The following is a 43,017-nucleotide window of genomic DNA, read 5'->3' as shown; positions in this document are numbered from 1 at the left end:
AGCGAACTTATCGCATGGGTCAAATGGGCAAGGCACTGTAGGATCCCGGTGTTTGTGGAGCTGCAGAGAAAGATCATGCGCCACAAGGATCATATCCTTAACACTATCGAGCTTGGTGTGACCAATGCCCGCATTGAGGCAACCAACAACAAGATAAAATTGCTTATCCGGAAGGCGTATGGATTCAGGGACGTAGACAGTATGATCGATATGGTTTTGCTATACTGTTCTGACCTGAAAATACCGTTACCAAATCGCAACCGTGTAAAGTACGCTTAAGCCGCATGGCATGAGGACTTCAGCGTATTTAACTAACCACACTCATGCCAGAAGAGCCTTTTTATGCTGCTTATAATGTGTACTTTGTAGTGAAAAACGGAAAATGGGATGATGGCACTGATGCTACCAAGGTTGTAAAAGTTGGCCCAACTACACAGTTCAGATTGCCTTATGATAAGATTCCCGAGGCAGGAACAATGCCGAATGCGGGCTATTCACCCGGTAGATGGAGCAAGATACCTGATACAACAACAGTAATCAGATCCGGTACGACATATACATACACATATTGGTCTGCAGCAGGGGCTGCTTTCGAAACGGTAAAAACCGCTAAAATTGCAGATGTGGACATGCTTGCCAAGGCAGATGATAATGCAGTATGCCGCAATTTGATAGCGGATGCAAAAGATGAAATTGATGAATATGTTTATGAAGACGAAATGACCCAAGAGCAAAATACGGCAGTATTAGATGAGATTGAAGACAGATTAAAGAGAGATCTTTCATTCGAGAGAGAAAGAGCTGCTAAAATCGCGGAAGTAGAGGGATTTGCTAAATCAGGTGATAATGATGAATGTAAGAAGCTTATTGCCGATGCAAAGACAGCTCTGGAATCCTATTTCTATGACGAAGATAAAACATTAGATAATAATAAAGCGGCTCTGCAGGTGATTATAAATGAATTAAAGCAAAAGCTGCCGGCAGAGAGGATAAAAGCTGCAAAAATAGCCAAAATTGCAGAGGTTGAAGCACTTGCTAAAGCAGATGATAGCGACGCATCAAAGAAACTTATAGCTGATGCTAAGGCTGCATTAGAAGCATATGAATACGATGATTCCAAGACCGAAGCAGAGAATATTGCTGCTTTGGAAGCGATTGTCTCTAAACTCAAGACAGATCTTGAAAAGCAGCGCGAAGCTGATAAACCCCAAACAGACGATAATACCGTGATTAATCCCGACGGAACCAAAACTGTTACGAAAGTAAGGGAAGATAGTAAGGGATCGATAGAAATCGTAGTAACAACTTATGATAAAGCAGACAAAGCAATTTCAGAATATGATTATCAGCTTGCCAAGAGTGGAACACTGGACCTTAAGAAGGTTAGTGTCAATAACAAGAAAGTTGTCATACCTGACACTGTAAAAGCCGACGGCAAAACTTACAAAGTAACAAGGCTTAAAAAGGGCTTCATGAAGAAGTGCAAAAAGGTTACAGCTGTTGATGTGGGTAAAAATGTAAATACTATTGATAAGAATGCTCTCACAGGTGCTAATAAGGTAAAGACTGTTACTATCAGAAGTAAGCTTAAAAAGGTCGGTAAGGGTGCTTTTAAGGTTATGAAGAAGGGTACAATTAAGATGAACGTCAGCAAGAAAGTCTATCAGAAAAACCTTAAACTTATCGAAAAGTCGGGAATAAGCGACAATGTGAAAATAAAGAGAGTTAAAGGCAAAAAGTAATGAAAAATCGCTTAAAATATAAGGGTTGGTGGTATAATGATATGATGTATGAAACTTGGAATTTAAGCGATTGGTATTGCTGAAAACAGCTGACAAAATAGGATAAAACGAGTGGTAAATTTAGAAGAAGAATTGAACTACGATGTCCCCAGGGCAATCCTTGTGGGACTTAATTACGACAATAGAGACGAAGCGAAATTCGAAAGATCAATGAAGGAACTTAAGGCTTTGACAGAGGCCTGTGATCTTGTGCCCGTTTTTACGGTGACACAGACACTTCCTCATCCCGAGGGCAGTACGTTCATCGGAAGCGGTAAGGTGGAGGAACTTAAGAACCTCATAGGCATGCAGGATGCGGACATTGTAATCTTCGGAGATACGCTTTCACCGATTCAGATAAGGAACCTCGAGAGGATTCTCGATACCGAGGTCATAGATAGAACAGGCCTGATTTTGCAGATTTTTGCTGAGAGAGCCAGGACCAGAGAATCCAGAATGCAGGTTGAATATGCACAGCTTCAGTTTATGCTCCCGAGGCTTGCCGGAATGAGAACCGAGCTCAGCCGTCAGGGCGGAGGCAGCGGCAGACTTTCCAATAAGGGTGCCGGAGAGAAGAAGCTTGAGCTTGACAGAAGAAGGATTGAGCACAGATGCGCCGAGCTTAGGCGAGAGCTTGAGAATGTGGAGCGCGAGAGGAACACGCAGCGTTCGAAGCGACTCTCAGCTGACCTCGCCAGAATATCGCTGGTGGGCTACACCAATGCCGGCAAGTCCACGCTCATGAATGCTATGCTCGATTCGAGCCATGTGGAAGAGGTGTCCGATAAAAAGGTCATGCAAAAGGATATGCTATTTGCGACGCTTGATACCACCGTCAGAAGGATAGACATTCCGGGACACAGACCTTTTCTCCTTTCGGATACTGTTGGATTTATTGATGAACTGCCGACAACTCTTGTAAAGGCATTCAGATCAACCCTGGCAGAGGCTGTCTATGCAGATCTTTTGCTGGAGGTCATAGATTTTTCAGATCCGGATTACATGAATCATATGGAAGTTACCGAGCGCACTCTCAGGGAGATTGGTGCGGGTAAGGTGCCGATAATTTACGTCTTTAACAAGGCGGATCTTGTGATTGACAATTCCGAGCATGCTTCCATGACTATTCCGCATGTCCGCGATGACAGGATTTATATGGCTGCTGAGGATGGCATCGGAATCGACGAACTTGTGACACTGATTGAGCGCACCCTTGAGGGAGAGAAGGCGGAGTGTGAATTTTTGATCCCGTATTCAGATGGCGCGGCTCTACACGAGCTTACGAAGCGGTCTGAAGTTCTGGAGACTGAATACCTTGAAGAGGGCACGAGACTTTTAACAAAGTGTGGAAAAAAGGTGGCTATTCAGTACATGAAATACGCAATTTAGAGGTGAGAGGGGAACCTACATGGAGTTTAACAAAAGGATAAGTATACAGGCAGGTGGCAGGCTTATCCGGAAATCAATATACTCAGCCGTGATTGCTTTTATAAATGCGGTGTGCATACAGGCCACGCTCTCGCACGCATGCTTTGGCTGGAACACAATAGAGCATTTTAAATGGATGGCGTACTTTCTGGTTTCATTTATCGCCGCATTTGTTTTCTTCTCATTGATGGATTATATACGTCTGCACAGCGGACATAGCGTGACAGGAGATGACACAGCATTTTCCGTGAAAAGATGGCTCGGTGCAGCAATCCTTTTCTTCGTGTGCTGGCTTCCCTACCTTATCATCTATGCTCCGGGTCTTGTGAACTATGACACGGTCAACCAGATTAAGGATTTTCTAGACGGGGTATCTGCGGTTCCGTTTGGCTATGCACCTGGCCAGGAAGAGGTGACGGTACTTTTCAATGCGCATCATCCCGTGTTTGTGACGCTGATTTTCGGAAGTTTTATTAAAATCGGTATCCTTATGGGAAAACCGGCTGTGGGCCTTACTTTGTACATACTCTTACAGATGGTACTGGCAGCGCTTGTTTTCTCCTATGTGATAGAGAAGGCATGGACCGGAGGAGATAAAAAGAGCCCCGTGGCAAGGCGGGTTATTACTACATTTATTGCACTGTTTCCGGCTATTCCGTATTACGTCTGCAACATGCTTAAGAATTCACTTCACTCGATACTCATCGTCTTGTATGTGTTTATGTTTCTGCAGATAGCGATAAACGGGCACGTCTTTTCAAAAAAGGAGAGGATACTGTGGATAGTTCTGTCGATCCTGGTGGTTCTGACTCAGAATACAGGTGTATATTTTGTTATTCTGACCGGGATTTTTCTTGCTATCAGGGCGAGGGAGGAACGGAAAACTGCTATTATCGCATCTGTTACCTCAGCACTTTTGATGCTGATAATACTGCCTAAATTGATATATCCCATCTTCAACATATTCCCCGGTGGAAAGCAGGAGATTCTCGGAACTCTTTTCCAGCAGACCGCCAGATACGTGAGGGATTATGGAGAAGAGGTGACGGAGGAAGATATAGAGATCATCTCGAAGGTGGTGGACTACGACACTCTTGTAAACAACTACACTTTTGAGACGACGGATAATATAAAGGCGACCTACAATCTGCATGTGACGAAGAAGGAACTTTCCGATTATTACAAGCTATGGCTTAGGCAGGGGTTAAAGCATCCCGGTGCATATTTTAGAGCAACTCTCCCCATCTGTGGAATGTACTTTGCCTCCGGGTATGACATCGGAATATTTGACCATATACCTACGGATGAAGGGATTTTCGCGCAGATTCGCCATGTGAATCCTGAGGGAGTCTATACCTCCATGACGGAGATTTACGAGTGGATCAGATCCTTCCCAGGACTTTGCATTTTATTCCAGCACGCACTTTATGTGCTCTGGATTCCGGCATACTGCGTATACAGACAACGATCTATCGATAAGAAAAAGAGCCTTTTGTTCATTGTTCCTTTTGTGGTGAATATGCTCTTTTTGATAGTAAGTCCTATGGTTTATTCGAGATATGCATTGCCGATGATTTTCACATCACCGATACTTTTATACATGACCCTTTTAAAGGATTAAGAGGTGCACTATGGATACGGAAATTACAAAAAGCGGAAGAAAAAATATAGGAGTGTTTTTTAACTGTTCTGAGGTTAGATTTCAGAGAAAATTCTGCCATGCGCTATCAAGCGCCGCCAAGAAGATGGACTATAACCTTCTTTTCTTCATGACGTTCGAGGTCATTGATGACGAGAGCGATTTTAACAAGATGAATGAAAAGATGATGAAGTTTGCGCCGATAGAGCATCTGGACGCCATAATTGTTGCCTATGATACTTTTGACAGACCGTCCATCAGACAGGTACTTGAGGATGAGATTAGGGCGAGAGCGACCTGTCCTGTTATCAGCTTCAGGGAAAAATACAAGGATTTTCTGTGCATCTCAAGTAACGCAAATGACGCAATTATCAATATAATCAATCACCTTGCGGATTATCATCACTGTAAAAATATAGCTTTTATGGCGGGCTATGAGGACCATTACGACAGTGATGAGAGACTTAAAAGGTATCTTGAAACAATGAAAGCCAAGGGGCTTCCTGTCTATGACAACTTTGTTTTCCACGGCGATATGTGGAGATTTAAAGGTGAGGAAGCTTTCAGATATTTCTTCCAGGACCCCGATCATATACCGGAGGCAATAGTCTGCGCTAACGACCATATGGCGAGAGCTCTGAGCAATGCAGCTATTGAGCATGGAGTGCGGGTTCCCGAGGATTTGAAGATAACCGGTGTCGACGATATAGCTGAAGCTGTGGAATACCATCCTACACTTACCACTGTTAGCGTAGACCTCGAAGGCATGGCTGAGCGCACCATGGAAGTGGCTGACAAGCTCATTAACCACCAGTATATAAAGAATGTTATAGCTGTTCCCGCGAAGATTATGTACAGAGAGAGCTGTGGCTGCTACGGTGAAGAGGTAATGGTTTCTTATCAGCAGCAGCTGAATCAGTACTATGAGAGAATGAGCCACCTGCTGGGACAGCCGCATAACCAGACAATGTTCCAGATCGACCTCGACGGATGCAATACAATGGAGGAACTTCTTGATACTATTCAGAGGAACGTTGATCTCGTGGTAAAGCATAAATCTCTTTATATATGCCTGTCCGGTGAGGAGAACGAAAACGGTGGCAGAACCTTTTCCGAGGATGTTATGGACGTTGTGCACCCTATCTTTGCGTACAACAAAGGACAAAGGCTCGAGATACAGAACAAATCCTTCAGGACAGACAATCTGCTCATGGTGGATGTATATGAAAAGAATAAGCCCAAAACCATATATTTTTCGCTGCTGCACGACAGCCATAATTGCATAGGATTTATGGCATCGGAGTTCGATTCCATGAAGGATACGGTTGATCAGTATTATTTTGACTGGGTTCTGAAAATATCGCTCGCCCTGAATAAGCATTTCATTTCAGCTGAGCTAAAACACCTTCTGGAGCAGACAAAACAGAAGAGTCTTACTGATTTCATGACCGGTATGAGTAACCGCCGCGGTTTTGAGATGTGGGTTTCAAAGAATACAAAGGAATGGATTGCATCTAAGGAAGAAATCGCATTCATGACGCTCGACCTCGACGGCCTTAAGAAGATTAACGACAATCTTGGACACGAGGCAGGAGATATGGCTATAGTAACTGCTTCCAAGATAATAAAAAAGAAATGCCCCAAGAGCGGCATCTGTGCGCGAACCGGCGGCGATGAGTTTCTCATGGTATTCCCTGCTTCAAAGGCCTCACCCGAGGAGGTGGCAGCCAAGATTGAGAGCAGTATGCAGAGAAAAAATGCAGCCGGAGCCTTCCCTTTCAAGCTGAGTATTTCTCAGGGCTGGTACATCACCAGGATGCAGCGAACCACCCGTGTGGAAGACTGTCTCGCCGAGAGCGACAAAAAAATGTACGAAATGAAGGACCTCCACCACCAGGACGAAACCCTGTAGCAAAATCCGCCCCGGGATATATGTGTTCGGAACCAGCCGATTATGCGCGTAGCGCAACGAGGCTGGGGACGAATACATATATCCCGGGGGCGTATTATTCAATAGAGTTTAGGGTATCAATACCGATAAGCTGTGTAGTAGATTTCGTAGGTGTCGGCGCCATCGGGAGGAGTGAGATCGTTCACTACTGTTTCGCCGGCTTTTACGTTGTAGTTACTGTTTACAACATAGGAATCCTCGAAACCTACGATATTGTGATCTTCATCGAAGAACAAAGTAGCTGCCTGGATGGTACTGATATCCTTGTCGCTATTGTTTGTTGCCTGGATGATCAGCTTACCGTTGCTGGACATTTCTGCCTCAAGGGTTACATCTTTTTGTGCAGGAACAATGTACTGTGCACTGTCGATATTGATCTTGTAATCGTAAGTTTCCGCATCATCAGAATCAAGGAAAAGGGCATAGAGCACAAACCACTGCCTGCCTACTACGTAGGAACTGTAGGATGAACCTGTTTCCAGAATATTATTGTTTGCATCATAACTAACGGTATCCCAGGATACCTCAAGATCCTCATCTGTATTGTTTTGGCATACGGCGATAAGGTACTTATAACCCCACTCAGAAGAGTGCTCATAGGTTTCCATTACCTGAATATCGGCATCGGGAGAGGTTGCGTCAATCATATCGCTATCGGTGGCTGCAGCTGCCAGGGCGGTGTTTGCTGAAAGTAAAAAAATAATCATCGCTGCCATGAAAGATTTCAATATTTTCATAGTAAGAGACCTCCTTTTCGCAAGAAATTTCCTACATATAATCTAGCTTAATCATGTGTACGTGACATGTCCGAGGTCTGTATTTTTTATAAAAAAAGGATGAAAAATATGGTAAGATAGGGATGCGGCACGCCGAAAAATCAGGAGGAGATACGTTAATGGCACAGCTATATTTCAGATACGGCGCGATGGGATCATCCAAGACAGCCAACGCGCTAATGGTCAATTACAATTATCATGAGAGAGGTAAAAACTCGATCATATTAAAGCCCGGCCTTGAGAACAGAGACGGAGCTACAATCATAAGATCAAGAATCGGTCTTCAGGCAGAGTGTATGCTTGTGGAGGATTTCCTTGATGAATACCACAGAAAGCATAAGATGATAGAAAAATACGATGCAATCATAGTCGATGAGGCTCAGTTCCTTACTGCAGAGCAGGTCGACATGCTCTCGGACATCGTTGATTTTGATAAGGTTCCCGTTATCTGCTATGGACTTCGCACTGACTTCCAGGAGAAATTTTTCCCGGGTTCTGCACGCCTTATGGAGATCGCAGACAAGATAGAAGAGGTCAAGACCGTCTGCTGGTGCGGAAGGAAGGCAACCTGCAATGCCAGAATATGCGATGGCAAGATCGTACGTGACGGCGAGCAGGTATTCATGGGCGGCAACGAAAGCTACATCGCCCTTTGCCGCAAGCACTTCAAGAAGGGAAAGCTCACGATATAAAACATAAGCCCCGGCAATATATGTTCAGACCAGACCGATTATGCGCGAAGTGCAACGAGGGCTGGAATGAATATATATTGTCGGGGCGTATTATTTTATAAAAAGATTACTTAATCGACCCTGCGTTAGATTTGTCTACAGGTGTGAAGGGAACCCATACATAGGTAAGGTCATCGGTGACGTACTCGACATCCTTTGTGGTTCCTTTTTTTGCAAGAGCGATAGCTGCTTCGATGCAGGCTGCGCCTTGGCCGGATGCAGACTGGAGAACTGTGAACTGCATGCCTCCGTTCATAATGGAAGCGCAACCGTCTGTTGTTGCATCAATACCTACAACAGGAATAGCAGAGGTATCAATACCCAGTTCGTCCATCGCCTGAACAACGCCGATAGCCATTGAATCGTTATTGCAGATTACGCAGTCATAGGGTTGCTGAGTTTTAAGGAAAGTCTTGAAACCATCGGCTGCCTTCTGAGTATCCCAGTAAGCTGTATCGTTGAATACATAGTTTACGTTTACGCCATTATCAATGAAATACTTTTTAACCGCATGAGTTCTCTTGGTAGCAGCGGGGTGTCCGGGCTGTCCCTGGAAAAGAACTACATTAAGGCTCTTCGGTTTTCCGAGAGTGTTCCATACATATTCGGCCTGCATGGTTCCTGCATCAATCTCATAACTACCCACATACATGTATTTGTCGGGCTTGAGATAATCGTCAGAGGGCTGTGTGTTGGTGAACAGAATTGGAATATCACCTGCTATAACCTCAAGCTGAAGTGCAGTATCGGCATCTACAGGATTGCAGATAATGGCATCGTAGCCCTTTGCTGCAGCATCTCTGAACTGCTGAACCTGCTCATCCACGGTGGCGCACGGGGTTCCTACATCTACAGTTACGCCATTTTTTGCACCTGCTTCAATTACTGAGTTCTGGACAAGCTCTTTGAAATCATCAAGAGTCAGTGTGGAGAAAAACACCTTCACACCGGATCCATCGGATCCGCCACCGGAGGAAGCTTTTCCGCATCCTGTCAGGGTGGATGCCGTAAGAACAAGAACTACAGCAATACTTAATAATTTAGTATAAAAATTCTTCTTCACGATAAGACCTCCTCTTAAATCTTGAACTTCTGAACATGGGAAGTAAGAGTGTCGGATGTGCCTGCCAGCTCGTGGGAGTTGTTTGCCACATCTTCACTGTGCTTGGAAATGTTCTTTGCTTCCACAACCATGTTCTCTGAGGTTGCCAGTATCTCATCAGCGCTGGCTGCCTGTTCTTCGGCAATGGCAGCTACGTTCGTTGCTACATCATCAACCTTTTCAACATCTCTGATCATTTCTTCTATGCAGTCATTTGATGCTTGTATGTTCTCATAAATCTGATCGAAGGTTTCTACAGCTACATGGATAAGCTCACTGTTTTCTTCAATGCTGTCGGCACTTGCATTAGCCTGGCCTACAGCCTCATCGATAAGTCTGTGAACTTCCTCAATCAGGTTGGAGATATTGGTTGCACTCTCTGAACTTGTCTGAGCAAGCTTTCCGATTTGAGTAGCTACAACAGCAAAGCCTTTTCCGGCTTCACCTGCTCTTGCTGCCTCGATAGATGCATTGAGTGACAACAGGTTTGTCTCTTCAGCAATTTCACCGATCATGCTGACAATATTTGTAATTTCTTCGGAAGCCTTTCCGACTTCGTTGATGGAATCAACAAGTTTGGTATTTGCGGTCTGGATACCATCCATGGCATGGGATAATTTTTCCATATCCTCGCGGCCCTTCTGGGAAATCTTTACGGTTTCCTTCATGCTCTCATCAGCCTTGACAGAATTGTCACGGGTGTCGGCAACAACAGCTGCAAGAGTGGTAGCATTGTTTGCAATATCGCCGACAGCTAAAGCAAGCTGATCAACGGTGTCGTTCAGCTGCTGCATTGCCTCAGCCTGTGACTGGGATGCATCGAACATGCTTCTTGAAACGGAATCTGAAGCCTCGGACTCTGCCTTAAGCTTTTCGGACTCTTCGCTGATACTTGATAGCATATGTCTCATGCTCTCAACGAATTCGGCGATCTTTCCGCCCATGGCACCGATTTCATCATTACTCTCTGCTTTGACATCAATCGTGAAGTCACCTTCACTCATAGCGTTGATACTCTTGGTGATGCCTGCAAGAGGAGCAATAACTCTGCTGACAACATAGAGAATCATGATGGTGATGAGAATGGTTGCTATGAGACCTGCAATTACAAGGTAATTTACAAGTTCTTTGATGCTGGCCATTATCACATCCTGTGCGATATATGAAACAAGTACCCAATCAGTTCCGGTTATTGTTTTGAAAGCAACTACATAGTCACCGATTTGTTTCGTTGTATAGTTTTCAGCGTTAATTGCCTTTGCCACGTTGGCAAGAAGAACATCACCATTGTCCTCCGCAATCTTAGTGGATACAAGAGCAGTGTCTCTGTGAGCAAGAATCGTATTATCATTTGTGTCTACGAGGAAAGAACTGGCCTTATCCATCTTGACACCTGAATTTACGATAATGGTGATTTTATCAAGGGTAACATCAGCTGCTATAACCTTGATAGATTCGTCGCCCATGTTTAAGATACCGGATGCACTTATAACATCCTTGCCCTGGGAGTTTGTATAGGAAGTTCCGTACTGAAGATTAACTCTTGAAAGACCCTGTTTATACCAGGTGGATTCAGTGGGATTCGCTTCCTCCAGAGTAGATTCGGTGGCCTTATAATATGCGCCATCGGCAGTTCCTATGCGCAGTCCCTCAGGGGAATCACTGTTATAGCCATAAAAACCATCTAAAATAGTCTGGAGCTGTGCTTCATCAGGGTTTGCAGCTTCTATGGACTGCTTTGCCGTTGAGAAATACTCCAGATTCTTATTTAGCCATGCAACGATGTTATCAGCCTGATTCGAAATTGAGGAATTCAGGTTGGACGTTGCAAGCTCGGTCATACGCTTTTTGGACATGGTAGAAGCGATGGCGATAAGAATGATGATCATGATTACTACGATAGGAACGATGTATAACAGAAGCTTGTTCCTTATCTTTCCGGTTTTGCGGATTTTTGTGGGCTTGTCACTCATAATGTCCTCCTTAGTAAAAAGGAAATAACTGTTATTTGATAAAAAATTGCGCTTAATTATTTCGATGATATGGCAATCCTATTTATCATTAATAAACGTATCATATTCCTATAAAAAGACTCTTTTTATATTCTTAAATTTGCATAAAATATTACGGAAAAAAGAACAAACTAAAATGATGTACTTTCATGGTTTTTGACGTGTTTTCATTGTAAAATTAGCCATAAAAGCATATACTTTTATGTAAATCAGCGCTAATTGCGCTAAGTAGAGATAGGGGGCAATTAAATATGGGTAATGATGAAGTGATGCAGAAATTACTGGACAATTCTAATAAGAGCCTTAAACTTCAGAAAATCAGAACTGTTTGCGTTCTGGTGATACTGGTTGCAGTGGGTATTTCGATTTTTGCAATTGTTCCCAGAGTCGTAAGCACTCTGGATAAGGTTGAGACGGCAGCGACTTCTGTTTACGAGACTATTGGCAAGGCAGAAGCCACAATAGATAATATTGATAAGATGGCCGAGTCACTTAAGTCCACCGGTGATAACATGAATTCGATTTTGAATGATAACGGTGATAAGTTGACAGAGTCTCTTGATAAAATGGCAAACATTGATTTCGACGGCCTGAATCAGGGTATTAAGGATCTTCAGGATGCGATCGGACCTTTAGCCAATTTTATGAACAAATTCAGATAATCTATAAACTAACTTAGGAGGGTATGAGAAATGGCAACAAAGAAGACTACAGATAAACTCAAGGATATTGCTAAGGATGTACAGGAGGCTGCAAAGCCCTATGTTGAAAAGGTAGAGCCCTACATCGAGAAGGCAAGGGAGAAGGCTGAGCCGATGCTTGACGAGGTTAAGGAGAAGAGCGCTCCCGTGATCAAGGATGTAAAGGAAAAGGCTGATCCTGTAATCAAAGACGTTATGGAAAAAGCAGATCCTGTAATAAAGGAAGTAAAGAAGAGAACTGCTCCCGCAACAAAGGCAATTAAGGAGCAGAGTGAGAAGGCTGCGGATGCGGTCAAGGCAGCAACTAAGGATATCACTGAGACAGCTGCCAAGAAGAGCACCAAGACAGAGTTCTTTATCCAGTATCAGGACTACGAAGTAAGAACTCAGGATATTGCTGATAAGATTCGTGAGCAGTACATATCTTTAGGCCACAAGGCATCTGACATCAAGGAGCTTCAGATTTACTTAAAGCCCGAGGAAAATGCTGCCTACTATGTGGTTAACCACAAAGACACAGGAAAATTTACATATTAAAAGAAAAGATCACCTGGCGAGAGTATTCAAGCCAGGTGAAATCATTGGAGCACTTATGGCTATTGAAAAGAAAGTATTTTTTAATCTAAAGCACTATGAATACGGCGAAGCATTCTTTGGAAGCTACAAAGGAATGCGTTACCGTCTTGCCAGAGAACCGCTTGAAAACGTGGTTTTCACACCTGTGGAGCAAAGAAATCCGGAATCCCGTCTTATGGCCACGGTCTGGCCCGAGCCCTACAGCTATCACGACACTGAGGATGAAAAGAAAATCTCTGAAAAGTTCGAGATTACAGAGGAAGGCTTCGACGCTGCCATCGCCTGGATAAACGAACAATACGAGTCGAATGAGTGGTAAATCAATTTTTTTCATAAATTTAAAAGGAAATACAGAATTCCCGCAGAATATTACTAAAGTGAGGAGTTTTTCCGGGATAATCCAAGATTTCAGGCTTGGTACCAGACTGGAGTGTGTATGAAAATACGTGAAAGCTTAGAAAACAGAGAAAGACTGAACCTAAGTCCGTATGCTACCCTTAGCATGAATTCCAGGGGGAGGAACACGGAGGAGGAACCCTGTGATATCAGACCTTGCTTCCAGAGGGACAGGGACAGAATCCTATATTCCAAATCTTTTAGGCGACTAAAGGATAAGACACAGGTTTTCCTGACGCCGGACGGCGATCATTACAGAACCAGAATGACCCATACGCTTGAGGTTGCCCAGAATGCCAGAACTATTGCGAGAGCGCTCAAACTCAATGAGGACCTGGCAGAGGCGATTGCTTTTGGACACGACCTTGGACACACACCTTTCGGTCATGCCGGAGAACGGGCACTCAATGAGATATGTCCCTATGGCTTTAAACATAACGAGCAGAGCCTTCGAACAGTGGAACTTTTGGAGAAGGACGGACAGGGACTCAACCTTACTTTTGAAGTAAGGGATGGAATTATCAATCATGAGATGGACACGACTCCCGTAACTCTTGAGGGAAGAGTGGTACGTCTTTCAGATAAGATTGCTTACATCCACCATGACATGGATGACGCTATCCGCGGAGGCATTCTTAAGGAATCCGATGTGCCTGAGAATATTTCAAAAGTAATCGGACACAGTAACCGCGAGTGGCTAGACACCTTTATCCATGACATTGTGGAGGCCAGCACCAATCACAACGACATCCTCATGTCGGAGGAAGTTCATGAAGCCCTTATGGCGCTTCGAGCTTTCATGTTTAAGAGCGTTTATACCAATCCGAAGGCCAAGAACCAGGAGGGGAAGGCCGAGAATCTTGTGAAGATACTTTATCAGTACTACATGGATCATGAAGATCTTCTGCCGGATTACCTGAAAAAACTCATGGATTCACAGCCAAAAGAAAAGCTTGTCTGTGACTACATAAGCTCGATGACAGACCGTTTTGCGATTGCAAGGTTCCAGGAGTACTTCGTACCCAAGAGCTGGAACGTACTATAGATTTAGGACAACAACATGAGATATTCTGACGAAATCATAGAAGAGGTCAGATCCCGCAACGACATCGTCGACGTTATAGGTCAGTATGTAAGCCTTAAACGAGCAGGTGCCAACTACGTGGGACTGTGCCCTTTTCATAATGAAAAGTCGCCATCCTTCAGCGTGTCGCCGGGGAAGCAGATGTTTTACTGCTTCGGCTGCAGAGTGGGTGGAAACGTCTTTTCATTTTTGATGAAATACGACAACTTAACATTCGGAGAAGCCATGAAGACGCTGGCAGAGAGAGCCGGTGTTAAGCTTCCTGAGGAGGATGAATCCCCGGAAGCGAAGAGGATGCGTGACAAACGCCAGACTCTCCTGGAGATAAACAAGGAAGCTGCCAAATATTATGTATATCAGCTGAAATCTCCGGCCGGTGAGAAAGGCCTTAAATACTTTAAGGATAGAGCTCTTTCCGACGAGACCATCAAAAAGTTCGGGCTGGGGTATTCCAATGTCACGAGCGACGACCTCGTGAAGTATTTAAAGAGCAAGGGCTACAGCGACTCCCAGATAATTGACGCGGGGCTCGCCTCACACGATGAAAAGTACGGAACGCACGATAAGTTCTGGAACCGTGTGATGTTTCCGATTTTAGATGCAAACTCAAAGGTCATAGGCTTCGGCGGACGAGTGATGGGAGATGGCAAACCCAAGTACCTGAACTCTCCGGAGACCATGATTTTCGATAAGAGCCGAAACCTTTTCGGACTTAATTATGCAAAAAATGCCAGGGCAGGTTACATCATAATCTGCGAGGGATACATGGATGTCATAGCGATGCATCAGGCCGGATTTAATATGGCGGTTGCTTCACTTGGAACGGCGTTCACATCCCAGCAGGCAAGTCTTTTAAAGCGTTACACGGATCTGGTTATATTGTCCTACGACAGTGACGGAGCGGGAACGAGCGCCGCACTTCGAGGAATAGAGATATTAAAGGGTGCGGGATTAAAGGGAAAAGTACTCAACTTAAAGCCCTACAAAGATCCCGATGAATTCATAAAAAATGAAGGAAGGGAAGCCTTTGAGGAGAGAATCAAAAAGGCTGAAAATCCGTTTTTCTTTGAAATAGCAGTAAAAGAAAAAGAGTTTGATATGAGCGATCCGGCCGAGAAGACAGAGTTTCACAGATATATAGGAAAAAAACTCTGTGAGTTTACCGAGGCAGTGGAGCGTGAGAATTACCTTGAGGCGGTAGCACAGCGCTATATGATAAGTGCTGATGATTTGCATAAACTGGTGGCGGGACTCGCTGCCGAGGGCGGTATTGTGAAGTCTTCAGAGAGACCGAAAACGCCTAAGCAGTATAACACTCCGAAGGAGGATCCATCGAGAAAACCGCAAAGACTTCTTATAACATGGCTTGCAGATGAGCCTGAAGTTTTTTCGGCAGTAAAGAAATGGATAGGTCCAAAAGATTTTGCAGATGAGATGTACCGCAGCATCGCGGATGAAATGTGGAAGGGACTGGATGACGGAAGTTTTGATCCGGCGAAGGTCATGAACCATTTTACCGATGAAGAGGAGCAAAGAGAGGTCGCAGAGCTTTTCAACACTAACCTTGTTAAGGTGGATACAAAAGATGAACGTGAAAAGGCTATGCATGACATTCTCTATGACATAAAAAAATCCGGCTATGAAAAAACACTGTCGGATATGGAGGCAGATGCTCCGGAGAGGTGGAATTACACTCTCGAAGGCAAACGTATGCTGGAGGAATTGTCGAGAACGAAGATCGTTTTGAAGGCATGAGATAATAGTTGAAAGGATGGGTAACGTAGTGGCAGATAAGAAAGTGACCGGCAAGGCAGCTGACAAGGATAAAGCAAAGAAGACAGTCGCAAAGACTGCAGAAAAGAAGGAAACTGCAAAGAAGGCAGCTAAGGAAGAGACAGCAAAGAAAGAAACTGCTAAAAAAGAGACAGCAAAGAAGGAAACTGCAAAGAAAGAAGCAGCAAAGAAGGAGCCTGCAAAGAAGACTACCGAGAAGGCTGCTGAGAAGAAAGAGACAGTAAAGAAAGAGTCTGCTAAAAAGGAGCCTGCAAAGAAGGCTGCTGAAAAGCCTGCCGATAAGAAGGAAACAGCTAAAAAAGAGACGGCTAAAAAAGAACCTGCAAAGAAGGCCGAGAAAGCAGCTCCCGTTTCAAAGAAGGCAGCTAAAGAAAAGGAAGATACAAGCGCTAAGGGCGAACAGAGTAGTGAGGGTCTCGATGATGAGACCAGAGAGAAGTTTTTACAGAAAATCAGAGAACTTCTCGCTCTTGGCAAAAAGAAGCAGAACACTCTCGACTACAACGAGATTAGTGATTTCTTAAGAGATCTTAATCTGGATGAGGACAACCTCGACAGAGTTCTTGAGCAGCTTGAGGCTGCAGGAATCGACATTATCAGAATGGAAGATGATGTGGATGTTGATATTCCCGATGATGACGGTGTGGTACTCGGTGATGAGGAAGAGGTTGATATGGAAAATATCGACCTGTCGGTTCCGGACGGAATCAGCATCGAGGATCCGGTTCGTATGTACCTTAAGGAAATCGGTAAGGTTCCGCTTCTTACAGCTGACCAGGAGATCAATCTTGCGCAGCAGATGGAAGACGGTATGATGGCAGAGCGTATCATGGAAGCCGGCGGCGCCGATAAGGTAGATGTCAAAGAGGAAGAACAGGAAGCCTACGAGCGAGTTAAGGACAAGGATGAGAAGGAACTTAAGAGCATTTCCTTTATGGGAAATGAGGCAAAGAAGCGCCTTGCAGAAGCTAACCTCAGACTTGTTGTAAGTATTGCAAAGAGATATGTCGGAAGAGGAATGCTTTTCCTTGACCTTATTCAGGAGGGTAACCTCGGTCTTATCAAGGCAGTTGAAAAGTTCGATTTCCGTAAGGGATTCAAGTTCTCCACATACGCTACATGGTGGATCCGTCAGGCTATCACACGTGCGATCGCCGATCAGGCCAGAACTATCCGTATCCCTGTACATATGGTTGAGACTATCAACAAGCTTATCCGTATCAGCAGACAGTTACTTCAGGAACTCGGCCGCGAACCCACTCCCGAGGAGATTGCCAAGGAGATGGGCATTCCGGTAGAGCGTGTGCGTGAGATCTTAAAGATTTCACAGGAGCCCGTATCACTTGAGACTCCTATCGGCGAAGAGGAAGATTCACATCTTGGTGATTTCATCCAGGATGATAACGTTCCCGTACCCGCTGATGCAGCAGCCTTCACACTCCTCAAGGAGCAGCTCGTTGAGGTTCTCGGAACCCTTACAGAGCGTGAGCAGAAGGTACTTCGCCTCCGTTTCGGTCTTGATGACGGAAGAGCAAGAACTCTTGAAGAAGTCGGCAAGGAATTCAACGTAACACGTGAGCGTATCAGGCAGATCGAAGCAAAAGCGCTCCGTAAACTTCGTCATCCCAGCCGCAGCAGAAAACTTAAGGATTATCTGGATTAACACTATGAAAAATGTGATTTTATCTAAGAGACTTAGCGCAGTAGCAGAGCTTGTAAAAGGCTCTGCCTGCGTGTGTGATATCGGGACGGATCATGGATTCGTTCCGATTTATCTTATTAATTCCAGCGCCTGTGATCATGTGATAGCTATGGACATAAACGAAGGACCGCTGGAGAGGGCAGGACAGCACATCGCCGAATACGGTCTTGGAGACAAGATAGAAACAAGGCTCTCAAATGGCATGGAAAAGCTGCAGCCCGGAGAGGCTGATACGATTATCTGCGCCGGCATGGGCGGACTTTTGATGAAGAGAATCCTCGAAGAGGGCTCTCCCCGTGAAAAGGGAATAAAGAAGATGATTCTTCAACCGCAGTCGGACCTCAGAGTTTTCAGAGAGTATCTGAGGCAGCAGCGTTTTTTCATAGAGGATGAGGCTGAGATTTTCGAGGATGGAAAATACTACACTGCCATGCTTGTAAAAGTAAGCGACGATGATAATAATGAAGCTTATGAGAAGGTAGTGGAAGAAATATCTTCCGCTGAAGACGCCATCAGAATCTGCGACCGCTTCGGCCCTACCCTTATCCTTAACAGGGACAAAATTCTTTTCGAGTATCTGACTCACGAGAAGAGCGTCCTGGAAAGCATTTTATTAAAATTATCTGAAAATGAGCATAGCGAAAGAATACATGATATTATAAGTAAAATAAACGATATTTCAATCGTACTTAATTTGTATTAACGCCTTCCCCTTGGGGGCACGGAGGTACTAATATGCCAAGACTAAATATTGAAGGCGAAGAACGCGAATACGCAAAGGGCACAACCTTTGAAGAGATAGCCGGAGAATTCCAGCACAAGTATGACAATCAGATTGTAGCAGTGGTTTACGGATCCAGAATCCGTGAGCTCATGAAAAAAGTGGACAGGGATGAAGACCTGACCTTTATTACTACTGCGGATGAGATTGGCAACAACACCTACACCCGTACTGCTATCATGATGCTCATCAAAGCTGTTCGCGATGTCTCAGGAAAACATCATGCCTTCACTAAGGTTGAATACAAAATCGGTAATGGTTTTTACTGCAGTATAAAAAGTGACTTCAAGGTAACTGAAGTGTTCGCCGAAAACGTCCAGAAGAGAATGCAGGATATGGTGGATGATGCCCTTCCTATAACCAAGAAGGGGTATCCCCTTGCAGATGCCATCGAGATTTTCAGAAAAGAAGGTATGGACGATAAGGTTAGACTTCTTCGCTACAGAAGAAGCTCCGAGGTCAATGTTTATAAGCTCGATGAATTCAGTGACTATTTCTATGGATATATGCTTCCGAACACTTCTTATGTAAAGTGGTTCAAGGTTGAAAAATATCACGACGGACTTATTCTGCATCTTCCATCCAGAAAACAGCCGGATCAGATCACTGAGAGTGAGCCCAGGGAAAAGCTGTTTAATGAAATGGTCCGTTCCACAAAGTGGGGTGAGATGATGGGAATCGAAACCGTCGGAGACCTCAATGATGCCATCTGCAGAGGTGAGTTCAATGACATTATGCTTGTGCAGGAAGCCCTTCAGGAGAGGCGTATCGGAGAAATTGCCCAGAAAATCTATGAGCGCAAGGATGTAAAATTCGTAATGATCGCAGGGCCAAGCTCCTCGGGAAAAACCTCCTTTGCCAACAGACTTTCAATTCAGATGCGTACCTACGGTCTTCGTCCGCATCCGATCAGCCTTGATAATTACTTTGTGAACAGAGAGGATACTCCTCTTAACGAGGATGGAAGCTACAACTTTGAATGTCTCGAGGCTCTTGATGTCGAGCAGTTCAACAAGGATATGGTGGCTCTTCTTGAGGGCAAAAGAGTTGAGATGCCGACCTTTAACTTTGTCACCGGTAAGCGAGAGATGAACGGAGACTTCATACAGCTTAAGCCCGGCGATGTACTTGTTATCGAGGGTATTCACGGTCTTAATGAGAAGATGAGCTATGCCCTTCCGGCAGAGTCCAAATTCAAGATTTATATTAGTGCGCTGACAACACTTAGTATTGACGGACATAACAGAATCCCCACAACCGACGGGCGTCTCATCAGACGTATAGTTCGTGATGCCAGAACCCGCGGTGCCACCGCAAAGCACACGATTGCAATGTGGGATTCCGTAAGACGCGGCGAACACCAGAACATCTTCCCGTTCCAGGAAGGTGCGGACGAGATGTTCAACTCCGCCCAGATATACGAACTTGCGGTTTTGAAGCAGTACGCAGAGCCCCTCCTATTTGCTATCAAAAAGGATGAGCCCGAGTACTTTGAGGCAAAGCGCCTCCTAAAATTCCTTGATTACTTTGTTGCAGTCGACTCGCAGACACTTCCCAAGAACTCACTCACCAGGGAGTTTGTCGGTGGCAGCTGCTTTAAGGTGTGAAATAAAACTGAATTATTTTCTTTATTATGAAATAAAAGACTCCTAACTAAGCCCTGGAAGTACCAGGGCTTTAGTTGTGAATGTGCATAATTGTGCGTCTATTTTTGTACTCATTTTCAAATATGCTTGACATAATTTAATTCATTGCTACAATTCTTATGTATGAGCAGGACAAATGATCGCGGCCGCTAGTCCCGTAAGGGCGCGGGTGAGGAAAGTCCGGGCTTCGTAGGGCAGGATACCGGATAACGTCCGGCGGAGGTGACTCCCGGGAAAGTGCAACAGAAAACAACCGCTCTTTAAGAGTAAGGGTGAAAAGGCGGTGTAAGAGACCACCGTGCAGATGGTAACATCTGTAGCCATGTAAACCCTATCCGAAGCAAGACCAAAAAGAAAACTATGGGCCGGCCCGGTCCGTTTTCAGGTGGGTCGCTTGAGGCTGTCGGTAACGGCAGTCCTAGATAGATGATCATTCTCGACATAACCCGGCTTACAGGCCTGCTCATACAAAAAAAGAAATGAAATTCATTTAATACTAGTCTTAAGGTGCATGAAGCCGAAATGAAAAAAAACATGATCAAGCTTTTCTGCAAAATTTCAGCTCTTCTTTTTTTCTTAACAATACTAGTCCAAGCGTATTCAATACATACATCTGCCCAGGGTCCTATGCCTTCCGAAATTGCACAGGACATGCTTTCTATTGATGCATTTGCAGTTCCCTATAATTTTCCAGAAACAAATACAGAAGATGCAGTTATAAAAACCGCGTTAAATGTACGACCTTCAACAGTTCAGATCCAGGTTGGCAAGCAGTACGGAACCGGAAATATCATATCCATAGATTCAGAAAAAATAAGAATTCTCACAGCAGCGCACGTTGTACAGAAGTGGGATAATTCAGAAAGTAATTATGTCATTTTCTTTAATGGCAAAGTGGCAGATGCGAACCTTGAAACAATCGATGATTATTATGATGCTGCAATTATCAGTGTTGAAACGGCAGCAGTAGAGCCCTATGATTTAATGAATCTCAGGAGGGTTGCTTTGGATTACTCTGTCATGTCAGGTTTTGATAAGCAAAAAGATGAGACAGTATTTGCATTGGAATCCAATCATCTCGTAAATGCCAAGGAAGTCCAGACCTACAACTACTATGGTAACGACACCGGTATCGCCGGCAAGTATATTTACGGTCCTGTCATCAATCCCGATATTCTTGTTGTCGACTACGGCTATAAGATGATCTACACAAAACTTGCCGCCCACAGCGGAATGTCCGGCGGCGGTATATTTGACATAAACGGACATTATGTCGGTATTCTTGTCGGCGGCTCCGATACCGGTGAAACTGTTGGCGTCAGACTGACAGACATAAAGCCGCTGCTTTCCCGGTACTCTTCCCTAACAAAATCTTAAGCCTTTCTTAATTTCAAAAAAATCTCTTGCCACAGAATTTTTGCTGTGGTATAGTCTCAACTTGTCGGCATTCAGTCGACAAATGTTCCGGAGTTTCTCCGTGACGATTTTCCATTTATTTTTTTCCAAGAAGTTTTTATGAAAGGCGGTTTTTAGTTTTATGAGACCAATTAAACAAAGTAACTCGATGAAAGAGCTTTTAAAGAAGCTTAAGCGGCATGATGCGCTCATTTTGACAGTTGGCGTAATCGGCGCGTCGCTTATGTGTGGAGGATTCGTCTACGTGACAACTCCGGCGATAAGCGCGGATGCAGCAAAACAGGAAGTTAAGAAGGACTCACTCGGAGTACAGAAAAAAGCGAACGATCAGCTTAAGGAAATTGAGAATTATCTTGAGAGACTTGATAAGGTAGTTACAGATAGTTCAGAACTGGTGAAGGAAGTTCAGACTGTTCAGAATGAGCAGAAGGAGCTTACGGAGAAGACTCTGGAAAAAGAGAAAACTCTTGAAAAAGAGAAGAATAACAGCACAAATACTAATACAACCACAAACAACACAAAGGTTGTAGAGAAGATAAACGGACTTGATAAGGCACTCGAGTCTATACATTCAGAAATTACCACTACCAATAATCAGATTAAGAAACTCCAGGAGAGCATGGAAAAGGGCGGAAATAAAGATTCTGACAAGGATAAGGAGAGCTTTGCCCAGATTACAAATGCACTCAGTGATATAAAGAAGAGCTGTGATAAGTCGGGCGGTGATGTGTCAGGACTTTTGGCAGAACTCAAAGAGAGTAAGAAGGAAAATTCCGATTCACAGAAGACGGTTATCAATAATCTTGAAACCATCGAGAAGACCCTTGAGAAGGTAGAATCAAGAGAGAATCTCACAAGGCTTGAGAATGATCTTAAGAGCACTCAGACTACATATATCAATATGCTCGATAATGTAGAAAAGAGCGTGAGCAAAACAACTGAGGGCGTGAAGAAGGTTGGAGATAAAGTCAGCAAGGTTTCCGAACATATTAATAATGTTGGAAGTGATGTTAACAAAGTCTCTGAGAATGTCAACAAGGTTTCAGAAAATGTTAATAGCGTTGGAGATGGAGTAAACAAAGTGGCTGAAAATGTTAATAACATTGGAAGCGGAGTTAATGAGGTTCGTCAGGCACAGATTAGTACAGACAACCGCATTGATGCATTGGGAACAGGTATCGGAGATGTAAAGGGCGATATTGGAACAGTGAATGCTCAGATCGGTGATGTTCAGGGACAGATTGGTTCTGCACGAAGTGATATTGACGAAGTCAGAAATTCACTTTCAGATACAAACTCCAAAATAGATAAGGCTAACACAAAGATTGAAGAAGTTGCCGGAATGGTACAGCAGGTTTTTCAATGTGCGGACAGTAATCGTAATAAACTGGCATCCATACTGTCCGACCTTTGCGGCTATGAAGCCGGTAAGGATGCAACAATGGCTGAGTTGATTGAAGCAGTCAAGCTTATTCCCTCACATGTAATTAGTTCAGGAAATGTAACTTATGAGCATCATTATCATAAGGATGTAAACGGAAATGTAGTCAGTGATAAATCAGCTTCCAAGGGAGGTTGCTTTACTTCACCGGTATATCACAAACATATAAGCTCATGTTACGAGACTACGAGAACGTATATATATCATCCTCACTTTACTCAGATTAGTGAGGAGACTGAAAAGACCGGAAGTAATAAGAAATACAATGTAGGTAATATGAAAATCAATGAAAGTAATACGAAATACAAATGTGATGTGTGCGAAATGGTTGTAGATAGAATTCCGGAAGATCATAAACATCAGACTACGGACAGAAACGAGGCGCGACAAAACAGTAATTTTTTTAAGGAGATAACAAATACAAATGTAATTTGCGGGAAAACCGAGCAGACAGCCGAGTATTGGCTTCCGGCGTGCGGTTACAAGCATGGAGATATAACCAAGGCAGTAATCGTTTATCCGAAAGTTTATCAGAATTATGAAGTTAATACACTTAATACTTCTATGGTTTCCAATTATGGTGGAATTGAGATTTCAGAAGAAATATTCAATATGGATAGTTATGGCGCCGAAGCTCAGGATGAAGGAGAAGTGACAGATGAGGAAAGTGCTGATGAAGAAAACAATAACTCCGAGGAATCAGCGAACCCCGATGCGAACGGTGATGCAACTGTCCCCGAGGAAAACGCCCCGGCGCAGACTCCAGCTGCGGTAAGTGACGGTAATAGCCAAGGCTAACAGGGTTTCTTGACTAGTAAAGCCTCTGGTAATAAAATATGCGTTGAGACATTTATTATTAGGAACGGAGTGTGATAAATATGACAAAAATTGATATTATATCCGGTTTCCTTGGAGCTGGAAAGACAACGCTTATTAAGAAGCTTTTAAAGGAAGCTCTTGCAGGAACCAAAACTGTACTTATAGAAAATGAATTCGGTGAGATCGGTATTGATGGCGGATTTTTGAAGGAATCCGGAATCGATATCAGAGAGATGAATTCAGGATGTATCTGCTGCTCACTTGTAGGTGATTTCGGAACCTCTCTTAAGGAAGTAATGGACACCTATGCACCTGAGAGAATTCTCATTGAGCCTTCAGGAGTAGGAAAGCTTTCCGATGTTATGAGAGCTATTCAGAACGTAGCAGATGAGAGCGAGAATCTTACAATGAACAGCGCAGTTACTGTTGTTGATGTAAGTAAGGCTAAGATCTACATCAAGAATTTCGGTGAGTTTTTCACTAACCAGATTGAAAATGCAGGAACAATTCTCCTTACCAGAACAGATAAGGCTGATGCAGCTAAGATAGAGAAGGCTGTTGAACTTATCAGAGAGCACAATCCCAAGGCTACAATCATTACAACTCCTCTTGCGGAGCTCTCAGGAAAAGAGGTTCTTGATACTTTTGAAGGAAACCATGATCTTGAGGCAGAGCTTTTGAAGGAAGTTCTTGCGAAGAAGGCTGATGAGCATCACCATCATCATGATCACGGTTCCGAGAAGTTTACAGATGAGGAAGGCGTAACTGTATACAGAGCGCACAAGCACGATCATGACCATGAAGATGAGCACGACCATGAGCATGATCACGATCACGAGCATCATCACCACGATCATGATGAGCACGACCACGAACACGAGCATCATCATCACGACCACGATGAGCATGATCACGAACATGAGCATGAGCACCATCATGACCATGATGATCACGACCATGATCATCATCACCACGATCACGATGATCACGACCATGATCATCATCACCATCATCACGATGCTGACGACATATTCACAAGCTGGGGTATGGAGACACCGGCCAAGTACAACAAGGCAGAGATAGAGGCTATGCTCGGAAGACTTGAGGAAGAGGAGACCTTTGGAGTAGTTCTTCGTGCGAAGGGCATGGTTCCCAATGAGAATGGCGGATGGATTGAGTTTGACTATGTTCCGGGTGAGCCTGTAGTAAGAGACGGTGCAGCAGACGTAACAGGAAAATTCTGCGTAATCGGTGCAGAACTCAACCAGGACAACCTCGAGAAATTATTCAGGAAAAAGCTTTAAAATTTTATGACTATAACAGGCCCCACCGAAAGGTGGGGCAATTGTACATGGAGTATTGTTTTATATGTTTGGAAGGAATAAAGAAAAGAAAATGAAACCGGTTTATGTAATAAATGGATTTCTTGACAGCGGAAAAACAGACTTTTTCAAGTATACTCTTGCTCAGCCTTACTTTAAGACAAAAGGGGAGACACTCCTTATTGTATGCGAAGAGGGCGAGAATGAGTATGAAGAAAAGCTTCTGACTGCTACAAACACTATTTTGGAAACTATCGAGGATGAAGAGGATTTCACACCCGCAACACTTATGGCTCTCGAGGCAAAATACGATCCCGAGAGAATTCTTATCGAGTACAACGGCATGTGGAATTTCAAGAACTTCAGACTCCCCAAGGCATGGAGACTTGAACAGCAGATTACTATAATAGATGCTTCTAGCTTTGAGTTGTATTTTACCAATATGAAATCACTTCTGTCAGAGCAGCTCAGAAATTCAGAGCTAATCCTTTTCAACAGATGTGACGGAATAGAGGATCTTGCTACATATAAGAGAAACGTTAAGGCTATAAACCAGAAAGCGGACATCATTTTTGAAGATATGAATGGTGAGGTGGATGTAACTCTTGATGAGGATCTTCCTTTTGATCTTAACCAGGATCCCATCGAGCTTAATAACTTCGGATATGGAATGTTCTACCTTGACGCTCTTGAGCATGTGGATCGCTATGACGGAAAAAAGGTTAGCTTTACAGCAATGGTCGCTAAGCCCTTTGATATGGCAGACAATGCATTTGTTCCCGGAAGAATGGCAATGACCTGCTGTGCGGAGGATATGCAGTTTTTGGGATTTAAATGCGAATATGATAAGGCATCTGACTTAAAAGAGAAGGAATGGATCAAAATTACAGCAGAGGTAAGAAAAGCTCTCGTTCCCGAATATCAGGGAGTGGGACCTATTCTTAACGTAGTTGAACTTGAGCACGTCTCAGAGCCCAAGCACCCTGTAATCGATTTTTCGAATCCGGAAGTATAAGATATTACTCTGAATATAGAAAAATAAAAAGCCTTCCCCCTTTTAGGGGGCGCTCGACGTCCGGGGGACGTCGGTCCAGCGCGGACCGAAGCGGAGCGTAGACAAGGTGGCACGAAGTGCCGGATGAGGGAAAAAATACCTCAGATATCGGTGAGAAGATATCTGAGGTATTTTTATTATTCGTATAAATAAATCTTACTGAATCTTGTTAACAGCCTGAGCAAGACGAGAAACTTTTCTGGAAGCTGTGTTCTTCTTGAATACGCCCTTTGACTCAGCCTTGTCGATTGCTGATGTAGCAGTAAGAAGTGCCTTAGCAGCCTCTTCCTTGTTACCAGCCTCGATTGCTGTTCTAACCTTCTTGATTGCTGTCTTAACGCCAGACTTTACAGCCTGATTTCTAGCAGCCTTCTTCTGATTTGTAAGAATTCTCTTCTTGGCAGATTTGATATTAGCCATAATTTCCTCCATATTGTTACTAAATTGAAAATTTGATACGTTATCATTAGGTAATATGGCTATGAAACCGGACACGGACAGTCAATGCCACATACACCATGATATTTTAGCTATTTACAGCTATAATGTCAAGGGTAATTTTGTTCAGAACAATGTCGAAGCCGGATATATGCATAGATAAGTAGTTTCATTAATATAAAATAAAAAAAAGTATAATTGCACTTGAAATAAATCATAAACTAGATTATAATTGAAAAATATGTTAAAACTATGATTGAGTAAAATGTTATTTGTTGGGGCTGACAGTCACTTAATTTGTTTCTTATGAGGTCATATTTATATTATGAAGTACAAATTAAAGCTGATCATAGGACTATTTATATTTTTCTTTGCGCTGACTTTTAATAGTAATTTAAACGTTCAGGCAGAGAATTTCAACTATATATCAAATGATTATGTTAATCCGCCATTACCTGAGATTAATAAACTTGAGCCGGTTATCTATGATGGATTAATGCTTCGTGTTCGAAATGCAGCTAATCTGAACATGGATGCTGACACAGGAATCCACTACAGATATCTCGATGATACTTCGAAGAAGATGTACAGGGCATTATACAAGGCGGCTCTTAATGTATATCCCCATGATACAGCAAGCTTTCTTATAACAGATTCCCATATGATTGGAGTCGCGTATGGTGATACTGAGGAGTTCGCATTCACAGCTGACCAGTATCAGGCTGCATACGAGGCTGTTAGATACGATCACCCTGATATGGTGCAGTTTAACGCGTGTCTGGTTAAGATGTGGTCAGGCTATACCTCATATACTTCTTCAGATGTAAAGGTATATAACACTTATTTATGCCTTATTGCGAACGAAGGATATGACCAGGCCAAATTCGACGAGATTACAGCAAAGATTCAGCAGGGACGCACAAGGTTTCTTAATGATTCTTCCATAACAAATGCAACGGGCAAATATGCAAAGGAGCTTGCTATTCATGACTTGCTTCTTAATATAACAACCTACGACTATGATTGTTTTGCGGAAAACACTGTGTATAATATGGGACACAGTGTTTATGGTATTGTCAAAGACGGAAAAGCTGTATGTGATGGATATGCAATGGCATTTTCATATCTTCTTGAAGGCATCGGCATAAACTCTGTGATTGTATCAAGCCAGAGTCATGCCTGGAATGTTGTTCAGCTTGGCTATGAATGGTATGAGGTTGATGTCACATGGGATGATGTTAATTCAACCGATGAAGGAACTCTGCACAAGTATTACAACTTGTCGACAGAGCAGATAAGCGATGGCTCGGCTGCAAGGACAAGGACAGATGCTTCGGCAAAATTCCCTATAGCTTACGGAACTGCATATAATTATACATATGTAAAAGAGCTTATTTTCAAAAACTCAGAAGCGGCGCTGGTTCCTGTTACGGGTCTTACATTGGCCCCGCAGCAGCTAACGGGAAAAACCGGAGACAGTGGGCGCTTTACACTGACCTATAGTCCTGAAAATGCTAACAATAGAAGTGTTTTATGGGAAAGTTCTAACACGGATGTAATTCTGGTAGACGATTATGGCTATTACATTCTTAAAGGTCCGGGAAGTGCTACTGTTACGGCTATGACAGCTAACGATACAGTAAAAAGCAGTGCATCCGTATATGTCACAGATGAAAACGACAATATTTTCGTAGGAAATATTACTTTATCTGATACTTTGCTTGAATGTGAATACGGAGATACCGGAATCATAACTTACACAATTGCTCCTGCTAATGCTACAAATAAGAATATCATCTGGGAAAGCAGTAATAAATATGTTGCAACAGTAGAGGATAAAGGAGCTGAGGGTATAGTATATACTGTTACAGGCCCCGGAAGAGCGATTATAACAGCTAAATCAGAAGATGGATCCTGCGAAACAGCATGCGAAATAAATGTACCTTATGTAAATATTAAGGTGACCTATGATCTGGCCGGAGGAACCGGTGATGTTGAGGATAATATCTGGCAGATATGCGGAAGAAGATACAGTCTTCCGACGGAAGTTACCAGAGAAGGATATGAGTTTGGCGGCTGGTATACAGCTAAAGAAGGCGGAGATAAAATAAATTACTGGACTGTAGTTACTGCAAAAGAAGACCATACTCTCTATGCACATTGGAATGCTATAAAATACACGGTTACTTTTGATGCAAACGGTGGAAGTGTTGCATATGCCGATGCTCAAAGAGAAGTGGCTTATGGTGATGCTATAGGAGAACTCCCGGAGGCTGCATTTGAGGGATATACCTTTGACGGATGGTTTGATGCTGCTGAAGGCGGAAACGAAGTTACAGCTACGGCAATAGTGACCGGAGACATGACTCTCTATGCGCATTGGACAATTATACCGCCGGAAGATCCGGAGCCAGAACAACATGCAGATCCTGATCCGGAACCTGAGCAGCCGGCAGATCCCGATCCTGAACCCACGCAGCCGGCAGATCCCGATCCTGAGCCTGTACAACCGGCAGATCCCGATCCGGAGCCTGAACAGTCTGAGCAGCTCGTGAATCCTGAACCTGAACAGTCTGAGGAACTCGTGACTCCTGAGCCAGAACAGTCTGAGCAGCTTGTGAATCAGGAAGCAGAACAGCAGAAGGCGGAAGTCTCCGAGACCGAGACCGGTACTGCAATTTCTAAGAATGATGTAAATGATTCAGCACAGACAACAGCCAATGAGGCAGTGTTACCTGCAGACGGTAATATTGAGGTTGCGGGTAAGGAATATCACGTAGATGAGACCGGTAATGCAACTGTGATGGTGGCTGAGAATAAGGATGTCACATCAGTTAAAATAGGCGATACAATCAACTACAACGGTGAAAGCTACAAGGTAACCGTTGTTCAAAGCAAGGCCTACAAGAACTGTAAAAAACTTAAGAGCCTTACACTTGGCTCCAATATCGAGAAGATAGGCTCGGGCGCTTTTAGCGGCTGTAAGAACCTCGGTAAGATAACAATCAAGGCAAACAATCTTAAAACAGTCGGTGGTGGCAGCTTTAAGGGCATAAAAAACGGTGCAAAGATTACCGTTGTTTGTAAGGACAAAAAGACCTACGATAAGGTGGTTAAGAAGCTTAAGAAAGCCGGAGCGAAGACGGCAAAGTTTAAATTCAAAAAGGGTTAAGGGTTTTAGAAGTTAATGGGCGAAAAGCATATGAAAAGAATATATTCGCTTATGGTGTCTGTGTTTGTGGCGGTGTCCATCCTGGGTGGAATACCGTTCACAAATATAGCTGTTAATGCCGCGCCCAAAAATCAATATTTAAGGAAGACCAATGACCTTGTAAAGCTTCGCATGCCGGAAAGTGTAGAGTTGGCAGAACGAACTGTAACAGGGACGAAGTCGAAGGTCCTTGGCAGTACCAATTACAATACCGGGGTCGCAACGGGCACACATTATAATTACCTGAGTGATAATGCCAGGATTATCTACAGAGCGTTTATGGCAGCAAGCAGTCATGTCTTTGCTTATGGAACAGATGTAGACAATGTAAGCTACACCGAGCTTGCACCGCTTGCAAAATATGAGACTGCTGTATTTTCAGTCTACGACCAGGATTTACAGGATGCATACGAAGCAGTCAGATATGATCATCCGGATTTGCTGCAGCTTACGATGTCTGATATTCAGATAGCCTATGAGCCGGTTAATTATGGGAATGAAATAAAATATAACACATATCTTTTTCTGGTTTCTTCCGATTCTGTTTATAATCAGGCCTGGTTTGATCAGACTACAAGTTCAATGAAAGCTAAGAGAACCGAGTTCCTCTCTGATCAGAGCATAACAAGTGCAAACGGAGTTTTGGGAAAAGAGCTTGCAATTCACGATAAGCTCATGTCAATCACTACATATGATTTTGATTGTGTAAATAATCCTGATTGTGCAAATAATCCTGCTCAGTTAGGGCACACTGCTTATGGTGCGCTTTTTAGAGGCCTATCAGTTTGCGATGGATACTCCATGGCTTATGAATATTTGCTGGAAGGGGTGGGAATCCATTCTATGGTTATAGGCGGAATGGCTGATGGCGGCGGCCATGCCTGGAATATCGTCAAGCAGTCAGGCCAGTGGTACGAGGTTGATGTCACCTGGGATGATGATGATACGATCAGCGGAGTGTCTGCGGAAACAGAGTATGAGGAAAGGCATCGTTTTTATCATCTGACAACGGCTCAGATATCTAATTATTCATATACTGATGGTTCTACGCAGGTAACAATTACCAGATACAGGGATGGTTTTTCAACAAATTCTCCAAAAGCGACGTCAACACAGTATAGCTGGGAGAATATTAAAACACTTCTTGCTTCCGGTGGTGACGTTCAGTATGTTGAAGTTACAGGTATATCTATTGATCCTCAGACTGTGAAAGCTACAGGAGCTGATATCGGCACAGAAGGAGTCCTTACAGCGACGATAACTCCTGCAAATGCAACGAATAAGACGCTTGTCTTTTCAAGTAAAAATACGCAGGTTGTCACGGTGGATGAAAACGGCCGATACAGGATTGTAGGCACAGGCAGCGCATATGTCACGGTTTCGACTTACGATGGAGAATATGAGGCTTCCTGCCTGTTTACGGTAAGTGCTGACAATAATGCTGCTAAAGACGATAATATCGACTATACCGAGATTTTTAACAACAATGGTGATAATGCAGATAATAAAGAGCAGGAGACTGCTATCGGAGATAATATCAGCAGTAGTGACAAGAACTATCTGGTAGTCTCTTCTGACAGTGTTGCTGTGACAAAGCAGAGCAACAAGAAGGTCAAAAAGGTGAAGATTGGCGATAGCGTCATCTACAACGGCAAAACCTATAAAATCGTTGAAATTAAGGCGAATTCCTATAAAAATTGCAAGAAATTAAAGACTCTCAGTCTGGGTAGAAATATTACCAAAATTGGCAAGGGCGCCTTTAGGGGCTGCAAGAATCTCGATAAGATTACAGTAAGGGGCAACAGCCTAAGTACAATCGTGTCAGGCAGTTTTGCGGGCATAAAGGATGGAGCCAGGATCACAATTATTTGCAAGAACAGGAAGATGTTTGAAAAGCTTGTAAAGAAATTCAAACAGGCTGGAGCGAATAAGGCTGTTTTCATCTATAAAAAGGGATGATTAAAAAATAAAATTTTTGTATATGTTTCCGGAGGGTATTTAAGAAATGAACAAGAGATTTTCCAATGTTTTGACTGCGGTGGCAGGTTTGATGATTGGAAGTGCTATATTAACAGCTTCTGGCATGGGTGTACATGCATCAGAGGCTGTTATTTTTATACAGACAGAACCTGAAGAAGTTTTCATAACTGATAATGCGGGCGAATCTGAAGAACTTCTTGAAGGCTTCATGCATAAGCAGGCGTATAAAAAGAAATGTTGTATGTGAAGGGTATGCGAAGGCCTTCAAGTATCTTTGTGATGGCAGTACATTTGAAAACAGTTTGATTGAATGCTACATCATAACGGGAACAATGAGTGATGGTAAGGAATCTGAAGGCCACATGTGGAATCATGTGCGTATGGATGATGGAAAAATCTATCTTGTTGATGTCACCAACTGTGATTCAAACAGTGTCGGGTATCCTTATAAACTGTTCCTGGCGGGCGGAAAGAAGGTAAGCTCTACAACATGGCTTAACTTATAACAAGATTGTGAAAAAGCTCAAGAAGGCAGGAGCCAAGAAGGCTAAGTTCAAATTTAAAAAGGGATGAACAATTTTTTCGGGGATAAAAGAAATACTTGAAATTAATAATGAAAAACTGTTATGATAAGAAACTGGTAACTTTCAGAGGGAACGTTATCAACGATACTATCAATTTTTGTTTTATATTTTAGGGAGGAAAAGGGGAATGAAAGAAAAGTTCTTCAAATTCTCGCAGATGCTTGTTGCAATGGCAGCATTTGCAATTGTATTCACCATGGGTGGGGATTCCACCAAGGCTGCTAGTTATGGCTATGTTAGTAATATAATGCAAACAGCCCAGACAGAGACTTCTGTTACAATATCATGGACTCATACAGGACCGGGTGTGGACTATATTGGTTATAGTACTGATCCTGATAGCGGTAATGCCGGAAAACAGGCCAAGGCTATGGCTGAAAGCAGACAGATAGCAGTTCCGAAGGGACAGACTTCATATACTATCAGCAATCTTGCGCCTCACAGCACAGTTTGTTTTGCTATAGGAACTCCCGGATATAAGAATAGCATGTACGCTTCAACAAAACATTGCAAAACTCAGCCCGGAGTTGCAGTACCCAGACAGAAAGAGTGGTATAGAGCAGCTCTTACATGTTGGATTGAGTGGGATAAGCAGGCTTGTGCAGATGGATATGAGTATATCTTCACAGATTCAAGAGGCAATGTTATCGACCAGGGAACTTGTACAGGTGGAACTTTCAGTGAGCCTGTAAAGAACAACAAGATTTATAAGGTACAGATAAGAGCTTATTCTGATATAAATAATAGACAGGAGCAGAGAGTTTATTCTGAATGGTCACCCTGGACTTACCTTATGACTCAGCCGGGCGCTAAGCCGAGGAGAGGACAGACTCAGCTTGGCCTTGATGTACATGTATCAGGCGGAAAGCTTATCGTTGACTGGGAAAAGGTTGATGATGTATCAGGATACTACATTTATATTGCAACCAAGAAGGGCGGCAAGTTTACAAAGGTTAAGACCTGTAAGGCAAGCACCGGCAGAGCAGTAATCAAGAAGTTTAAGAAAAAGAAGTTTAAGTCAAACAAAAAGTACTATGTATTTGTTCAGTCCTTCAAGGATGTAAACGGTCAGAGATATAATTCCGGTATGAACTACATCTCATATAATAATGGCAGATACAGTAGCTTCATATATGCTCAAAGTTGGAATTAAAAAATATGAAACCTTTAAATAAAAAGGTGGTAATAGCCACAACAGTCGGAATGGCAGCACTTTTTCTTTCGACTGCTGCATGTGGCTATGGCCCGTCAACAATGGTAGAACCGGCTCAGGATGGTTATATCGCATCCGAAGAGACCGGAAATAATGAAACAGATAGCACGGCAGAGGAATCAGAAGAGGCTGAAAATGAGTGATGCTGATATCAAAACCGAGCATTTGCAGCTCCAGGCGGGAGTAAGAAAACAGCTGATTGAGAAGCCTCTTCTCACACAGCTGTTTTTTGAATTGACGCTTAGGTGTAATGAGTATTGCCTTCACTGCGGATCAAGATGCGGTGATGTCAGTGCTGACGAGATGACTGCAGATGACTGGAAGAGAATCCTGGATCAGGTAAAAGTGGACTTTGAAGGTAAGCTTCCGCAGATAAATATCACCGGCGGAGAACCTTTACTATATCCGCATTTTGAAGAGATTCTCAGTTATGCACATTCTCTTGGTTTTACCTGGGGAATGACCACAAACGGAACCCTCATAACGCCTGAAGTGGCGGCTATGCTGAAAAGATGCGGTATGGCCAGTGTATCAATAAGTATCGATGGATTAAAAACTACTCATGACAGGCTTCGCGGAAAAGACGGGGCATACGATCTTGCAATGGCGGGAATACAGAATCTTATTGATGCTGATTTCGTGAAAGCGATTCAGGTGACTACTGTGGTTAATCATGAGACCATGAGCGAGCTCGATGACCTGTATGAAATTATGTGCGGCCTGGACATAGACAGCTGGAGAATTATGGGCATAGAGCCAATAGGAAGGGCTCTTGATCATTCGGAGCTACTACTTACTTCTGAGGATCATAAGAACCTGATGGAATTTATCAGGAATAAAAGGCTTATGAACATGCCTGTTACCTATGGCTGTTTTCATTATCTTGGCCTCAAATACGAAGGGGAAGTAAGAGATTGGTACTTTACCTGCATGGCAGGAATTACCGTCGCCAGCATCACTTCCAAGGGTGATGTGATGGCCTGTCTTGATATAGAAAGAACGCCGAAGACCATTCAGGGAAATATCCATGATCGCAGTTTTACCGATATCTGGAATAATGAGTTCAAGGTCTTCCGCTATGACAGGGCAGAGAATGATGAAAACTGTAAAAACTGCGACTGCCGCAAATTCTGCATGGGAGGCTCCTGCCACACTTGGGATTTCGAAAATAATAAGCAACGGCTTTGTCTGCTAAAAGAACTTACAAGTTAAAAAATAAGCGCTTCAGGGAAGTATAAAAAAATACTCTCGGAAGCGCTTAATTATTTTATTTGAAAAATACCTGAAGTGCGTGGTACAGGTGAAGCTGCCATGCCTTGATGTCATGAACTCCGCCGGGGATGATGTAGAAATCATAGTTCTGTCCCTGAATGAGAAGGTCTGACTTGGCGACAGCCTTTTCCATGATATCCTTGTGCTCTTCGAAGGCAATGTCCTTATCGCCGTTGCAGCAAAGCATGTATTTGAGATCGAAGCCGTTTGCCTTTCCGTCAGCCAGAGTCTTGCAGATTCTCTCTACCTCAACCGAGTGATCGCCGAAAGGCCCGCAGCATCCCGAGAAGGGGCCGTACCATGCAAACAGATCAAAGTTGTTATAAAAAGCAGCGCGATAGGTGGTCATGGAACCGAGGGAAAGACCAGCAAAAGCTCGGTGGTCTCTGGTTTTTATCAAGTTTTCTTCCGAAACATTTTTATCTGAAAAGCCGGAATACTTACCCTCGACAGCAGGAATCAGATCCTTTCTGATCTCGTATCTGAAGTTCTCGCATCTGGATTCATCATGTGTGTGCTGGTCCTCTTCATCATGGTAGAAGGTAGGAGTTACTATGATGCAAGGATCACATATTTTTTCTGCAAACATGTTATCCAGGATGGTAACTGTCTCCGGAAAATCCTTGAACCAGTAATTATGATTGCAGGCACCGCCGTGCAACAAGTAGAGAATGTTGTATTTCTTTGATTCATCATATCCGCAAGGCAGATATACAAGCGCTTTTTTGTGCAGAATGCGTGCCTCGTCATCATAGGTCTGTGAATCATATTCCAGAACTTCTATGCGTCCTTTGTTGGGTTGTTCAGAAAGCATTTTTGAGGGCATTTCGTATATAAAGTCCATTTGTCATCCTCCTTATAATTGATAATACATATTATAGAGAAAGATAGAGGAATAAACCTATCGGAAATTGCGAAATCGGCAATATATTTTTGCAAAAAACCGTTTTACAATGATAATGTGCGATACCCCACATTCAGGAAAAACGGAGGGCAAAGTATGAACTTTTCAGATCAGACAAAGAAAAACATCTATTTGGTAATTATCGGTTTATCGGTTGTTGTAATGATCATACTGGTGTGTGGATATATCAGGGATAAAAAGTCCGCCCCGGATGAGATCCAGGGGGAAACACCGATAGCGCAGATGAAGCCTCAAAAGGATAAGGTCCTGGTGTCAATAAGCACCGAGACGATACAGGACGGACTTTCAAATATGGGGATACTGCTGACGCAGGAGTACTATTTTACGCAGGTTGAGAAGTACACCAAGGAAAAGAAAATTCTGAGCGTGCTGCCTACATCCTCTGAGTTCATGTACAGTTATGACGGTGCGGTCATGGCGGGGATCGATTTTGAGAAAATCGAGATCACCAAGGATGAGAAAGAAAAGAAGCTCACGGTCCATATGCCGGAGTCTGAGATACAGACGGTGAATGTCGATAAGGATACCTTCAAGATTTATTCTGAAAAGGACTCATTGTGGAATCCGCTGAAGCTTGAGGATTATAATATTTCTCTTGCTGAGTTTGAAAACACAGCGAAACAGAAGGCGCTTGACAGCGGAATTCTGGAAAGATCCGATGAGCAGGCAAAGAATTTGGTGATGAATTTTATAAGGAATTTCCCTTCTGCATCGGACTACGAAATTGTATTTGAATAAGGAGCGCGGCTATGACATTAAAGAAATTTACATGGATTGTTGTTCTTATACTTGTGGCAGTTATCTCTTTTACAAATGTTGCACCCTGGGCGGTGAAACCTGAAAATCATACGCATACGATGGAACAGACGGAGGAGAAGATAAACACGGTTCTCACTCTTTCGGGCGGAGCAGCTGCGACAGCGGCGACTCTTTCTCTGCTTCCCGGGGATATGTGCACACCGATAGCGGAACAGCTTGCGGAACTTGCAAAGTATTTTCTGCTTATTCTTAGTGCCCTCTATCTGGAAAAATTTCTTATAAGCATCTCGGGATATATCGCGTTTTCAGTATTTATCCCACTAGCCTGCCTCGTTTTATGCGGAGTGGTTATATTCGGAAAAAAGAGCTGGATAGCTGTTGCAGGCAAAATAGCCCTCATCGGGCTCATAATTTATATGATTGTTCCCGCCAGTGTAAAACTCTCCGACATGGTGTATCAGACACAGGTTTCAAGGGTTAATGAGACAGTTGAAGAGTATAATGAGCTTGATATTGAGTCGGATTCCGAGGGCGGAATTTTGGATGAGCTTACAACACTTACAAGCGATACGGTGGACAGGGTGACAAAATTCTTAAGTGGTTTATTGGAATCCCTGGCAGTTATGATCGTAACGGCCTGCGTTATACCGATACTTGTATTTGTGTTCCTTGTCCTTCTTGTGAAAATGATTTTTACATCAAATGTGATGACGCTTGATTCCGGAGTGATTGATTTAATTGCGGAAAAGGTTTCGAAGAAACGATAGATTTGTTATAATAGTTAAGTCACTAACTGTTTCGGGGGAAACAAAAAACTCATAAAGGAGGAGAAGGTATAATGAAAGGTTTTGCAATGCTCAAAATCGGCGAAGTGGGCTGGATCGAGAAGGAACGCCCTGCTTGCGGACCCATGGATGCTATCTGTCGTCCGCTCGCTATCGCTATCTGTACTTCAGACGTTCACACAGTCTGGGAAGGTGCGGTAGGTGATCGCCACAACATGATTCTCGGCCACGAGGGATGCGCTGAGGTCGTTGAAGTTGGTAGTATGGTTAAGGATTTCAAACCCGGTGACAAGGTTCTGGTACCTGCTATCACACCTGACTGGAATTCACTTGAGGCACAGGCAGGCTATTCCATGCACTCCGGCGGAATGCTGGCAGGATGGAAGTTCTCTAATTTCAAGGATGGTCTTGATTCCGAATTCTTCCATGTAAATGATGCGGACGGTAACCTTGCACACATGCCCGAGGGTATGTCACTTGAGGATGCCTGCATGCTTTCAGACATGGTTCCCACAGGATTCCACGGCGTTGAGCTGGCAGATATCCAGTTTGGTGATACTGTTCTTGTTATCGGTATCGGACCGGTTGGTCTTATGAGTGTTGCCGGTGCACACATGCGCGGCGCATCAAGAATTATCGCAGTAGGAACACGTCCGAAGTGCGTTGAAGTTGCTAAGGCTTATGGCGCTGATGAATTCATCAGCTACAAGAACGGCACAATCGAAGATCAGGTTCTTGCAATGACAGACGGACAGGGTGTTGACAGAGTCGTTGTAGCAGGCGGTGGTGTTCAGACCTTTGAATCAGCTGTTAAGTCACTTAAGCCCGGCGGAAAGATCGGTAATGTCAACTATCTTGGAAGCGGCGACTATATCACAATCCCCAGAGTAGAGTGGGGCGTAGGTATGGGTCACAAGCAGCTTGCAGGAGGACTTATGCCCGGTGGAAGACTTCGTATGGAAAAACTCGGAGCTCTTGTTTCTTCAGGAAAACTTGATGTAAGCAAGCTTTCAACACATGTATTCCACGGCTGGGAGCATATTCCGGAGGCATTACAGCTTATGAAGGATAAGCCCGCTGAACTTATTAAACCTGTTGTAATTCTTGATAATCAGCCATAATAAAGGATTTTCCGGGGCGGTCATCTGACCGCCCTGTTTTTAAGTAGACTTTGAATTGTTAGGAGCATTAAAGATATGCAGATTTTACTTATATCCGGCTTTCTCGGAGCAGGTAAAACCACGTTTATAAAGGAACTGATTAAAAGGACGGATAAGCGCCCTGTCATAATGGAAAATGAATATGGTGCGAATAACCTGGATTCACTCGAACTTCAGAATGCATCATCAAAAGAATCAGATATAAAGGTATTGGAGTTTATGGAGGGATGCGTGTGCTGCACCATGAAGGACAGCTTCGTCAATTCGGTGCTTGCGATCTTTTCATCCCTTGATCCCGAGTACTTGATAATAGAGCCTACAGGTGTAGGAAAGCTTAGCAGCATTATTGAGAACCTGAAGCCGGTTCTGAACAAAGTGATATTCCTGCTTCAGCCGACGGTGGTGATTTCACCTCTTTCCTTCAGGCAGAACATGAAGGAGTGGCCGGAGCTTTATACAGATCAGATTGCAAATGCGGGCAGAGTGGTTTTTTCAAAATGTGAAAATGCGGATACGGATGAAATAAAGAAGGTTACGGAAGAAATCAGGCAAATAAATTCCAAGGCAGAAATTATCAGTGAGCATTACTCGAAGATGGATGATAAATGGTGGGACAGCCTTTTTCAGACAGAACTGACAGGCGATGGGGCTGTAGGATTAACGCATGACAATGGTGACGGTACTAAAGCGATGACAGTCTCAGATGAAACTGAAAGCGGCAGTTCGGAAGTATTCTCACAAGTAAGCATACAGAAGGCAGGAGTACATAATCCCACACAGCTCGTTCAGCTCCTGGAGGACTGCCTTAGAGGTGAATTCGGACTTGTGAGCAGGGCTAAGGGTACGCTCTGGGTAGGCAGTGAAATACTGCGATTTGACCTGGCGGACAGTATGTATGCTGTGACAGACTCTCCGGATGATAACTGCCAGTGCGTTTTCATTGGGAAAAATCTGGATGAAAAGAAGCTAAAAGACAGGCTGATCGGCAGCTCTAGAAGGACTTTGAAGTGAGCTGCATGTTATGGTATCATGTTTCAGGATGTATAGGCATCATTGAAACAAATTAGTAAGGAATGGATTTTTAAATGTCAGAATTTGATCAGAGTAAAATCAGGAATTTTTGCATAGTGGCTCATATTGATCACGGTAAGTCAACACTTGCCGATCGTATGATTGAGACCACGGGTGTTCTCACCAGTAGAGAGATGCAGAACCAGGTGCTGGATAACATGGACATTGAGCGTGAGAGAGGTATAACCATCAAATCTCAGGCTGTGCGAATGGTATATAAGGCTAAGGACGGCGAGGAGTATGTTTTCAATATGATTGATACTCCCGGCCACGTGGATTTCGGATATGAGGTTTCAAGAAGTCTTGCAGCCTGCGACGGTGCGATTCTGGTTGTCGATGCAACTCAGGGCGTAGAGGCGCAGACTCTTGCAAACGTTTATCTGGCCCTTGACCACGACCTGGATGTCTTTCCTGTGATAAATAAAATAGATCTTCCCAGTGCCAGACCGGACGAAGTAAAGGAAGAAATCGAGGATGTCATCGGTATTGAGGCCCATGATGCACCTCTTGTTTCCGCAAAACTGGGAACGGGAATTGAGGATGTGCTCGAGGCTGTTGTGCACAGAATTCCCGCACCTACAGGTGATGCGAATAAGCCTCTTAAGGCGCTCATTTTTGATTCGGTATATGATTCATATCGCGGAGTTATCGTCTTTGTCAGAGTAAGGGACGGTGTTCTGAAAAAAGGAATGACCGCTAAGTGCATGGCTTCAGGAGCCTCATGGGAAGTTGTTGAAGTGGGCTATTTCGGCCCCGGACAGTTTATCCCCTGCGATGAATTGTCAGCAGGAAGCGTAGGATACTTTACCGCTTCAATTAAAAATATCCAGGATGCGCGTGTCGGTGATACAGTTACGGATGCGTTAAATCCTTGCGAGGAAGCGCTGCCCGGTTATAAAAAGGTAATGCCCATGGTTTACTGCGGACTTTACCCGGCAGATACCGCAAGATATCCGGAGCTTCGTGATGCGCTTGAAAAGCTCCAGCTTAACGATGCTTCGCTTTTCTATGAACCTGAGACTTCACAGGCTCTGGGCTTTGGATTCCGTGCAGGTTTCCTTGGACTGTTACATCTTGAGGTAATTCAGGAGAGACTTGAGAGAGAGTACAATCTCGACCTTGTAACCACAGCACCGGGCGTTGTTTATAAGGTGCACAAGACCGACGGCACAGTGTTTGATTTGACAAACCCTGCAAATCTCCCTGATCCTGCGGAGATTGAATTTATGGAGGAGCCCATTGTAAACGGTGAGATCATGGTTACTACGGACTATGTCGGATCCATCATGCAGCTTTGTCAGGAGAGACGAGGCAGATACATCAGTACCGAATACATCGAGGCTACCAGAGCGGTTCTTAAGTACGAGCTTCCGCTTAATGAGATTATTTATGACTTCTTCGATGCTTTAAAATCACGTTCAAGAGGCTATGCATCCTTTGATTATGAGATAAAAGGCTACGAGCAGTCTACACTTGTTAAGCTTGATATTTTGATAAATCATGAGCAGGTTGATGCACTTTCATTCATCGTACACAAGGACGGAGCGTACGATCGCGGCCGTAAGATGTGCGAGAAGTTAAAGGGCGAGATCCCGAGACACCTCTTTGAGATTCCGATCCAGGCAGCAATCGGCGGAAAGGTTATCGCCAGAGAGACTGTCAAGGCTATGCGTAAGGACGTGCTTGCGAAGTGCTACGGTGGTGATATCAGCCGTAAGAGGAAGCTCCTTGAGAAACAAAAGGAAGGTAAAAAGAAGATGCGCCAGATCGGCAGCGTAGAGATACCCCAGCAGGCCTTCCTCAGCGTATTAAAACTGGATGAGGGAAATTGATGACTTCACTTGGTATCTACATCCACATACCATTTTGTATACAGAAGTGCCTGTACTGCGACTTTCTCTCCTTTCCGGAGGGGAGACAGCAGCAGGCACTTTATTTTGATGCCCTGAAAAAAGAAATAGAATCAGCGGCGGATGAATGCGGAGATTATGAAGTTGTATCTGTTTTCTTCGGTGGCGGAACACCTACTTCCGTGGAACCGCAGTTTATCGCGGAAATAATGGACATATTGAAGGCGCGGTACAACCTCTCTGCGGATGCTGAAATAACTATCGAATGTAATCCGGGAACAGCTGATTTTGATGCCCTTAAGCTCTACCATGAATCGGGAATAAACAGACTGAGCATAGGGCTTCAGTCCGCAAAGGACGAAGAACTACAGCGCCTTGGAAGGATTCATAATCTGTCACAGTTTGAGGAATGCTTTAAAAATGCCCGGGCAGCAGGTTTTGATAATATAAATGTGGATATGATGAGTGCCCTTCCGGGGCAGAGCCTCGAGGACTGGAAAAGTAATCTGGAGTTTGTCTGCAAACTTGATCCAAAGCCTGAACATATCTCTGCGTATAGTCTCATAATCGAGGAGGGGACCCCTTTCTATCAGATATATGGAGACGAGGCGGAGCAGCTTGAAAAAAGTGGTGATACGACTAATGTTGCAAGCGAAAATGTGTATCTTCCGCTTCCCGATGAAGAAACAGAGCGCGTAATGTATCGGCTAACTAAGGCGATTCTCGCTGAAAATGGTTACCACAGATATGAGATATCAAATTATGCGACAAAAGGTTTTGAGTGCCTTCACAATAAGCGTTATTGGCAGGGCGGTGATTACATCGGATTCGGTCTTGGAGCAGCGTCACTCATGAGAGCCGAGCGCTTCCATAATACCGCGGATTTTCAAAAATATCTGAAGTGCCTTTCTTTAGATAAAAATGTAAGTGATGATTTCAGACCGGAAAGCATACGGGAGGATATAGAAAAACTCGATGTTAAATCCCGGATGGAGGAGTTTATGTTCCTTGGACTTCGCATGATATGCGGTGTTTCAGTGGAGGAATTCAAAAAAAGATTTGACCGTGAGATTGACGAAGTTTACGGCGATGTAATAAATGAGCTTGTATCTGACGGGCTCATGATTCGTGAAGGGGATAGTATTCGACTCATCGATAAGGGACTTGATATCAGCAATTACTGCATGGCGGAGTTTTTGCTATGAGCTTATGCAATGAAGCATATTTTGATGGGGGAAGACAAAAGAGAAATATATAAGACAAGGAAAATATAGTTAGATGAAAAAAGAAACACGAAGTAACAAAAAGCTTTTATGGATAATAATCATTCTTTTATTTATTATCCTTGCGCTTACCGCATGGTTTGAAATCCCTGTAACAGAGAATTTTAAGCTTGAAAGTGGCGGCAAAATTACCGGTCACGTGCGTTTTGCACTTATCACGGACCTCCATTCTTGTTATTACGGAAAAGACCAGGAAAAACTTAAAAATATGATTGATAAGGAAGAGGTGGATGCAGTACTTTTATCAGGAGATATTTTCGATGATAGATTTGATGATTCCAATTCGAAAATGATTATTGAAAAACTTGCTACCGAATATCCCTGCTATTATGTT

37 protein-coding genes and 1 other RNA gene (1 of these 38 cut by a window edge) are annotated in these 43,017 nt (G+C 43.6%); 33 read left to right on the top strand and 5 right to left on the bottom strand.

What is annotated here, in order from left to right:
- The 5 genes from BLR42_RS07930 to BLR42_RS07910 all read left to right on the top strand — a co-directional run.
- Positions 1 to 279, top strand: a 279-nt coding sequence (locus tag BLR42_RS07930; RefSeq protein ID WP_139165127.1) for a transposase, incomplete at its 5' end; no start/stop codon positions are given.
- Positions 280 to 368: 89 nt separating this feature from the next.
- Positions 369 to 1,742, top strand: coding sequence for a leucine-rich repeat protein (locus BLR42_RS07925; RefSeq protein WP_207648526.1), 1,374 nt, complete (start codon positions 369 to 371; stop codon positions 1,740 to 1,742).
- A 111-nt stretch (positions 1,743 to 1,853) separates the two neighbouring features.
- Positions 1,854 to 3,170 (top strand): GTPase HflX, encoded by a 1,317-nt coding sequence (gene hflX / locus BLR42_RS07920; protein ID WP_242879265.1) that lies wholly within the window; start codon positions 1,854 to 1,856, stop codon positions 3,168 to 3,170.
- 19 nt (positions 3,171 to 3,189) lie between these two features.
- Entirely contained in the window at positions 3,190 to 4,830 is a 1,641-nt protein-coding gene (locus tag BLR42_RS07915; RefSeq protein WP_091868064.1) for a DUF6020 family protein, read from the top strand.
- A 10-nt stretch (positions 4,831 to 4,840) separates the two neighbouring features.
- Positions 4,841 to 6,760, top strand: a complete 1,920-nt coding sequence (locus BLR42_RS07910; protein WP_091868062.1) for a diguanylate cyclase domain-containing protein — start codon at positions 4,841 to 4,843, stop codon at positions 6,758 to 6,760.
- A 116-nt stretch (positions 6,761 to 6,876) separates the two neighbouring features.
- Here BLR42_RS07910 and BLR42_RS07905 read toward each other — a convergent pair whose 3' ends face one another.
- Entirely contained in the window at positions 6,877 to 7,536 is a 660-nt protein-coding gene (locus BLR42_RS07905; RefSeq protein WP_091821651.1) for a hypothetical protein, read from the bottom strand.
- Between the two features lie 158 nt (positions 7,537 to 7,694).
- On the opposite strand from BLR42_RS07905, the gene BLR42_RS07900 reads away from it, so the two are divergent.
- A complete protein-coding gene (locus BLR42_RS07900) occupies positions 7,695 to 8,267 on the top strand; it encodes a thymidine kinase (RefSeq protein WP_091821648.1) in 573 nt (190 codons plus the stop codon).
- A 106-nt stretch (positions 8,268 to 8,373) separates the two neighbouring features.
- Here the strand turns inward: BLR42_RS07900 and BLR42_RS07895 are convergent, their stop codons facing one another.
- Entirely contained in the window at positions 8,374 to 9,369 is a 996-nt protein-coding gene (locus tag BLR42_RS07895) for a substrate-binding domain-containing protein (RefSeq protein ID WP_170832683.1), read from the bottom strand.
- Between the two features lie 14 nt (positions 9,370 to 9,383).
- Positions 9,384 to 11,381 (bottom strand): methyl-accepting chemotaxis protein, encoded by a 1,998-nt coding sequence (locus BLR42_RS07890; RefSeq protein ID WP_091868057.1) that lies wholly within the window; start codon positions 11,379 to 11,381, stop codon positions 9,384 to 9,386.
- Positions 11,382 to 11,671: 290 nt separating this feature from the next.
- Here BLR42_RS07890 and BLR42_RS07885 point away from each other — a divergent pair, with 290 nt between their 5' ends.
- The 13 genes from BLR42_RS07885 (at position 11,672) to BLR42_RS07825 (ending at position 26,113) form a co-directional block, all read left to right on the top strand.
- Positions 11,672 to 12,082, top strand: coding sequence for a hypothetical protein (locus BLR42_RS07885; protein WP_022760775.1), 411 nt, complete (start codon positions 11,672 to 11,674; stop codon positions 12,080 to 12,082).
- 30 nt (positions 12,083 to 12,112) lie between these two features.
- A complete protein-coding gene (locus BLR42_RS07880) occupies positions 12,113 to 12,658 on the top strand; it encodes a DUF6465 family protein (RefSeq protein WP_022760774.1) in 546 nt (181 codons plus the stop codon).
- A gap of 55 nt (positions 12,659 to 12,713) precedes the next feature.
- Positions 12,714 to 13,016 (top strand): hypothetical protein, encoded by a 303-nt coding sequence (locus tag BLR42_RS07875; protein WP_026499190.1) that lies wholly within the window; start codon positions 12,714 to 12,716, stop codon positions 13,014 to 13,016.
- 117 nt (positions 13,017 to 13,133) lie between these two features.
- Positions 13,134 to 14,138, top strand: a complete 1,005-nt coding sequence (locus BLR42_RS07870; RefSeq protein ID WP_091868055.1) for a deoxyguanosinetriphosphate triphosphohydrolase — start codon at positions 13,134 to 13,136, stop codon at positions 14,136 to 14,138.
- A 15-nt stretch (positions 14,139 to 14,153) separates the two neighbouring features.
- Entirely contained in the window at positions 14,154 to 15,932 is a 1,779-nt protein-coding gene (gene dnaG / locus BLR42_RS07865; RefSeq protein WP_022760771.1) for a DNA primase, read from the top strand.
- A gap of 490 nt (positions 15,933 to 16,422) precedes the next feature.
- Positions 16,423 to 17,634, top strand: a complete 1,212-nt coding sequence (rpoD, locus tag BLR42_RS07860; protein ID WP_091868081.1) for an RNA polymerase sigma factor RpoD — start codon at positions 16,423 to 16,425, stop codon at positions 17,632 to 17,634.
- A gap of 4 nt (positions 17,635 to 17,638) precedes the next feature.
- A complete protein-coding gene (locus BLR42_RS07855; protein ID WP_091868053.1) occupies positions 17,639 to 18,376 on the top strand; it encodes a class I SAM-dependent methyltransferase in 738 nt (245 codons plus the stop codon).
- Between the two features lie 32 nt (positions 18,377 to 18,408).
- Positions 18,409 to 20,061: a nucleoside kinase gene (locus BLR42_RS07850; RefSeq protein WP_091868051.1), complete on the top strand. Its 1,653-nt coding sequence runs from the start codon at positions 18,409 to 18,411 to the stop codon at positions 20,059 to 20,061.
- A 163-nt stretch (positions 20,062 to 20,224) separates the two neighbouring features.
- An RNA gene (gene rnpB, locus BLR42_RS07845) (RNase P RNA component class A) lies at positions 20,225 to 20,570 on the top strand.
- 157 nt (positions 20,571 to 20,727) lie between these two features.
- Positions 20,728 to 21,477 carry a S1 family peptidase gene (locus tag BLR42_RS07840; RefSeq protein ID WP_170832682.1) on the top strand — a complete coding sequence of 250 codons (750 nt, stop codon included), beginning with the start codon at positions 20,728 to 20,730 and terminating at the stop codon, positions 21,475 to 21,477.
- A gap of 160 nt (positions 21,478 to 21,637) precedes the next feature.
- Complete coding sequence (locus BLR42_RS07835; protein WP_139165126.1) at positions 21,638 to 23,755, top strand: hypothetical protein; 2,118 nt, start codon at positions 21,638 to 21,640, stop codon at positions 23,753 to 23,755.
- A gap of 80 nt (positions 23,756 to 23,835) precedes the next feature.
- On the top strand, positions 23,836 to 25,080 hold the full coding sequence (locus BLR42_RS07830; protein WP_091868044.1) for a CobW family GTP-binding protein: 1,245 nt from the start codon (positions 23,836 to 23,838) through the stop codon (positions 25,078 to 25,080).
- Between the two features lie 64 nt (positions 25,081 to 25,144).
- Positions 25,145 to 26,113 carry a TIGR03943 family putative permease subunit gene (locus tag BLR42_RS07825; protein ID WP_242879261.1) on the top strand — a complete coding sequence of 323 codons (969 nt, stop codon included), beginning with the start codon at positions 25,145 to 25,147 and terminating at the stop codon, positions 26,111 to 26,113.
- Positions 26,114 to 26,308: 195 nt separating this feature from the next.
- On the opposite strand, the gene rpsT is transcribed toward BLR42_RS07825, so the two are convergent.
- The gene (gene rpsT / locus BLR42_RS07820; protein WP_091868042.1) at positions 26,309 to 26,572 is read right to left on the bottom strand and encodes a 30S ribosomal protein S20; all 264 of its coding nucleotides are present in this window, start codon (positions 26,570 to 26,572) and stop codon (positions 26,309 to 26,311) included.
- 343 nt (positions 26,573 to 26,915) lie between these two features.
- Between rpsT and BLR42_RS07815 the strand changes: the two genes are divergently transcribed.
- From BLR42_RS07815 to BLR42_RS07785, 7 genes are all read left to right on the top strand, one after another.
- Entirely contained in the window at positions 26,916 to 29,762 is a 2,847-nt protein-coding gene (locus tag BLR42_RS07815; RefSeq protein WP_091868039.1) for an InlB B-repeat-containing protein, read from the top strand.
- A 30-nt stretch (positions 29,763 to 29,792) separates the two neighbouring features.
- A complete protein-coding gene (locus tag BLR42_RS07810; RefSeq protein ID WP_170832681.1) occupies positions 29,793 to 31,760 on the top strand; it encodes a leucine-rich repeat protein in 1,968 nt (655 codons plus the stop codon).
- A gap of 46 nt (positions 31,761 to 31,806) precedes the next feature.
- Positions 31,807 to 32,028: a hypothetical protein gene (locus BLR42_RS07805; protein WP_091868034.1), complete on the top strand. Its 222-nt coding sequence runs from the start codon at positions 31,807 to 31,809 to the stop codon at positions 32,026 to 32,028.
- Positions 31,979 to 32,287, top strand: a complete 309-nt coding sequence (locus tag BLR42_RS22660; protein WP_207648525.1) for a hypothetical protein — start codon at positions 31,979 to 31,981, stop codon at positions 32,285 to 32,287. Before BLR42_RS07805 ends, BLR42_RS22660 begins: the two co-directional genes overlap by 50 nt.
- Positions 32,288 to 32,492: 205 nt before the next feature.
- Positions 32,493 to 33,518 (top strand): fibronectin type III domain-containing protein, encoded by a 1,026-nt coding sequence (locus BLR42_RS07795; RefSeq protein ID WP_091868029.1) that lies wholly within the window; start codon positions 32,493 to 32,495, stop codon positions 33,516 to 33,518.
- 5 nt (positions 33,519 to 33,523) lie between these two features.
- Positions 33,524 to 33,721, top strand: a complete 198-nt coding sequence (locus tag BLR42_RS07790; RefSeq protein WP_091868027.1) for a hypothetical protein — start codon at positions 33,524 to 33,526, stop codon at positions 33,719 to 33,721.
- Entirely contained in the window at positions 33,714 to 34,790 is a 1,077-nt protein-coding gene (locus tag BLR42_RS07785) for a radical SAM/SPASM domain-containing protein (RefSeq protein ID WP_091868025.1), read from the top strand. Before BLR42_RS07790 ends, BLR42_RS07785 begins: the two co-directional genes overlap by 8 nt.
- A gap of 55 nt (positions 34,791 to 34,845) precedes the next feature.
- Here BLR42_RS07785 and BLR42_RS07780 read toward each other — a convergent pair whose 3' ends face one another.
- Positions 34,846 to 35,694, bottom strand: a complete 849-nt coding sequence (locus BLR42_RS07780) for an alpha/beta hydrolase (protein WP_091868023.1) — start codon at positions 35,692 to 35,694, stop codon at positions 34,846 to 34,848.
- A gap of 156 nt (positions 35,695 to 35,850) precedes the next feature.
- On the opposite strand from BLR42_RS07780, the gene BLR42_RS07775 reads away from it, so the two are divergent.
- From BLR42_RS07775 to BLR42_RS07745, 7 genes are all read left to right on the top strand, one after another.
- Positions 35,851 to 36,513 (top strand): DUF4230 domain-containing protein, encoded by a 663-nt coding sequence (locus BLR42_RS07775; protein ID WP_091868021.1) that lies wholly within the window; start codon positions 35,851 to 35,853, stop codon positions 36,511 to 36,513.
- 11 nt (positions 36,514 to 36,524) lie between these two features.
- A complete protein-coding gene (locus tag BLR42_RS07770; RefSeq protein ID WP_091868019.1) occupies positions 36,525 to 37,301 on the top strand; it encodes a hypothetical protein in 777 nt (258 codons plus the stop codon).
- Positions 37,302 to 37,372: 71 nt separating this feature from the next.
- Positions 37,373 to 38,440: an NAD(P)-dependent alcohol dehydrogenase gene (locus tag BLR42_RS07765; RefSeq protein WP_022760755.1), complete on the top strand. Its 1,068-nt coding sequence runs from the start codon at positions 37,373 to 37,375 to the stop codon at positions 38,438 to 38,440.
- A gap of 75 nt (positions 38,441 to 38,515) precedes the next feature.
- The gene (locus BLR42_RS07760) at positions 38,516 to 39,490 is read left to right on the top strand and encodes a CobW family GTP-binding protein (protein ID WP_091868016.1); all 975 of its coding nucleotides are present in this window, start codon (positions 38,516 to 38,518) and stop codon (positions 39,488 to 39,490) included.
- 74 nt (positions 39,491 to 39,564) lie between these two features.
- Complete coding sequence (lepA, locus tag BLR42_RS07755) at positions 39,565 to 41,382, top strand: translation elongation factor 4 (protein ID WP_022760753.1); 1,818 nt, start codon at positions 39,565 to 39,567, stop codon at positions 41,380 to 41,382.
- Entirely contained in the window at positions 41,382 to 42,605 is a 1,224-nt protein-coding gene (hemW, locus tag BLR42_RS07750; protein WP_091868014.1) for a radical SAM family heme chaperone HemW, read from the top strand. Before lepA ends, hemW begins: the two co-directional genes overlap by 1 nt.
- A gap of 73 nt (positions 42,606 to 42,678) precedes the next feature.
- Positions 42,679 to 43,017 carry the 5' portion of a metallophosphoesterase gene (locus BLR42_RS07745; protein WP_091868012.1) on the top strand. It continues 492 nt past the right edge of the window, so only the first 339 of its 831 coding nucleotides appear in the window; its start codon is at positions 42,679 to 42,681; the stop codon falls past the right edge of the window.

The sequence above is a fragment of the Butyrivibrio sp. INlla16 genome, from assembly GCF_900104155.1.
GTDB lineage: Bacteria > Bacillota > Clostridia > Lachnospirales > Lachnospiraceae > Butyrivibrio.
Note: the sequence above shows the minus strand (reverse complement) of the source record. Positions and strands in the feature narration are given on the sequence as shown.

Coding starts and splice junctions, on each gene's coding strand:
- BLR42_RS07915 (WP_091868064.1), top strand. CDS start 3,190: ATGGAGTTTAACAAAAGGATAAGTATACAGGCAGGTGGCAGGCTTATC.
- BLR42_RS07910 (WP_091868062.1), top strand. CDS start 4,841: ATGGATACGGAAATTACAAAAAGCGGAAGAAAAAATATAGGAGTGTTT.
- BLR42_RS07905 (WP_091821651.1), bottom strand. CDS start 7,536: ATGAAAATATTGAAATCTTTCATGGCAGCGATGATTATTTTTTTACTT.
- BLR42_RS07900 (WP_091821648.1), top strand. CDS start 7,695: ATGGCACAGCTATATTTCAGATACGGCGCGATGGGATCATCCAAGACA.
- BLR42_RS07890 (WP_091868057.1), bottom strand. CDS start 11,381: ATGAGTGACAAGCCCACAAAAATCCGCAAAACCGGAAAGATAAGGAAC.
- BLR42_RS07885 (WP_022760775.1), top strand. CDS start 11,672: ATGGGTAATGATGAAGTGATGCAGAAATTACTGGACAATTCTAATAAG.
- BLR42_RS07880 (WP_022760774.1), top strand. CDS start 12,113: ATGGCAACAAAGAAGACTACAGATAAACTCAAGGATATTGCTAAGGAT.
- BLR42_RS07875 (WP_026499190.1), top strand. CDS start 12,714: ATGGCTATTGAAAAGAAAGTATTTTTTAATCTAAAGCACTATGAATAC.
- BLR42_RS07870 (WP_091868055.1), top strand. CDS start 13,134: ATGAAAATACGTGAAAGCTTAGAAAACAGAGAAAGACTGAACCTAAGT.
- dnaG (WP_022760771.1), top strand. CDS start 14,154: ATGAGATATTCTGACGAAATCATAGAAGAGGTCAGATCCCGCAACGAC.
- BLR42_RS07855 (WP_091868053.1), top strand. CDS start 17,639: ATGAAAAATGTGATTTTATCTAAGAGACTTAGCGCAGTAGCAGAGCTT.
- BLR42_RS07850 (WP_091868051.1), top strand. CDS start 18,409: ATGCCAAGACTAAATATTGAAGGCGAAGAACGCGAATACGCAAAGGGC.
- BLR42_RS07840 (WP_170832682.1), top strand. CDS start 20,728: ATGCCTTCCGAAATTGCACAGGACATGCTTTCTATTGATGCATTTGCA.
- BLR42_RS07835 (WP_139165126.1), top strand. CDS start 21,638: ATGAGACCAATTAAACAAAGTAACTCGATGAAAGAGCTTTTAAAGAAG.
- BLR42_RS07830 (WP_091868044.1), top strand. CDS start 23,836: ATGACAAAAATTGATATTATATCCGGTTTCCTTGGAGCTGGAAAGACA.
- BLR42_RS07825 (WP_242879261.1), top strand. CDS start 25,145: ATGTTTGGAAGGAATAAAGAAAAGAAAATGAAACCGGTTTATGTAATA.
- rpsT (WP_091868042.1), bottom strand. CDS start 26,572: ATGGCTAATATCAAATCTGCCAAGAAGAGAATTCTTACAAATCAGAAG.
- BLR42_RS07815 (WP_091868039.1), top strand. CDS start 26,916: ATGAAGTACAAATTAAAGCTGATCATAGGACTATTTATATTTTTCTTT.
- BLR42_RS07810 (WP_170832681.1), top strand. CDS start 29,793: ATGAAAAGAATATATTCGCTTATGGTGTCTGTGTTTGTGGCGGTGTCC.
- BLR42_RS07805 (WP_091868034.1), top strand. CDS start 31,807: ATGAACAAGAGATTTTCCAATGTTTTGACTGCGGTGGCAGGTTTGATG.
- BLR42_RS07795 (WP_091868029.1), top strand. CDS start 32,493: ATGAAAGAAAAGTTCTTCAAATTCTCGCAGATGCTTGTTGCAATGGCA.
- BLR42_RS07790 (WP_091868027.1), top strand. CDS start 33,524: ATGAAACCTTTAAATAAAAAGGTGGTAATAGCCACAACAGTCGGAATG.
- BLR42_RS07785 (WP_091868025.1), top strand. CDS start 33,714: ATGAGTGATGCTGATATCAAAACCGAGCATTTGCAGCTCCAGGCGGGA.
- BLR42_RS07780 (WP_091868023.1), bottom strand. CDS start 35,694: ATGGACTTTATATACGAAATGCCCTCAAAAATGCTTTCTGAACAACCC.
- BLR42_RS07775 (WP_091868021.1), top strand. CDS start 35,851: ATGAACTTTTCAGATCAGACAAAGAAAAACATCTATTTGGTAATTATC.
- BLR42_RS07770 (WP_091868019.1), top strand. CDS start 36,525: ATGACATTAAAGAAATTTACATGGATTGTTGTTCTTATACTTGTGGCA.
- BLR42_RS07765 (WP_022760755.1), top strand. CDS start 37,373: ATGAAAGGTTTTGCAATGCTCAAAATCGGCGAAGTGGGCTGGATCGAG.
- BLR42_RS07760 (WP_091868016.1), top strand. CDS start 38,516: ATGCAGATTTTACTTATATCCGGCTTTCTCGGAGCAGGTAAAACCACG.
- lepA (WP_022760753.1), top strand. CDS start 39,565: ATGTCAGAATTTGATCAGAGTAAAATCAGGAATTTTTGCATAGTGGCT.
- hemW (WP_091868014.1), top strand. CDS start 41,382: ATGACTTCACTTGGTATCTACATCCACATACCATTTTGTATACAGAAG.